Annotated in this window: 52 protein-coding genes and 2 CRISPR repeat arrays (1 of these 54 running past the window's edge); of the genes, 33 read left to right on the top strand and 19 right to left on the bottom strand. The window is 45.6% G+C overall.

The features are described 5' to 3' along the window. The 7 genes from AC5JL3_RS10845 to AC5JL3_RS10815 all read left to right on the top strand — a co-directional run. Positions 1-700, top strand: partial view of a tyrosine-type recombinase/integrase gene (locus tag AC5JL3_RS10845; RefSeq protein ID WP_496074505.1) — the 3' end only. 989 nt of this gene lie to the left of the window's left edge; the window shows 700 of its 1,689 coding nt (coding positions 990-1,689); its start codon lies beyond the left edge, outside the window; the stop codon is at positions 698-700. Further along, positions 697-1,536 carry a DUF6262 family protein gene (locus tag AC5JL3_RS10840; RefSeq protein WP_496074504.1) on the top strand — a complete coding sequence of 280 codons (840 nt, stop codon included), beginning with the start codon at positions 697-699 and terminating at the stop codon, positions 1,534-1,536. Before AC5JL3_RS10845 ends, AC5JL3_RS10840 begins: the two co-directional genes overlap by 4 nt. Beyond that, positions 1,529-2,851: a replicative DNA helicase gene (dnaB, locus tag AC5JL3_RS10835; protein WP_496074503.1), complete on the top strand. Its 1,323-nt coding sequence runs from the start codon at positions 1,529-1,531 to the stop codon at positions 2,849-2,851. Before AC5JL3_RS10840 ends, dnaB begins: the two co-directional genes overlap by 8 nt. 166 nt (positions 2,852-3,017) lie before the next feature. Continuing rightward, entirely contained in the window at positions 3,018-3,716 is a 699-nt protein-coding gene (locus tag AC5JL3_RS10830; RefSeq protein WP_496074502.1) for a hypothetical protein, read from the top strand. Continuing rightward, the gene (locus AC5JL3_RS10825) at positions 3,717-4,340 is read left to right on the top strand and encodes a hypothetical protein (RefSeq protein ID WP_496074501.1); all 624 of its coding nucleotides are present in this window, start codon (positions 3,717-3,719) and stop codon (positions 4,338-4,340) included. Then, positions 4,337-4,771: a HEPN domain-containing protein gene (locus AC5JL3_RS10820; protein WP_496074500.1), complete on the top strand. Its 435-nt coding sequence runs from the start codon at positions 4,337-4,339 to the stop codon at positions 4,769-4,771. The genes AC5JL3_RS10825 and AC5JL3_RS10820 overlap by 4 nt, the downstream gene beginning before the upstream one ends. Positions 4,772-4,810: 39 nt before the next feature. Next, on the top strand, positions 4,811-4,945 hold the full coding sequence (locus AC5JL3_RS10815) for a hypothetical protein (RefSeq protein ID WP_496074499.1): 135 nt from the start codon (positions 4,811-4,813) through the stop codon (positions 4,943-4,945). A 401-nt stretch (positions 4,946-5,346) separates the two neighbouring features. Here AC5JL3_RS10815 and AC5JL3_RS10810 read toward each other — a convergent pair whose 3' ends face one another. Next, positions 5,347-5,625 (bottom strand): hypothetical protein, encoded by a 279-nt coding sequence (locus AC5JL3_RS10810; RefSeq protein ID WP_496074498.1) that lies wholly within the window; start codon positions 5,623-5,625, stop codon positions 5,347-5,349. A gap of 189 nt (positions 5,626-5,814) precedes the next feature. On the opposite strand from AC5JL3_RS10810, the gene AC5JL3_RS10805 reads away from it, so the two are divergent. After that, a complete protein-coding gene (locus AC5JL3_RS10805; RefSeq protein WP_496074497.1) occupies positions 5,815-9,252 on the top strand; it encodes a WD40 domain-containing protein in 3,438 nt (1,145 codons plus the stop codon). A gap of 467 nt (positions 9,253-9,719) precedes the next feature. On the opposite strand, the gene AC5JL3_RS10800 is transcribed toward AC5JL3_RS10805, so the two are convergent. Continuing rightward, entirely contained in the window at positions 9,720-9,929 is a 210-nt protein-coding gene (locus tag AC5JL3_RS10800; protein WP_496074496.1) for a hypothetical protein, read from the bottom strand. Positions 9,930-10,122: 193 nt separating this feature from the next. Here AC5JL3_RS10800 and AC5JL3_RS10795 point away from each other — a divergent pair, with 193 nt between their 5' ends. The 8 genes from AC5JL3_RS10795 (at position 10,123) to cas2 (ending at position 17,294) form a co-directional block, all read left to right on the top strand. Then, entirely contained in the window at positions 10,123-10,425 is a 303-nt protein-coding gene (locus AC5JL3_RS10795) for a helix-turn-helix domain-containing protein (RefSeq protein WP_496074495.1), read from the top strand. A 335-nt stretch (positions 10,426-10,760) separates the two neighbouring features. Further along, the gene (locus AC5JL3_RS10790) at positions 10,761-12,596 is read left to right on the top strand and encodes a hypothetical protein (protein ID WP_496074494.1); all 1,836 of its coding nucleotides are present in this window, start codon (positions 10,761-10,763) and stop codon (positions 12,594-12,596) included. Then, the gene (locus AC5JL3_RS10785; protein ID WP_496074493.1) at positions 12,589-13,551 is read left to right on the top strand and encodes a DevR family CRISPR-associated autoregulator; all 963 of its coding nucleotides are present in this window, start codon (positions 12,589-12,591) and stop codon (positions 13,549-13,551) included. Before AC5JL3_RS10790 ends, AC5JL3_RS10785 begins: the two co-directional genes overlap by 8 nt. Beyond that, positions 13,532-14,296 carry a hypothetical protein gene (locus tag AC5JL3_RS10780; RefSeq protein ID WP_496074492.1) on the top strand — a complete coding sequence of 255 codons (765 nt, stop codon included), beginning with the start codon at positions 13,532-13,534 and terminating at the stop codon, positions 14,294-14,296. The genes AC5JL3_RS10785 and AC5JL3_RS10780 overlap by 20 nt, the downstream gene beginning before the upstream one ends. Continuing rightward, positions 14,274-15,284, top strand: a complete 1,011-nt coding sequence (gene cas6, locus AC5JL3_RS10775; protein ID WP_496074491.1) for a CRISPR system precrRNA processing endoribonuclease RAMP protein Cas6 — start codon at positions 14,274-14,276, stop codon at positions 15,282-15,284. Before AC5JL3_RS10780 ends, cas6 (AC5JL3_RS10775) begins: the two co-directional genes overlap by 23 nt. Positions 15,285-15,338: 54 nt before the next feature. Beyond that, positions 15,339-15,923 (top strand): CRISPR-associated protein Cas4, encoded by a 585-nt coding sequence (gene cas4, locus AC5JL3_RS10770; protein ID WP_496074490.1) that lies wholly within the window; start codon positions 15,339-15,341, stop codon positions 15,921-15,923. Positions 15,924-15,926: 3 nt separating this feature from the next. After that, complete coding sequence (gene cas1d / locus AC5JL3_RS10765; protein WP_496074489.1) at positions 15,927-16,904, top strand: type I-D CRISPR-associated endonuclease Cas1d; 978 nt, start codon at positions 15,927-15,929, stop codon at positions 16,902-16,904. 93 nt (positions 16,905-16,997) lie between these two features. Beyond that, entirely contained in the window at positions 16,998-17,294 is a 297-nt protein-coding gene (gene cas2 / locus AC5JL3_RS10760; protein WP_496074488.1) for a CRISPR-associated endonuclease Cas2, read from the top strand. Between the two features lie 777 nt (positions 17,295-18,071). Then, positions 18,072-20,268: a CRISPR direct-repeat array (repeat unit 37 nt; unit sequence CTTTCCACGCACTAAATCCCCGCAAGGGGACTGAAAC). A gap of 106 nt (positions 20,269-20,374) precedes the next feature. On the opposite strand, the gene recD2 is transcribed toward cas2, so the two are convergent. The 4 genes from recD2 to AC5JL3_RS10740 all read right to left on the bottom strand — a co-directional run bounded on the left by recD2 (position 20,375) and on the right by AC5JL3_RS10740 (position 27,847). Continuing rightward, complete coding sequence (recD2, locus tag AC5JL3_RS10755) at positions 20,375-22,579, bottom strand: SF1B family DNA helicase RecD2 (RefSeq protein ID WP_496074487.1); 2,205 nt, start codon at positions 22,577-22,579, stop codon at positions 20,375-20,377. A gap of 221 nt (positions 22,580-22,800) precedes the next feature. Further along, complete coding sequence (locus tag AC5JL3_RS10750; RefSeq protein WP_496074486.1) at positions 22,801-24,900, bottom strand: hypothetical protein; 2,100 nt, start codon at positions 24,898-24,900, stop codon at positions 22,801-22,803. A 431-nt stretch (positions 24,901-25,331) separates the two neighbouring features. Further along, positions 25,332-25,598 (bottom strand): hypothetical protein, encoded by a 267-nt coding sequence (locus AC5JL3_RS10745; RefSeq protein ID WP_496074485.1) that lies wholly within the window; start codon positions 25,596-25,598, stop codon positions 25,332-25,334. A 53-nt stretch (positions 25,599-25,651) separates the two neighbouring features. Beyond that, the gene (locus AC5JL3_RS10740) at positions 25,652-27,847 is read right to left on the bottom strand and encodes a hypothetical protein (RefSeq protein WP_496074484.1); all 2,196 of its coding nucleotides are present in this window, start codon (positions 27,845-27,847) and stop codon (positions 25,652-25,654) included. A gap of 101 nt (positions 27,848-27,948) precedes the next feature. Here AC5JL3_RS10740 and AC5JL3_RS10735 point away from each other — a divergent pair, with 101 nt between their 5' ends. Next, positions 27,949-28,179 (top strand): hypothetical protein, encoded by a 231-nt coding sequence (locus AC5JL3_RS10735; RefSeq protein ID WP_496074483.1) that lies wholly within the window; start codon positions 27,949-27,951, stop codon positions 28,177-28,179. 73 nt (positions 28,180-28,252) lie between these two features. Beyond that, the gene (locus AC5JL3_RS10730) at positions 28,253-29,611 is read left to right on the top strand and encodes a pentapeptide repeat-containing protein (RefSeq protein WP_496074482.1); all 1,359 of its coding nucleotides are present in this window, start codon (positions 28,253-28,255) and stop codon (positions 29,609-29,611) included. 93 nt (positions 29,612-29,704) lie between these two features. Here AC5JL3_RS10730 and AC5JL3_RS10725 read toward each other — a convergent pair whose 3' ends face one another. Further along, positions 29,705-29,857 carry a hypothetical protein gene (locus AC5JL3_RS10725; protein ID WP_496074481.1) on the bottom strand — a complete coding sequence of 51 codons (153 nt, stop codon included), beginning with the start codon at positions 29,855-29,857 and terminating at the stop codon, positions 29,705-29,707. Positions 29,858-29,874: 17 nt separating this feature from the next. Continuing rightward, positions 29,875-30,144 carry a ribbon-helix-helix domain-containing protein gene (locus tag AC5JL3_RS10720; protein WP_496074480.1) on the bottom strand — a complete coding sequence of 90 codons (270 nt, stop codon included), beginning with the start codon at positions 30,142-30,144 and terminating at the stop codon, positions 29,875-29,877. A 135-nt stretch (positions 30,145-30,279) separates the two neighbouring features. On the opposite strand from AC5JL3_RS10720, the gene AC5JL3_RS10715 reads away from it, so the two are divergent. The 3 genes from AC5JL3_RS10715 (at position 30,280) to AC5JL3_RS10705 (ending at position 31,859) form a co-directional block, all read left to right on the top strand. Beyond that, on the top strand, positions 30,280-30,837 hold the full coding sequence (locus tag AC5JL3_RS10715; protein WP_496074479.1) for a hypothetical protein: 558 nt from the start codon (positions 30,280-30,282) through the stop codon (positions 30,835-30,837). Next, a complete protein-coding gene (locus tag AC5JL3_RS10710; RefSeq protein WP_496074478.1) occupies positions 30,837-31,133 on the top strand; it encodes a helix-turn-helix domain-containing protein in 297 nt (98 codons plus the stop codon). The genes AC5JL3_RS10715 and AC5JL3_RS10710 overlap by 1 nt, the downstream gene beginning before the upstream one ends. A gap of 255 nt (positions 31,134-31,388) precedes the next feature. Further along, complete coding sequence (locus tag AC5JL3_RS10705) at positions 31,389-31,859, top strand: hypothetical protein (protein ID WP_496074477.1); 471 nt, start codon at positions 31,389-31,391, stop codon at positions 31,857-31,859. A gap of 115 nt (positions 31,860-31,974) precedes the next feature. Here the strand turns inward: AC5JL3_RS10705 and AC5JL3_RS10700 are convergent, their stop codons facing one another. Then, the gene (locus AC5JL3_RS10700; RefSeq protein ID WP_496074476.1) at positions 31,975-32,943 is read right to left on the bottom strand and encodes a tyrosine-type recombinase/integrase; all 969 of its coding nucleotides are present in this window, start codon (positions 32,941-32,943) and stop codon (positions 31,975-31,977) included. 189 nt (positions 32,944-33,132) lie between these two features. Between AC5JL3_RS10700 and AC5JL3_RS10695 the strand changes: the two genes are divergently transcribed. Beyond that, on the top strand, positions 33,133-33,552 hold the full coding sequence (locus AC5JL3_RS10695) for a VOC family protein (protein ID WP_496074475.1): 420 nt from the start codon (positions 33,133-33,135) through the stop codon (positions 33,550-33,552). A gap of 158 nt (positions 33,553-33,710) precedes the next feature. Here AC5JL3_RS10695 and AC5JL3_RS10690 read toward each other — a convergent pair whose 3' ends face one another. The 7 genes from AC5JL3_RS10690 to AC5JL3_RS10660 form a co-directional block, all read right to left on the bottom strand. After that, positions 33,711-33,944, bottom strand: coding sequence for a hypothetical protein (locus AC5JL3_RS10690; RefSeq protein ID WP_496074474.1), 234 nt, complete (start codon positions 33,942-33,944; stop codon positions 33,711-33,713). A gap of 14 nt (positions 33,945-33,958) precedes the next feature. Continuing rightward, complete coding sequence (locus tag AC5JL3_RS10685) at positions 33,959-34,435, bottom strand: carboxysome distribution maintenance protein McdB (protein WP_496074473.1); 477 nt, start codon at positions 34,433-34,435, stop codon at positions 33,959-33,961. Further along, positions 34,425-35,192, bottom strand: a complete 768-nt coding sequence (locus tag AC5JL3_RS10680; protein ID WP_496074472.1) for a ParA family protein — start codon at positions 35,190-35,192, stop codon at positions 34,425-34,427. Before AC5JL3_RS10680 ends, AC5JL3_RS10685 begins: the two co-directional genes overlap by 11 nt. 195 nt (positions 35,193-35,387) lie before the next feature. Then, positions 35,388-35,822, bottom strand: a complete 435-nt coding sequence (locus tag AC5JL3_RS10675) for an arsenate-mycothiol transferase ArsC (RefSeq protein WP_496074471.1) — start codon at positions 35,820-35,822, stop codon at positions 35,388-35,390. Between the two features lie 102 nt (positions 35,823-35,924). Further along, positions 35,925-37,046, bottom strand: a complete 1,122-nt coding sequence (cas6, locus tag AC5JL3_RS10670; RefSeq protein ID WP_496074470.1) for a CRISPR-associated endoribonuclease Cas6 — start codon at positions 37,044-37,046, stop codon at positions 35,925-35,927. A 100-nt stretch (positions 37,047-37,146) separates the two neighbouring features. Then, positions 37,147-37,479, bottom strand: a complete 333-nt coding sequence (crn3, locus tag AC5JL3_RS10665; protein ID WP_496074469.1) for a CRISPR-associated ring nuclease Crn3/Csx3 — start codon at positions 37,477-37,479, stop codon at positions 37,147-37,149. Between the two features lie 15 nt (positions 37,480-37,494). Next, the gene (locus AC5JL3_RS10660; RefSeq protein WP_496074468.1) at positions 37,495-38,913 is read right to left on the bottom strand and encodes a TIGR03985 family CRISPR-associated protein; all 1,419 of its coding nucleotides are present in this window, start codon (positions 38,911-38,913) and stop codon (positions 37,495-37,497) included. 364 nt (positions 38,914-39,277) lie between these two features. On the opposite strand from AC5JL3_RS10660, the gene AC5JL3_RS10655 reads away from it, so the two are divergent. From AC5JL3_RS10655 to AC5JL3_RS10620, 8 genes are read left to right on the top strand one after another with little or no spacing between them, the layout of a single operon-like run. Beyond that, positions 39,278-40,744, top strand: coding sequence for a Card1-like endonuclease domain-containing protein (locus AC5JL3_RS10655; RefSeq protein ID WP_496074467.1), 1,467 nt, complete (start codon positions 39,278-39,280; stop codon positions 40,742-40,744). Further along, complete coding sequence (locus tag AC5JL3_RS10650; RefSeq protein ID WP_496074466.1) at positions 40,741-42,408, top strand: Cas10/Cmr2 second palm domain-containing protein; 1,668 nt, start codon at positions 40,741-40,743, stop codon at positions 42,406-42,408. Before AC5JL3_RS10655 ends, AC5JL3_RS10650 begins: the two co-directional genes overlap by 4 nt. After that, positions 42,380-43,069: an RAMP superfamily CRISPR-associated protein gene (locus tag AC5JL3_RS10645; RefSeq protein ID WP_496074465.1), complete on the top strand. Its 690-nt coding sequence runs from the start codon at positions 42,380-42,382 to the stop codon at positions 43,067-43,069. Before AC5JL3_RS10650 ends, AC5JL3_RS10645 begins: the two co-directional genes overlap by 29 nt. Next, the gene (locus tag AC5JL3_RS10640; protein ID WP_496074464.1) at positions 43,066-44,706 is read left to right on the top strand and encodes an RAMP superfamily CRISPR-associated protein; all 1,641 of its coding nucleotides are present in this window, start codon (positions 43,066-43,068) and stop codon (positions 44,704-44,706) included. Before AC5JL3_RS10645 ends, AC5JL3_RS10640 begins: the two co-directional genes overlap by 4 nt. Then, positions 44,699-46,183: an RAMP superfamily CRISPR-associated protein gene (locus tag AC5JL3_RS10635; RefSeq protein ID WP_496074463.1), complete on the top strand. Its 1,485-nt coding sequence runs from the start codon at positions 44,699-44,701 to the stop codon at positions 46,181-46,183. The genes AC5JL3_RS10640 and AC5JL3_RS10635 overlap by 8 nt, the downstream gene beginning before the upstream one ends. Next, positions 46,180-46,767, top strand: a complete 588-nt coding sequence (gene csx19, locus AC5JL3_RS10630) for a type III-D CRISPR-associated protein Csx19 (RefSeq protein ID WP_496074462.1) — start codon at positions 46,180-46,182, stop codon at positions 46,765-46,767. The genes AC5JL3_RS10635 and csx19 overlap by 4 nt, the downstream gene beginning before the upstream one ends. Beyond that, on the top strand, positions 46,757-48,931 hold the full coding sequence (locus AC5JL3_RS10625; protein ID WP_496074461.1) for a TIGR03986 family type III CRISPR-associated RAMP protein: 2,175 nt from the start codon (positions 46,757-46,759) through the stop codon (positions 48,929-48,931). The genes csx19 and AC5JL3_RS10625 overlap by 11 nt, the downstream gene beginning before the upstream one ends. A 43-nt stretch (positions 48,932-48,974) precedes the next feature. Then, the gene (locus AC5JL3_RS10620; RefSeq protein ID WP_496074460.1) at positions 48,975-49,595 is read left to right on the top strand and encodes a hypothetical protein; all 621 of its coding nucleotides are present in this window, start codon (positions 48,975-48,977) and stop codon (positions 49,593-49,595) included. Positions 49,596-49,660: 65 nt separating this feature from the next. On the opposite strand, the gene AC5JL3_RS10615 is transcribed toward AC5JL3_RS10620, so the two are convergent. Continuing rightward, positions 49,661-50,281: a Uma2 family endonuclease gene (locus tag AC5JL3_RS10615; RefSeq protein WP_496074459.1), complete on the bottom strand. Its 621-nt coding sequence runs from the start codon at positions 50,279-50,281 to the stop codon at positions 49,661-49,663. A 42-nt stretch (positions 50,282-50,323) separates the two neighbouring features. Here AC5JL3_RS10615 and AC5JL3_RS10610 point away from each other — a divergent pair, with 42 nt between their 5' ends. From AC5JL3_RS10610 to AC5JL3_RS10600, 3 genes are all read left to right on the top strand, one after another. Beyond that, complete coding sequence (locus tag AC5JL3_RS10610; RefSeq protein WP_496074458.1) at positions 50,324-50,941, top strand: DEAD/DEAH box helicase family protein; 618 nt, start codon at positions 50,324-50,326, stop codon at positions 50,939-50,941. A gap of 51 nt (positions 50,942-50,992) precedes the next feature. Beyond that, entirely contained in the window at positions 50,993-53,074 is a 2,082-nt protein-coding gene (gene cas3 / locus AC5JL3_RS10605) for a CRISPR-associated helicase Cas3' (RefSeq protein WP_496074457.1), read from the top strand. A gap of 75 nt (positions 53,075-53,149) precedes the next feature. Next, positions 53,150-53,869 (top strand): glutathione S-transferase, encoded by a 720-nt coding sequence (locus AC5JL3_RS10600; RefSeq protein WP_496074456.1) that lies wholly within the window; start codon positions 53,150-53,152, stop codon positions 53,867-53,869. 60 nt (positions 53,870-53,929) lie between these two features. Here the strand turns inward: AC5JL3_RS10600 and AC5JL3_RS10595 are convergent, their stop codons facing one another. Both AC5JL3_RS10595 and AC5JL3_RS10590 read right to left on the bottom strand, forming a co-directional pair. Further along, complete coding sequence (locus AC5JL3_RS10595; protein ID WP_496074455.1) at positions 53,930-54,172, bottom strand: hypothetical protein; 243 nt, start codon at positions 54,170-54,172, stop codon at positions 53,930-53,932. Continuing rightward, positions 54,169-54,330, bottom strand: a complete 162-nt coding sequence (locus AC5JL3_RS10590; protein WP_496074454.1) for a hypothetical protein — start codon at positions 54,328-54,330, stop codon at positions 54,169-54,171. Before AC5JL3_RS10590 ends, AC5JL3_RS10595 begins: the two co-directional genes overlap by 4 nt. A 69-nt stretch (positions 54,331-54,399) precedes the next feature. Next, a CRISPR array of direct repeats spans positions 54,400-57,615; the repeat unit is 37 nt; unit sequence GTTTCAGTCCCCTTACGGGGATTAAGTTCGTGGAAAG. Between the last annotated feature and the right edge of the window lie 56 nt (positions 57,616-57,671).

Here is a 57,671-nt window from a genome sequence, read left to right as displayed (position 1 = left end):
TAATAACAATTTTAATTATCTATTCTGTGACTATATTAATGTCTCAAAAAAAAATATAGACCAACGAAATCTTGAACCTGTATCAAGAGTAGCAAGCCATGACTTACTCAGTATTTGTATTAATTGCTTAATTAAATCTGAGAATATTAGAGATGAAAATAATGAGTTATGGCATTTTAAGACCCATCAGTTAAGGGATACCAGGTTAACTTACTTGTTTGAAACTGGGCATGAGTTTGCTTTGATTAGCAAGTGGGCAGGACATAAAGGCTTGAAGGTAACGCAGAAATATGTCCATGTCAAAGACCACACGCTAAGAAAGGAAACAGCCAAGATTCAGGCATCTTTGGTCAATATCAAAGGCGAACCTGTCAATCCTAAAGACCTGCCAGAAACCCTCCAGAAGAACCCTAAGGCACATACTCTAGCCATTCCTGACGACCAGACAAATACACCCATTTATGGTTACTGTGGACTGCCTTTGAACCATGACTGCCCACACTGGAAGGCTTGTTACACATGCCCTAGTTTCGTTGCTCGTCGCGAACTATTACCTGATTACATGAGAGTTCGTAAGCAACTCCGTGAAAAGCAGGCTAGAGCAGAACAAAACGGGGAAACCGCAAGAGTTGACCAGTTCAAACAACAGGCAGATAGCTTAGATGTGGTCATCGCAAGTTTTGAGGAGGCTGTTACATGAGTACTATCGCAGATGCTAAACAAGCCAGAATTGATAACTTAACTAGAGTGCAGGCGGAGCGGAAAGAGCAGGCACTTGCCAAGGTCAATCAAGCATTGGAACGCATGAGCAAGCAGGGCAAGAAGATTAACTTTCAAACCATCGCCCAAGAGGCTAATGTTAGTGTCAGTTACCTCTATAAGTACCCAGAGCTGAAGGTTCGGATTGCGGAGATTCGCAACCAGCAGTCGGTCATCCCTAGACCGAGGCAACCAGAGCCAGCCTCGGTAAAGTCGCATCAGGTTATCGTCAGTCGGCTCAAAGGTCGCATTCAGCAGTTAGAGAAGGAGCTAACAGATTTACGCAAAATCAACGAAGGGTTAGCGGGTCGGGTCTATCGGCTGACTGAACTGGAGGCATTGTGCGAACGCCAGAGCAAGCGAATCAAAGACCTTGAGGAGCGTTTGAAGGTTGAGCCTGCCCCTATTCCTGAAGACAATCCCAAGGTCACGCCCATCGACAAGGGCAAAACCAGAGGTATCACTGACCGAATCAAGGACGAGCTAGACCGACTGGGAATCAAGCTCAATAGTACTCTAACGCGCAAAATCAAGGCGGCTGACGAAGAAACTGTCTTGAATGCCCTATCAGCCCTTGAGGAAGCAATGGGCAGTGGCAATGTTAAAAATGCCAGTGGGTTCCTGGTTCGAGCAATTACTGAGAGATGGACGAAAGAAGACTCTCCACAACAACTTCCTCAACGCCAGCCAGAAATCTATACTGCCTCACCAAAACCCGACGAAGAACTGGTGCCACTAGACCAACTCAAACACCTCCTTGGAGGGACTGATGAGTGACGTAGTACTCCAGAATATAGACGCTGAAGAAGGGGTGCTAGGTGGCATCTTGCTCGACCCAAGTGCCATCAGCATTGTGGCTAATATCCTGCCTCCAAGCGCGTTTTACATCACCGCTCACCAGCGTATTTATCAAGCGGCTTTGGTGCTTCACAGCAAGAACAAGCTGGTCGATCTAATGTCAGTAACCACCTGGCTGTACGACCACGAACTATTGGAGAAGATTGGCGGTCAGTCCAAATTAGCCCAACTGGTTGAGCGTACTGTATCAGCCGTTAATATTGACCGTTATGCCGAACTAATCCTCGAAAAGTACCAGCGACGCCAACTAGTGGTAGCGGCGAACGAAGTCATTATCCTGGCAGAAGATACCAGCACCGAACTGGAGACAGTCTTAGAACACTCAGAGCAGAAAATCTTTGACGCGACCAAGTACCAAGCCGACCGATTCGAGCCAGAGTCGATTGGTGATTGCCTGATTACTGCCTTCCACCAACTTGAGGGAGGAGAGACTTCAGGAATCTCCACTGGTCTGCTCGACCTAGATGGGCTGACAGGTGGATTGATTCGACAAGACTTGATTGTGATTGCGGCTAGAGCATCAATGGGTAAGACCTGGTTGGCATGTCATCTGGCTAATCACCTAGCCCTGGATGGATTGCCCGTCGTGTTCTTTAGTGCCGAGATGAGTAAATCGCAGCTAACGAAAAGATTCCTTGCGATGCACTCAAAAATTGACTCTTCTAGGTTGATTCAGAACAAAATCTACAAGAGCGAGTGGGAAGTGCTAAGCAAGGCAGTGAGAACTATATCGGAACAGCCCATCATCATTGATGACACTCCAGCAAGCGCTCAGACTCCCTCCAGAATGCGGTCTGTACTGCGAAGAATTCAGTCAGATCGGGGTCAGTTGGGATTAGTGGTACTCGACTACATCCAGAAGTTAGGGAACCGAGCAGCAGGTAATCGAGCGCAGGTAATTGGCTCGTTCTCTGGTGCATTCAAGGACATGGCAAAAGAGTTCGATATCCCATTTGTGTGTCTGGCTCAAATCAACCGAGGTGTGGAGGGGCAGACCAACAAGCGCCCAACGATGGCAGACATCAAAGATAGTGGGGATATTGAGCAAGATGCTGATGTGATTCTTCTTCTCTATAGAGACGAATATTATAATCCAGGCACGCCAGATAAAGGAGTGATGGAGGTGGCTGTAGACAAGAACCGTAATGGTTCCACAGGCGTCTGTAAGGTGCTGTTTAATCCTTCTATAGGATTATTTTGCAATAGTACATCTGTACCTCGAAAAGTTTCATAAAATCCAGTTATTAAATAAGTCTCTATTTAATACCTAAGCTTATATACGGATGTAAAGAGGCAAGTATACGTGCTAGCTTTATGTGAGACTTTCTAAGATTAATATTTTTACCTTATAGAGTATATTTCACTCCATTTTATGTCATGAGATCTAAACTAATAAAAACATGGAAAACTTAAGAGTTTCTGAAGAGTATCGCCCTGGAATAAAGAAGCTCATAAACCTTAATGATGAAGCAGTTGATGAACTGCTAGATGCTTTGAAGTGTGCGTCTCCATCACTTTACACTAGTGATTTAGTGTTCTCAGTAGCTTCCTACGTTAAAAGTATTGAGATTAAGGATCTAACTGAAATAATAAGATTTTTATTGTCTTTATCTTCTCAGATTGACCACTCTGAAGACTCGATTGAAGAGATTGTGAGCGGGATTAGTTTAAGTATAGCTGACGACGAGGAATTTTCAAGCTTTTCTGATGAGGAAAAGAAACGTTTCGATAAGCAATTAACTAATTTTCTAGAAGTTGATAGTGTTCTTAATGTTACATCAAAAGCGGTTCGCGTAGTACGCGACCATGAGCGTGTGTTTACGAATTCCCTTATTTTAACTGAAATTCGACCTGTATTTAAACCAAATCCAAACGAAGGTATAGCGGCAGCAGCTATAGTTCACATGATGAAGATAGAGTACCGAGACATAGAAGGCATGAAAGAATTTTTTGTAGCTTTAGATCAATTAGATATATTTCAATTACTTGAACAGCTAGAAAGAGCTAACCTAAAAGCAGAAGCTATAAAGGCAATGCTGAAAAAAACAGAAGTTCCTTTCTTGGATATGCTAGGTGACCTAGAAGAAGGAGATGAATAAATGTCAACAGCTATGAGCCGAGACAAAGAATTATTGAAGAAGCTGGAAAAGACTGAAGTTAACAGTTCTACTTGGAATAAATTGAAAAATATTTCTTTCAAGAATGTTCCATCTGAAACACCTTATGCAAAAAAACAATATATTTATTACTCGTATTTACAGAATGAGATATCCCAAAATACCATTTACGTTACCTATAGTGACAAGCAAGCGAATAAAGGAGAAAAACACAGTACTTTAGAAAAACTTCAAAGCTTAAAGAGCAAGACAGGAATTTCGAGAAGTTCTAGGAAGAATATTCTAGCTAGACTTAGTAGGATTTATGAATTAAAAGAGCCACTTGATATACTTAGATTTATCAGCCAATATCCAGACATTTTGCCTTTGCTATTTGAAGCTCATTTAGAAATAAAAAAATATTTTCTTTGTGAAAAGCTGATTCTAGAAGTTATTTCTGATACAGAATCTTCTTCATGGCAAAAGCTTGTTATTTCTATTTTCACGAAGGAAAGTGCAAATGAAGCATTTAATAAATTGAATTTGTTAGATGAAAATTGGTGGCTGGATGCTGCTATGTCTAATCCGGCTGGTAATCAACTCTCTTTAGGTGTGGAATTTGAATGAATTCTGGAATGTGTTTTAATTGGAGTAAGTACTTAGACCTAGCTCAAGAGTTAGCTAGTAGTAACAGTAGCGAATCAAATGAAGCTAAACTTCGCTCCTCAATTAGCAGAGCTTACTATGCAGCTTTCTGTAAAGCCAGAATTTATTTACGGGATATAGAGCAAGATCCAAGACTGCAACGCGACAAATATTCTACTAAACACTTTAATGTCCATGAGTACGTAATAGAAGACCTTAGAAGTAGAAAAAACAAAGAAGAGAGAGAATTATTTCAAATAGGTGAATACTTGTTTCGTCTGCGTAGAAGAAGAAATAATGCGGATTATGACGATTTTATCCATAGCTTACCATCCGTTGTACAGCAATCTCTAAAAGAAGCTGAGTTTGCTATTTTAAAATTAGACGCTTGCAACAATCCACCTAAAACTTAAATCTGCTTGCTTTGCTTCCCTAACATTGATGCTTGCCCGTTGCAACACGCTTTTCTTGTTGCGGCGGCTGGTGGACAGCGCACAGTCAAGACAGTCACAGGTTTGAGTAAGAGTCGCACCTTACAGCAAAGCCCTGGCAATAACCAGGGCTTTCTTGTGTCGAGTGAAGGATAATAGTTACAGTTTTAAATCAACGTCGCACCTTACAGCAAAGCCCTGGCAATAACCAGGGCTTTCTTGTGTCGAGTGAAGGATAATAGTTACAGTTTTAAATCAACACGCTGTAGAAAATGAAAACAACGTAAAACCATTGTTCCAGCTACGTTGAATTACGTCCCGCGAGAGATAACACGCTGTTTGGTCGTGCCAACGGCATCCAAAACTAAGTTCCGCCATGCCTACTGAAGCTAGCTGACAACTTACCGAAATAAATGCAGAAGAAAGGAAACGGGAGTGGGTGCATGGGGTTAGTGCAAGACACCCATAAGCTGCTACTCACAGCAAGGGATAAAAATCTTTTTTCTCTCCCTCTCCCGCTCTCTTTTAGGCAGATGTAAGTCTAAGGGTTATTCGTGTTATTCGTCTTCTTCTTGATGAAAGAGGTGTGTTGCTTTACTTCCCAGCAGTCCGAAAACCGCTCCTATCCCCATTTGCCAAGTTGCTGAGCAGCTTTCAAAGACTCTGATTTGCTGTGGGGATAGGTGTTCTTGGAAGGAAAGCCAGAGTGATGTTCCCCCGGAGAGCAGCGTTAAGCTCACGGTAGTGAAAAACACTTGCTGGAACGCACGTGTAATGTTCACTTCTGGCTTGCGATGAGTCTTCTGGTTTTTGACAGGGGTGGCTTTGTCTGCCATGACTGTTTAATCCTTTATGTTATTGACTACATCTATAAGCTTCGCTAGCGCGTGTCTCAGATTAAGTCTGGGTAAGGTTTTGGAGAAGAGTGATTTTGGGTATTCGGTAAAGAGTGATTTGGCGTATTCGTTAGGTATGACTTTCACAGTCTGAAAGGCTATGGTAAATACAGACTGTAGGGTCAAGGTATGGCTAGGAAATCACTCCGAGTATCTCCAGAGAAACTGGAAAAAATCAAAAGAGCTTTTGCTAGTACGGGATTTACACAAGCAAACTTGGCAAGCGAGGTGGACTTGAGTACTCGCCAGCCAATAGGGAAATTCCTCTCAGGTAAAGCAGTTGACCACAATGTTTTCAAGGAAATCTGCTTTAAGCTCAATCTAGAATGGAAAGAGGTTGCTGATTTACCTAGAGACATAGAACCTGAGCTAGAGGAGAAAAAACAGGACAGTACTCAACCCCTAAAGCAAGGTAAAAACTCTATTGGTTGGAACCTAGCTCAGCAAATGAGGACTTGGTTTGAGACTGTAGGCTACAGTTTCGAGAAACACGAGATTTGGGAAGACAGTTATTTTGAGTGGATTATCAATATCCCTGCATGGCGGCGACTGGAGCGCATTCTAGTGCGTGGCATTCAGGGTGAAGCAAAAATCAGCGACGTTGTAGCCCTGCGCCAAGCAGTGAACGAGCAAAGAACTGACCAGGGATGTCTCGTGGCAGTTCGTCGAATTAGCCGTGCTGCTCGTAACGAGGTTGAAAAGGAGGAAAACCAGAACCTCGCTTGTTACACCTTCGATGAACTACTAGATGAGAAGGCTGACTTTAGCCCCTATATCAATTGGCTAGAAGCTGAAGTCAAACGCAAGGGCATCGACACAATGTATGTTCCTCTAGCTTGCACTAAAGAAGAATTTGATCCAACCACCAAGGAAAAAATAGAGGAGAGTCGCTATGACGAAAGTGAAGGCTGGATTGAGGGTTATATTGACCGTTGGCTAGCTGATCCAGCTAAGGAGCATATTTCTGTTCTGGGAGAATTTGGCACGGGTAAAACTTGGTTCGTGTTGCACTATGCCTGGATTACGCTACAAAAATACCTTCAGGCAAAAAAACGAGGTGTTGAAAGACCTCGCCTGCCATTAGTCATCCCTTTACGTGACTATGCTAAGGCGCTCAATGTCGAAAGTGTCCTTGCTGGATTCTTCTTCAATAAACACAACATTCGTCTCAATAGCTCTGTCTTTGATCAACTCAACCGCATGGGTAAGCTACTGCTTATCTTCGACGGCTTTGACGAGATGGCAGATAAGATAGATCGGCAAAAGATGATTGATAACTTTTGGGAGTTAGCCAAAGTCGTCGTGCCTGGGTCTAAGGCAATTCTTACCTGTCGTACTGAACACTTTCCAGAAGCCCAAGAAGGTCGTGCCCTGCTTAATGCGGAATTGAAAGCATCCATTACTAACTTGACTGGTGAACCGCCCCAGTTTGAGGTGCTGAAACTGGAGTATTTCAATGATGACCAGATCCGCAAGGTGATATCCTTCCGAGCTGAACCTGCCACGGTAGAACAAGTGATGGGCAATCCCCAACTCTTAAATTTAGCCCGTCGCCCAGTGATGACCGAGTTAATTCTGGAAGCACTACCAGATATTGAAGCAGGAAAGCCAGTAGATATATCACGTATCTATCTCTATGCAGTGCGACACAAGATGGAGCGGGATATCAAAGCAGAGCGAACATTTACTTCACTAGCCGATAAGCTTTACTTCCTATGTGAACTATCGTGGGAAATGCTATCTACTGACCAAATGAGCCTCAACTATCGGCAATTTCCCGATCATCTGCGTCGTCTATTTGGTCATGCCGTGCAAGAGCAAAAGGATCTAGACCACTGGCGTTATGACATGCTAGGTCAGACTCTACTCATCCGTAATGATGATGGCGACTACACTCCAGCCCACCGTTCATTTTTAGAATTCTTTGTTGCCTATAAGTTTGCTGCTGAGTTAGGTATTTTAGCCCCAGATTTCACGGAACTAGCTCAAGGACAACTGCCATCATACTTAGATGCATCTGCTCCTCCTCAGGACTATAGATGGTCTTCCTATTTTCGGCGTGAAGTAGATAAACATAATGCTATCAAACCCAAACCAGCTTTAGGAAAGTTTGTAGGTGAAGAGGTAGATGCACTGACAGATACTTTAGGCAGAAAGCCACTAACTACAGCCATACTGGATTTGATTCAGACTATGTTTGTCTTAGACGAGAAAGAAGTTGAGGCGCAACTATTAACTCTCATCGAGGCAACAAGAGGTAAAACTACGGAAGAAGTAAGTTTTGTTGGTGGAAACGTTGCCACCCTGCTCGTTTGTCGTAACCCACTGGCTCTCAAAGGTCGTAATCTTGCTCACACAAATCTGTGCCATGCTGATTTTGCTGAAAAACATTGGCTTCCATCTCTTAGGAAATACTGCAAAGCTACTGATTTGTCTGAAACTAATCTTGAAGGCGCTTGTCTTCAAAACGTGGAGTTTGCAGAAGTTGCGCTTGTTAATGCTAATTTAGCTTATGCCTCACTTGACAATTCTGTAGGTTTTCTTTCAGAACGTCACTTTTATGAAATGATTGCTCTAAGTCCTGATGGAAAATTTTTAGTTGCTGGTGGAATTGAAGGTTCTGTTAAACTATGGTTTCTTGAGGACGGTAGCGAGGAAACAATTATAAAAGATATGGCTTGGATTGCATGTCTTGCTATTTCCTTTGACAACAAACTAATTTCCATTGGAGATAATATGGGGGATGTTGTTGTATATAACATAGCGACTTCTGAGCTAATTCTTAAGATTCACGATCATGAAGATTGTGTGGCAGATATTACTTTCGATAGAGATAGCCATCATGTAATTACAGTAAGTGGAGGTAATGAGATAGATAACAGCCTTCGTGTCTACAGATTATCTGATGGAGAATTGATTGATCACTATGAACACAATAGAGGATTTGCAAAAATTGAATACTGTTATAGAGCAAATGCTTGGATAACCTTAGACTATAACCATAGAGTAGATTTATGGAGTTTTGAGGAGAACCAGCATATAAAAAAACTTAAGCTGCCCAAATTCTTTACTAACCAAGCAAAATTTATAGATTTCAGTATAAGTACAGATAAAGATTCTCATTTACTTTTAGGAGGTTGGAACTACAAAGTAAAGAAAAACGTTTATCAAATTTATAATATCGAAAATTTGGATTTAATATGGCAGTCAAATAGCTTTCCTGTAGACCTAGGGAAATCGTTATTTGCCGAATTAAGTCCCAATAGGCATGTGATAGCCTTTGTTGGTAAGGATTATATATTAGTTTGGGATAGAGTCAAAGACCAAGAACTTTGGAGAAGTCATAAACATCTTGCAGACATCGAAAGCCTTACTTTCTCTCAAGATAGTAAATATCTGGTTACGGGAAGTAGAGACTGTACGGTGAGAATGTGGAATTTGGATGACGGAATGTTAATTAAAACTTTTGTTACGAGTAAGAATTACCGGGGTTTGCAATTAACAGGGGTAACAGGGCTGAGTGAAGAAATGTTAGAGGCATTGAAGGAAAGAAGCGCCATTATCTAAGTCCAGGTTTTTGTATGAACTTAAGACTGGTAAGCCATCCAAAATTCCTGGCTGCTACGGCTCAACTTGGAAGATGTTTTATTTACTCGACAATGTACTGATTGTCCAAAGCCTTACACTATCTCCCCAAGTCCACTTCCCAAAGCTGAAGAGTACGAGAAGCAATCACCTCTCAAAATACCCGTCTCACACCTTTGAAAAGCGGTGGCGACGTTATGCTGCGCTAGCCAGGTTCTCTTGGAGTTCCCTCAGAAATTCAAAGTCCTCCTCGTACAGAGGCTACTTCATTAAGTGAGCCTTGTTTGTTATTTTCAAAACAAAATGAAACAATCAATAGTTCCATTGTCCAATTTATCTTGGTAATCTCCGTTCATGAAATCAACAATTCGTAACCTTCATTTATGAGCTATGAGCATCACCAATTCTTCTTCAGCAGCGTTCTTTGATTTCTTTAATCTCATAGATAGTTAATCGTCACTGTCATCCTCTATCCCCTTGCCTTTTTTAGCAGGGGGGTTATTTTGTGCCTCTTGTTCCTCTATCCAGCCCTCTATCAACTCAATCAAGACATCAGACATTGACCTATCTGCCGCAGCGCAGACTGTCTTGAATTTTCGCTTCAACTCCTTGGGAATGTAACCATTGATTTCCGCCATATCTGGCGATTTTTTACCCATACCCCATCACTGTTTCGCTTTTTCTGTAATTCTCGCACACTGGCTATTCCTAGCTTCGCGGTAACTAGTTTGTCCGAAACTGCGAAACAGCGATAATCTTAGACAAGTTCAGCCAACCTACGCTAATCGGTTGAGGAGTTGCCGATGCAGCTTGGGAACAGAATTTGGAGCCTTTAGCTGAGGAGGAAGTATCATGAATCCACGCTCGATTACTCAACGAGAGCAGAATCTGATTCAGCTTTATGCTCACTGCCAGTTTGGGATGACACCCCAGCAGTTCTACGCAAAGTGGGATGTAACCCAAGAAGTAATCGCTTTAATCTGCTCACGCTCAAAGGGTACTGTTGGGCGCTGGTTTAGTAGGGGTTGCACCCGTCGCTATCCTACGGCTAATGATTTACGTCATCTTGCCCTGATGGATTTTCTGTTGGAGCATTTTGAGGAGATTCCAGAAGAACTGAGGAACTTGCTGTGTTCTTCTAGGCAAAATTCGTAGAAATCTATCTATTCAAGCTAAAGGCTATACATAGAGCAATAACCATACCGAACTGTGGGTATGGCTGTTCAGCATTTCTGAAAGCTGTCAATCAATGGTTTGAGTAAAAATCGCCCCAACAAAAAAGCCCTGGTCAACCGCCAGGGCTTTTTTAGATCGGGATGTAAGGATTAATGAGTGTAAGGTTGAATTTCAACGTTGTAGAAACTATCTACAAAGAAAAAATTATTTGCCAGCTTATGTTGTAGACGTTGTGAATAACATAAACCCCTCTTCCAAGGGGGAGTAGAATGCTGTTTACAAAATAAATCTCCATTACATAGAGCAGCGACGCGATGATTTCGAGCCTGTTTGTAGGCAAAAAATTCGGCTCTTACGCCGATACATTTCTCATGCTTGGGTTAGCACTCCTGGCAGAATATGCCCTAACCCAAACCCAACAAACTACATCCATACAGCTTAGCGATGAAGGAACGCACTACCGCATCCAATTCAAAAAGCCAATCAACCTGGAACCGATTGCCAAACTTCCCTATACTAACCCCTTTCCCCCAGTCTGCGGTCAAAAAACAGATCGCACTAAACTTCCTCCTGAAACCCCAATCTTTGATGTTGTCCAACAGGGAGAAATTCGCAAACTTTACCGGGAGTATCTCTATCAAAATTCTGGAAAAAGAGAAACCGGAGAAGAGACTCCTAAGCCACCTCATCCCAGCACCCAGAATGGCGCAATTTTAACCTCCATGCGCCATGACAAAAACCATAATGAATTGTGGTTACAAAGCTGGGAACTTCAAGACCATTATGGAGCCTTAATTGTCTCTATCCTCCAAGCCTTTAGTCAAGACAATCACTCGACTTTCAACGCCCAAAGCGAACAAGTCACTGAACTATTTTTCGCTGCCACTGGATGTAAATTACCGCTGCAAGCAAGTGCCGTCAAAGTTTATCTTCCCACCGCCGTCCAAGGCATCAATCGGGTGAAGGCAGATGGAAACAAATTTGATGCTCAAAAGGTAGATTGGCTGAGTCTATGGCTAATTGCCAATGGAGTATTTAGCTTCGGCATTTCTGAACGAGTCAAAATTAGCGATCGCACTTTCGACTGGCGAGTCACCACGCTTGAACCCAAAGATATTTCTTTAACGAAATACCGCGAAGTACTCAATCACCTCCGACAATATAATCCACCTGGAGGAGGTCATGGAATCGCCCGATTTGATGCCGAATTAGTCCTGCGCTTTTGCCAGTCCCTGCTGAACTATCATCAAGCGCCAGCCTCTGCACAAGCTGAAGACGAATTTGATATTTGGGAAAGTGTCAATCACTTTGTCAGCCGCTTTATAGGCACTCATTTCGGACAAAAAGGACAGGTTTACGGTGTTAAAGAAGTCTTTACGCTAGGACTTCCAGGTTGGATAAGTCCATCTAACTCTAGTGAATTAATTGACTATCACCTTGTCTTAAACGAACACCTAGCCGTTATTAGTTCTCTTTCTACCGAGGAGAATCATAGCGAACTCTTAGCCGCTTATCGAGACTTTATCACGGGAAACAATCTCCGCAAGTTTTTCCCCTTTCAAGTTAGCTATGCCGAGTATGTCCTCAAACGTTTAGCCGACACAAAAGCTAGACCTCCCCGTTTATTTTCTGTTTCCGGACTCAATCTTATGACAAAAAAAGAGCAATCCTTTACTCAAATTACTAAAGACCCCAGTTTTCTCCGCATCGCCAAAGCGATTAATCAGGCAACCGTTTTTGCTGGTAAAGTCCAAACCAAGAAAGGACTTATCGAATTAGATTGGCAGCGTAACTACGGACTAGCCCAACAATTAAGCAGTCAGTCGGGTTCAAAAAAAGATTTTATTAGTGCTGTCACTGATTTTCTTGCCAAGTACGAACACGAAAACCTACGCCTATCCGAACAGCTTCAGAAAGATAAAAAGCGTCTCATGCGGGTGTGGCCAACGAAGGAGGATTTAGACCGATTGATTGAATTGGTCGAAGAGTTCGATACCGTTTTGGTTGCTAATCTGCTGATTGCCTATGGCTATGCAAAGTGGACAAAAGAGGCAGGAGAAGCTGGGAAAGCTGGGAAAGTAGGGGAGGCAGGGGAAGCAGAATTGAGTCCAGTTGAAGAATCATTAGTAGGAGATTTTGAAGATGAATAAGGACAATTTTAAGGTTTATTCCGTTTCCATTAGTGGCAAATTATCCTGGCAGTTACACGCCCTGAATAATGAAGGAAACGAGGGAAATCAATCGCTGACTCGGCGTTATTACATTATCCAGAAAGGCATGAATGAACCGGAGTACGTCAATGGAATATCCGGCGATATGCTCAAGCACATTCAAGCCGAACACCTACACCGCATTTCTCTGGAAATGGATTTACCTGTGTCTGAAGGAGGAAAGCGATTTAACCCTGACCGAATCGGCTACGATTTGGACAATGAATTGCCAATTTTTACCGATAAAGCGGCTGATTTATCTGCTAAAACCGCTCAAGTCCTCCAGCGTTGTGCCATCAGCGATTTAGAAGGCTTTATGGTGACAGAAAAGAAGGGGCAGACGTTAAAGCGGGAGTCGGTGATTGAGTTTGGGGCAATTGTTGGTTTACCGACATTGGTGAAAACTCAAAGCTACTTCCATGCCAAGTACGGCGTTGATAACCCAACGCCTTACAATGTACAAGTTAGTTCGGGTTTATATGCCACCGTTGCTCATTTAGAAGCCTTTCGCATTGGCTACAATCCCCACAGTTTTGATTATGCGATCGCGCCAACCCAACGGAAACAGCGTTTAGATGCGTTGCTTAAGAGCGTACTCTACACCTACTTGCAACCCAATGGTGCAAAGCGGAATACTCATCTACCTCATCCCGATTTCTTTGAAGGAGTAATTACAGTTAGTACCCGCCGCTGTCCCGCACCGATGGTGAGTCCTTTGGAGGAGAGTTACAGCCGTCAAATTGAGAGTCTTGCAAATACTTTAAATAGTCTCAATGGTGACGGGACGGTTCAGTTGTTCCCATTCGAGACAATGGCAGAATTTGCCCAACAGATTCAGGTATTGATTGAGCGATCGCAACCTTGGGAGAGTGACGATGCCGAAGCGATCGAGTAAATCAAACGTCACCTCGAAGGAAACTGATTCTGATACTCGACCTTCTATGTGGCTCAATGTCAGTTATCAGCCAGTGAGTCTATTTTCCCTCAAGCGCTCGGATGCCACCAGTATGGCAGCACGAACAAACTTGGTACCAACTCCCTATGCTATCAAAATGGCACTGTTGAAAGTCTTGCTGGAAGGTCAAGGATACTTGCATCGTACTGACTTTGAAACCTGGATTGACCAGCAATTTACTTGGATTCGCGACTTGCAAATCTATATCCAGCCTCCAGAACGTTTAGTCGTGAATCGCAACGGCTACAAACTCCGTTACTACGACCAAACGGCTGATAAAGCGGATAAAAGTAGACCCACGGTGCCAATGCAGGATGGCTTCGTGTTTCGGGAGTGGGTGTATCTGGAGGGAACTTTACAAATTTGCTGTGGACTCACTCATCACTGTCAAGAGTTGGAACGATTGTTTGCCCAGATTAACTACTTTGGCAAACGTGGCTGCTTTTTTCAATATCTGCCTTCCTTAACTGTGCAAACAAATCAACCCCAATGGCAACCCAATCCCAACCAAAGTTTCACGGTTCAACCAATGGATGACTTGGGGGAGAAAAGCACGTTTTCCCGAATCAATCCCTTTTCCACTGAGAAAGCTCAACTGAACAAAGACCGAGTGATTAAACCGGGATTTTTACCCCTCGAACTAACAGCTTCTAGTGCGCGATATGACTTCTACCAACGAATCTGAATCGGGAATTGCTGGATTAAGTTTGGCGTTGCGCTCAATTTACAACTGTGTGGCGTCAACTTCGCTGAGTGATTGGTTGCCACATCTAGAACCTGCACCAACTTGGATTCCATTAATCCCCGCTTGGGGAGTAACCAGGGTTATGCCTGTTTTTCCTAACTCTGGGTGCTATCCGGCTTTAATTGAATCCATCTGGCAGTCTCTAACCCTCAAAGAAGCTGTGGAGTGGCGGGGCAAGTCCTACGAACTAACCGGGATAGAGGTTAACAAAGAGTCTCTGCACGTCCTACAAATTGCTCTCTCGTTTACTGCACCACAGCCCCAAGATTTAGGAGGGGCGATTCGCGCCCTCGTTTTCAACTGGCTGGCTACTGCTGACGCTGCATTAGCCTCCCGATTGCAGCGAGATAACTGCCCTCCTTTTACTGTCGCTGTTCAATCAAGCGGTTCTAATGGCTTAGTGTTGAGGATAACCCTCCTGCAACGAGAACTGTTAGCACCCTTGCTATGGGGGTTGAGGGACGCTTTAGGAACTGAGGTTCTCCTGGCTGACATTCCTTGTCGCTTGGGCAAGTGGGTAGATATCGCGCACAAAAGCAGTTTTGAATCCCTTTGTCAAGTGCCTTCTCAAGAGGTAATCGCGCTTGAGTTTCTTTCGCCCACCAGTTTCAAGCAGAGTCAAACAATCCAACCCTTTCCCTTACCCGAATTGGTATTCAGCAATCTGCTACGTCGCTGGAATACCTTTGCCCCTGTCGAGTTACAGTTTCCCTCCCTTGAGTGGCAAAGTGTTGTCTCTGCATACAACCTGAAAACTCGCACCTTAACCCTTAATGGTACGGCGGAAATTGGGACAACTGGGTGGGTGAGATATCGGTTCAACGACTCTCAACAGGCAAAGGTGGCTACTATCCTGGCTCATTTTGCTGAGTTTGCTGGAGTTGGACGCAAAACTGGCATGGGAATGGGGCAAGTCCGTATCCGTTGATTGTTCATTGCACATTGTTGATTGCTTATTGCTCAAAGCCATGAACTATGAACCATGACTGAAAACTACTTACCGCTTGCGTATCTCAATGCTTGGGAATATTGTCCGCGTCGGTTCTACCTGGAATATCAGTTGGGAGAAATGGAGGATAACGAGCATATTCTCCTAGGTCGCCATATCCACCGCAACATTGATGAAGCAGGAATCACCCAAGAGGAAGGCACTGTCATTTATCAGCAGCAGTGGGTGTGGAGCGATCGCTTGCTGGTCAGTGGCATCATTGATGCGGTTGAAGAACATGACGGTGAATTAGTCCCGGTGGAATACAAAAAGGGCAAGATGGCGCAGCACTTGAATGACCATTTTCAACTGTGTGCGGCGGCTTTGTGCTTGGAAGAACGCCTGGGTTGCTCTATTAGTTATGGGGAAATTTTCTACCACGGCAATCGACGACGGCAGAAGGTGATGTTTACTCCTCAACTGCGTGAGGCAACAGAAAATGCGATCGCATCAGCAATACTCACAGCCCAAGGAAAAATGCCTCCACCTATCGACAAGCCCAAGAAGTGTCAGGCGTGTAGCTTGATTGGAATTTGTCTGCCCTTTGAAGTGAAACATCTACTCCGTGAGGTTTGTTAAGCGATGTCTATACTTTATGTGACTCAACCTGAAGCTGTTTTAAGTAAGACTTACGAAGCGTTTACAGTGGCACTTAAGCAGGAGGATGGTTCCTGGAAGAAAAGGTCTGTCCCAGCGCAAACAGTCGAACAGGTCGTCTTGATGGGTAATCCCCAGGTGACGGGAGATGCTTTGGTCTATGCTTTGGAATTGGGGATGCCGATTCACTATCTTTCTGGGTTTGGTAAATATCTCGGTAGTGCTTTACCTGGACACTCTCGCAATGGCCCACTGCGCTTGGCTCAGTATGCGTTGTATCACGATACCCAACGGCGGCTGGAGTTGGTCAAAGCGATCGTTACTGCCAAAATCCACAACCAGCACCTCATCCTCTATCGCCATAAGGTGGGGGATAATCCGCTCAAGTCCCATAAAAAACTGGTGAGGGAGCAAACTACACTCGACCAAGTGCGGGGTGTGGAAGGACTGGCGGCTAAAGATTATTTTGCCTGTTGGGATGCCCTATTGAAAGAACCTTGGTCATTCCCGCGACGCAATCGTCGTCCTCCCACTGACCCGGTTAACTCCTTGTTGAGTTTTGCTTATGGACTGTTGCGGATGCAGGTGACGGCGGCGGTACACTTGGCGGGATTAGACCCGTATATTGGCTACCTGCATGAGGTGCATCACGGACAGCCCTCAATGGTGCTTGACCTGATGGAGGAGTTCCGTCCGTTAGTTGCGGATAGCTTGGTGCTATCGGTGTTGAATCATCGCGAACTCCAGCCGGAGGACTTTACGGAAAGTTTGGGCGCTTATCGTTTGTCGGAGTCGGGACGCAAGACATTTCTCCAAGCGTTTGAGCGTAAGATGAACGACGAGATTAAGCATCCGGTGTTTGAGTATCGCTGTACCTATCGACGAGCGGTTGAGTTACAAGCACGGCTGTTGAGTCGTCATCTGCAAGAGGGTGTCCCTTATAAGCCTTTGGTCTTGCGTTGAGTTCATTGGGCGCTTGGCGGGTTAATGGTTCATTGCTCATTGTTCGTTGCTATGAACCATTAACCATGAACTATCAACGATGAGCTATCAACGATGAAGAACACTCTCTTTTACCTGATTATCTACGATGTACCGGATACGAAAGCCGGGAATAAGCGGCGCACGCGGTTGCACAAACTGCTTTCTGGTTATGGAAAGTGGATGCAGTATAGTGTGTTTGAGTGCTTTCTGGATGCCATGCGGTTTACTTCGCTGCAAATCTCTATTGAGAAGCTGATTAAACCCGAAGAGGATTCGGTGCGAGTTTATGTCTTGGATGCGGGGGCAGTGAAGCGCACGATTACTTACGGTTCGGAACAGCCTCGCCAAGATCAAACTATCATCCTTTGACACTCCCCGGTCTTTCATACACGGGGATTCTTCATTCGTCGAGTCCACTTGCTTAAAGCTCCTTGCGGTACTTTAAGTAGAGGTGGTTCTCTCCTGAAGCGTTACTTCCCGGATGCCCTCCGGTAGTTGCATTGCTGCAAAATTTGTTTGAGTTAATTGCTAGTTGTCTAGTTCCTGTGAATCTTTTACCTACTTTCAGGCGGCTCAACTATTAAGTTGAGCGACTAGAACAACAAAGTAGAACCCATGATTCAATTGTCAAGGTACAGCGTTACCGTTTAGGTACTAGGGTTTTTTAACAGGTTGATTACCCCACCTGTTCTCGGAAATGGTAGTACGTTGTAACTACCATGTCAACGAGAAAAAGACCAAAAGTTTATCAATAAAGGCTTACTGAAGACGAATGACAACAACTAGATTCTCACGCTCAATCCAGACAAATTTCTGCCGCAAAAGTCTTACGCGAGTTGATCAAAACGCTTCCTCTTGCAGGATAAATCCTGCAACTCGCTTTCATCCCCGGTCTGAAGACACGGGGTTTTCAGCGTATTACCTTATAATTGGGTAAGCGAAAATTTTCGTAAGGCAAAGCGGGGGTGAATTTCCGAGGGGTCTCACGAAAAAGGCTAGAACCTTGACAACTGAAGAGTTTGAGCATTTTCAGTTGCTCAGTAAATGCGAAGTGTTTGCAATAAGCGTGGCTGAAATGAGGGTAAAAAAGAGACTTACGAAAAGCCTCTGTAGAATCCTCCCGCTGTATAAGTTTCAGACGGCGGGCTTTCCACGCACTAAATCCCCGCAAGGGGACTGAAACCTTTAGACCAAGCTGAAATTAACGAGATATTGAGACTTTCCACGCACTAAATCCCCGCAAGGGGACTGAAACGTTAAATGAAATATGTCTTTTAATCCAACCGAGATTGCTTTCCACGCACTAAATCCCCGCAAGGGGACTGAAACATCGGGTGGGGACTTCCCCTTGCATTGCTACAATACTTTCCACGCACTAAATCCCCGCAAGGGGACTGAAACGGTGGGCGATCGCGTTGATCATGTCTTAGACACAATCTTTCCACGCACTAAATCCCCGCAAGGGGACTGAAACTTGTTAGCAATCACTTCTCCTTCATCCCGTAGCTGCGCTAGCTTTCCACGCACTAAATCCCCGCAAGGGGACTGAAACGCCAACCAGTTGTACCAAGTGCCATCTGATTTGATGCTTTCCACGCACTAAATCCCCGCAAGGGGACTGAAACATACAAGGCTTGCAGCAATTATTGAATCAAGATTGAACCTTTCCACGCACTAAATCCCCGCAAGGGGACTGAAACAATAAAGACTTTGCCTGAGAATAAAATCTTTACTCTCTTTCCACGCACTAAATCCCCGCAAGGGGACTGAAACCGATCGCTTTCTCTGCATTCTGCCATGGGGATTCTGCTTTCCACGCACTAAATCCCCGCAAGGGGACTGAAACAAATCGATTAGGGGAGTAACTGATGGAACCATTTGACTTTCCACGCACTAAATCCCCGCAAGGGGACTGAAACTTTGATTAAAGTTAGCCGCTTGCTCACTTACGGGATGAACCTTTCCACGCACTAAATCCCCGCAAGGGGACTGAAACGTGAGCATTGTTGCTATGGGGTGAAGTGGCGTGAAGCCTTTCCACGCACTAAATCCCCGCAAGGGGACTGAAACTATTGGTAAGGAATTTAGTCGCGATAAAGTGGCTAATTTCTTTCCACGCACTAAATCCCCGCAAGGGGACTGAAACATTGAAGGTCAAGGATTTAATGAGCGGGCTGTCCAGCTCAATCCTTTCCACGCACTAAATCCCCGCAAGGGGACTGAAACAATTCCCGGCAGTGGTTGGGGATGCGTGGTTTGTCGTTTGCTTTCCACGCACTAAATCCCCGCAAGGGGACTGAAACTAGCCCCTTAATCGCCAATCACCTATTTGCTGGACTTTCCACGCACTAAATCCCCGCAAGGGGACTGAAACTCTTATTGCCGATGGGGGTGCATCTACCCATCACCTTTCCACGCACTAAATCCCCGCAAGGGGACTGAAACGATTCAACCATTATTTGATTAGTCCTTACTCAAATTATCAGGACTTTCCACGCACTAAATCCCCGCAAGGGGACTGAAACTAGATATTGAATGGCTGAAGCAAATCTACGCCGAAGAGACTTTCCACGCACTAAATCCCCGCAAGGGGACTGAAACATGTGAGATATTGACTCCCATGAACCTCTTTGTCCTGACCTTTCCACGCACTAAATCCCCGCAAGGGGACTGAAACACCGGATACTAACAGCCTCAAGTAATATGCTCTCAGCCTTTCCACGCACTAAATCCCCGCAAGGGGACTGAAACTGGGAACACTGCCAACTGTCTCGCCTCACTTCGGAGCTTTCCACGCACTAAATCCCCGCAAGGGGACTGAAACACAAAAATTGGCTATTGCCCTCGCCAAGGAATCCCTACTTTCCACGCACTAAATCCCCGCAAGGGGACTGAAACTCCACAGAGCTGCTTTCTTGGGAGTGATTCGTCTCAGTAAGGGCTTTCCACGCACTAAATCCCCGCAAGGGGACTGAAACGTTTTATTTAAATACAGTCCCAAAATACCTTGAAGCTTTCCACGCACTAAATCCCCGCAAGGGGACTGAAACATCGTATTGTGAAGTTGTGCGAGGTCTATCTCGGACTTTCCACGCACTAAATCCCCGCAAGGGGACTGAAACAATTGAGGCTCGATAATCGTTGAAGTGATTTCTGTAAACTTTCCACGAACCAAATCCTCGCAAGGGGACTGAAACGCATTAAAGTGCATTTAATGCACACGGCTATTCGACTTTCCACGAACCTAATCCCCACAAGGAGACTGAAACCTTGTCGTCTCCTTGTGCATCGAATGCACACGTCCAGCTTTCCACGAACCTAATCCCTGCAAGGGGGCTGAAACCCCTCTGGCTCGGAAGTTGGGGGCAGGTGTTCGCCTTTCCCTTTCTACGAACCTAATCCCCCACAAAGGAACCGAAAGACCAAAAGGCAAGCCATGTCTTCCCCCTTCACATCGCACCACTTAACCGCCCAGCCAACCCCGTATACCGCCTTTGGTCTTTCACCTGATTCAGTGCCATCGCCACCGCCTTCTTCGGTCCCACAATCACCGCCAACTTCTTCGCCCTCGTCAACCCCGTATAAAGCAAATTGCGAGACAGCATCAAATAATGCTGCGGAAAAAGCGGCAACATCACCACCGGATACTCACTCCCCTGTGACTTGTGAATCGTCACTGCCCAAGCCAAATCAACTTCGTTCAAGTCCGCATAATCATAAGTCACCATACGTTGGTCAAACTGAACCCTAACTTCTGAGTCCTCTGAATCAATTGCCACAATCACCCCCAAATCCCCATTGAACACCTCCCGCTCATAATCATTCACCCTTTGAATTAAGCGATCGCCAACTCGTAACGTTATCCCACCTCGCACCACCTCCGCTGAATCCGAACGAGCCGGATTGAGCAGGTTCTGAAGTACTTGATTCAAGTTACGAGTCCCCACAACTCCCCGTGTTAACGGACACAACACCTGCACGTCTTGAATCGGATTAAACCCCAACTGGGGAATCAAATCAGTCAGCAACTCTTGTATTCCCTGCACCCCATATTCCGGTTCCGGCGCTCCCAACCACAGACAATCTGAGCGTGGAGTTAGGGAAACCGATTCCAACAGAGGAAATTTCCCTTGGTTAATCTGATGAGCATTCAAGACAATCTGACTCGATTGCGCTTGACGAAACACTTGTGTCAGTCGAACTACAGGCACACAGTTTGACGCCATCAAGTCCCGTAGCACATTCCCAGGTCCAACAGACGGCAGTTGGTCAATGTCTCCGACTAATAGCAGTTGAGCTTCTGGAGGCACAGCTTTTATCAAGGAGTAAGCTAAGAACAAATCCAGCATTGAAGCTTCATCAACCACAACGGCATCTACCTTCAAGGGATTAGCAGCATCGTGTTTAAATCCCATCGTCTTGGGTTCAAACTCCAAGAGGCGATGCAAGGTAGACGCGGGTTGTCCTGTCATCTCACTCAAGCGTTGGGCAGCTCTTCCCGTGGGTGCCGCTAGAGCAATTGACTTTCCCATCGCTTTCCAAAGCGCAACAATTGTACGAGTGGTGAAGGTCTTACCGCAGCCTGGACCTCCTGTTAGGACTAGCACTCGTTCTGATGCCGCCATCTCCACGGCCCGCTGTTGTTGTTCACTCAGTTCGATTCCTGTTTTTGCTCGGAAACGTTCTAACCAATTGCGGACTCGTGGTAAGTCAACTGTAATTGGGCGAACCAGCAGTTGCCTGAGTTGTTGAGCGAGGTTCTGTTCGGTTTGGAAGAAGGCGGGTTGATAGCAATGTTGTTGGTCGGGTTTGCCTTGAAGTACCAGTTCTCCCAAGGTTCCCATCTTTTGGATTAAAGACGCGATCGCATTCGCTTGGGGTTGATGCTCGTCAATGGCTAATCGTTTGACTGACTCGTCAACCAGTTCCGCTTCAGGTAAGAAGCAGTGTCCTTCTTCTGCGGCTTCTCCTAGAACATGAACAATTCCAGCTCGATAGCGGAACTCACAACCGGGTTCAATGCCTAAACTCCGTGCTAGGGTATCGGCGGTGACAAAGCCAATGCCGTAGATGTCTGCGGCTAACTGGTAGGGATTGGCACTGACAATCGCGATCGCTTTTTCTCCATATTGCTTGAAAATCTTGACGGCGTAGGTGGTGGAGACTCCATGTCCTTGCAGGAAGACCATCACTTCTTTGATGGCTTTCTGCTTTTCCCAGGCACTTTGAATCATTTTCACCCGCTTTTGGGCGATTCCTGGTACTTCCAAGAGGCGTTCAATCTGGTTTTCGATGATGTCGAGGGTGTCAAGACCAAAGTGGGCGACGATGCGCTTGGCAGTGACGGGACCGACTCCTTTGATTAAACCGCTGCCTAGGTACTTCTCGATGCCAGTGAGGGTGGCGGGTTTGGTTTCTTGGTATTGAGAAACTTGGAACTGGAGTCCGAACTTGGGATGGTCGCGCCAGATGCCCAAGAGTTTTAAGGTTTGTCCGGCTTCGATTTGGGCAAAGTTACCGATGATGGTTACTAAGTCTGGGGTACGGGGGACTTTGAGGCGGGCAACGGTGTAGCCGGATTCGGCGGCATGGAAGGTTATCCGCTCAACGATTCCTTCTAGAGATTCCAATTGAGGAGTGCTGGTTGAAGACATGATTTCATCACTTCGTTTCAAAACCTGTGTCGAGAGGTGGCACCCAGTAGCTTTGAACTCTTGCTCTCTTGGTTTGCTTATACCGAGTGGCATTCAAAGATAGTAGCCCTGTACGTTGGGGAGATGGGGGGGAAGAGAAAGTACTACGTTTGACCGCAACTTGGTGTTAAGTTCTCCCCCACCCGAAAGACACTCATCATTGGTCAAAACTGATAGACCAACTACTTGGAAAGCGCTGCCATGAACTGCTCTCGCTCAACAGGGCTTAACTGCTGTACCTGTTGCAGTAAATTTTGCCAGCGTGGACTAGCTTCCACCTGAGGCTCAGGCACTGGAGAAGGCTCAAACAACAACTCCGAGATTGCCTCTTCAATCGGTCGTCGCTTCTCTTCAGGAGTACAACGCTCATACATCTGGCGTAGCGTCTCAACCTTATGCCCCATCGCATACGCTAATGACTGAAATTGGGCATCATTGAGTTGGACTTGATACGCCCAAGTCGCCCAGATGTAGCGCATTGTATGAGGCGTAATTCGCTTACCAATCAAGCGATGCGAGGTAGTGTCAAATGAGCCAGCAAACCCTGACCGATCGGCAAGAGTACCAAGTTTGGGTGCGACCAGCACATAGCCCCATGACCACACGGCTGCATTATTACCCGTTGGCAGACAGCAGGCATCACCTGGATTGAATTCAGCGCGTCCACTTGTCACCCATCGCCCCCGGCAACCGATAAGTTCTGGCTGCCACCAATCATAAATTCTTGAGTTTCTGTAACCGACTGGCAGGAACCAGCCGTACAAATAGCGTTCCAAGTAATCATAAAAGCAGCTACCATCAGCGAACTGGCGATTGGGTATCACAATTGATTGTGCCCCGTGAGTTTTGCGAGTTTTGTACTGCTGAACGTCCAGCACCCAGACCCCTTCGGGATAGTGCTTTTTCTTATGGACATAGGTTTTGTAAAGATAATTATCCTTAATCGTTCCGTCCCGACGTTTTTCACGCACCTCACAAGGTGGCAGGGGATGGTATAAACCATTTTGTGGCACTCCTTCCGGACGGGTAATTGGGCAGGAAAGAGCAATTCTTGCTGTGCGATACTCTTGTTGTCGTCTGGCTGGAAGATCGGCAAGGAATGACCACTTTAAGTAATGCTGATGACTTTCGGCAATTACGAAGCCCCTACGGAATAGCCCGCGACTGGTTCTCGGTCGGCATTCAATACGCAAGGGTTCCACAATCTTTGCCCTGACAACCGCCAGCGCCGTCTCACCCTCCTGTGTATCCGGCCACTTTTTCTCAAAATCCGAGACCGACTGCCGATTTTTCGTCCACTCGGCGATTTCCTTTCTCACTTTCTCCAGGTGATTGTTCAGCAGTTTGATTAGAGGAATCTGCTCATAATCACCTTCAGTCTCCACCTCATCTGTGTAGAGAAACTTGGCTAAGGCGCATAGCGCACCGAGCTTATTGCGTCTAGTTCGTGGACTTTTCGAGTAGAGGACTTCTCTTAAGAAAGAGAAATAACGAAACAGCCAAGTTTCAAGGGTTTGCTTGTGCTGTTTCCAAACTTTTTCCTGTTGTCTGGTCGTGAGACCTTCTAAGTCATCTAGCGTCACTAGCTTGAGCAATTGTGACAAGCTCAGTTGCTCAAGCTCAATTGGTGGCGTTTGGTAACGATAGAACCAGCCCAGCATTAGACGTATATCCTTGATGTACTCACAGGCTGATGAGTCTTCAATTGGGTCAATGATTCGACTTGGCCACTCCGGTTCGGTCAGGAATTGGAAAAATTTATCCAGTTCCTTTTGCAAAGCCACAGGTGTCTCTTGGGGTTTAAGCTGATATTTCAGTTGTCGCATCCGGCACTCCCTCAGTGGGGTGTTGGAGGTATCGCCATAGGGATTTTTCAAGATTGGACAGCACTGAGCCTTCACATGAGCCTTCCAGGAACCTTGAGAAGGCCACCACTCTTGAGACTTACTCCAGCTCAAAAACTGGTTAAAACGGTTGCCATAAGTATTTTGGGTAGCAATGGACGCTTTTTGATTTTCAAAAGCCTGCTGTAGCGTAGTCGGCGCACTAAGCAGTACCTCGACTCCTAATGTTTGCAAAAATTGTTGCGCTGAGGTGGAGTCAGCCAAGGTCATCTTTCTCCCCTGGGTTGTTCTTTTGAAACCTAATTGTGAGGCAAAAAATCGAAGAGTAACACTGCGAAGTTCATTGATAATTCGTTCAGCTTTTTCCTGAGGATGGGTAGCTCTCACGTCTTCTTCGTATAGCTCAATGGCTTGCCAGCAAGTCAAAGATTCTTTCATAATAAATGTCTCCTTGAGTTGATTAAGGACTGTTCATTTCACTTCAGGTCTTATTTAAGAACTAAGCGGTAATTGCTTATACTTTCTCAAGCCATCGAAAATTATTCTCATTCAGTAAGCTCTAGATATTATTTATTATAAAATCAGCTTCTTGCTACAAAAGCTAACGAATTCTGCCCTCGCAAGCGCAATTTATTAAATAAAAGTCAGACCTTTATTTTGCAAGGCATTCCAGAATGAACTTCAAGCAATTTCTCAATAAATAAATCAAGAAAGCTCAATAAATAAGAGCTATTAAATAATTGCTAAATCCTTAGTTTCATTGGTTTATTAAATGCTTTAATTTAAAGGGGAATGCCTTAAAATCTGGAGATTGGTAATTTTAGCTCCTATTTAGTAGCTCACTTCCTCTACTTCAAGAAGCAGAAACTCTAATCAGACTCAGTTTTCAGCTCAACAATTGTGAGCAGACCGCGACCAATTCGCTCAATAAGTTCACTTCGAGAAATGTTTAGCTGTTTGCTGAACCGCGCCAATCCGAGCTGAGCCGTTGGCGTAATACTGAAAGAAACAGGTTTTTTGACTTGATCATGGCTTTCTGGCTGTCCCCGCATTGATTTCACACCTTTGCAGCTCGGCTTTTTCTCGTAGTCTTGGCGTGGTCTTCCCTTTCTTTTGGTTTTTTTTGGTTTAGGCATTAGGGCAACAAAGATTTAGCTTTGAGTATTTGATACCAAGCGGACAAGGGTGTCTATTCTGAGTTCCTATCATTTGGGACAAGTTCTACGTCTTCTATTGCGAAGTCACCATAAGTGTCGTTGGCGAACTTTAACCGACATTGATTTTCATTGAGGGAAACAACCACGCCAACTGCCCCCCCTAACTTCCGGCGATCATAGACTAATACTTCAGCGCGATCGCCTATTTGTGAGGGTGGAATGACTTCGGGAACTGGAGCAGATAAGACTTCATCGCTGAAACTTAAAACTGGCTCATTCTCGACGAATCGTGCATTGTATTCGTCATCGGTCATGGTCATCCAGTCAGAATGTGGTAAGTCGTCTCTTGATGCTGCCTCTTCCTCCTGTGCCTCTTCCTCCTGTGCCTCTGCCCAGCGCTCTGCTTCCTCCATCAAGACCGATTCCCCCGACTCCCAAAAAAGTTGCATACTGAGCCGAACTTCTAAAGCTTTGCGTTGTTCAGGCGACAAATTTCGCCCTTGTGCAGCCAAGTCTATTGCTTGCCATTTGGCTTTTTCTCGCGCTTTAGCCGTGAGCTTGAGTCGAAGACCAACCAAGGAGAAATCCTTATTCGGTTTTGCCACGAATTCTGTCGGGGCTTTCACCTCTTGTGTGGTTGGTGAGGCGGGTGAGGATGCCGAATTGTCAAGAATATCCCCCCCAGTCCCCCCCTGTTCCGGATTAAAATCTGCTGCCCCTTGATGCCCTTGGGGGGCATCTGGGGCAGACAGTGCATCATAAACCTTCATATAGGGGGGGGGTGTAGGATTTTTTTGTGAATCCCCTAGTGATGAGGCTTCTGGCGTTTCTATAAGAAAATCTGATACGGTGTCATCGGCTTTTTTTGACTCGGTTGAATCGCCTGAAACCTTTTGTTTCTCGTCTAGTACACACCCCGCTTTGCGATATTTTGGATGCCACAACGGTAAATAGTTTGGCTTATGTAACGTTGTTTTGCTGACGGTAGTACCGAATAGAGCTTTTGTGGTTTGCGCTATGGTGAGCGCTCTGGCCGTGGCAGTGGTGGGTAGGGTGTTTGTCGCTTCGAGGTGCGCGATCGCTTCTTTTACCCGCTCCATCGCCTTGGCACTACGCTCCTCATTGATGGCGTTACGGAAAGGAACTACATTGTTCGCACCACCTGAGTTGGTAACTTCGTCGTAAGTTTCGGAGTAGGTCGCTTTTCGTTGGGGAATGCTGCAATAGGGTGTATAGAATTGGTTCTTTTCGGTGGTATGAACCCACTCGGCTGCTCTGTGTCTGATTTCTTGTTGATGGCGACAATACTTTGCGTAGCCTGGGGCATTGATCGCCGTTTCCACAACATAGTCAATTAGAGCGGGACTACTTAAGCCCTTCCACACAATGCCGTAACAGGTAATATCTTTGAGCAAATCGTTTGTCTGAGCAAGACCTGTCCACCCTTGAGCGATGCGACTTTCTAAATGCGGCTTCCACTCGTGCTTTTTGCTACTGGCACTCCGATTGTAGAAGGTGGCTTTTTGACGTGAAACGGCGATCGCTTCTTTCAACTTCTCCATGTCCTGCTTTGTTGTGTGCATAGAAGCCACATTCAGGAAATGGGAAATGTCGTTGGTTATGGGTTGGAGGTCTGCATCCAGCAGGTAGGAATCAGATTGAAGTGGGAGTCGATGACCGTTGTAGTTAGTGAATTTCTCTTCGCTGTAGGCTTTTACATTGGGGAAGATTTCTAGCTGTCCACTGCCCAGTTGTAAGCCTTCATCCAGCAGGGCAAACTTCATCGCACAAGCTAATCCAAAAGTGGGTACTGGCTCTGGTAAGAAGAAGTAAATGTGCAACCCGCCACTCTCACTAGAGCGGACGAACATATTGCGACATAATCCAATCTTCTCGGCGGCTCCAAGGACGGCTTGAAAGTTCTCTAAATTATTTTCGGGGTGGTAAGAGCTGCCGTGATCGATATCTATAAGTGCGTAGCGAGTCTCAGAACCAAACCGCAACCCAAGAATCATGTTTGGGTCTAGGTACATTTCCCAGAGATTTCGGGGCTGAAGGGGGTAGCGATTCTTTGTCGTCCACTGGGTCTTTTCCCCCGGCTCTGGCACCGGGGCAACGAGAAAATCCCACGGATGATTGAAGAAGTTACAAAATCTCGCTCCTACTGGGTCGGCTGGTAGTGGGGGTGACTTTCTTCTAAGAGCAGCTTTTTTAGCCGATGCAACCATAAAATACTCCAACGCTTGTGTAGGACAGCGTGGAGCGAGTTAGAGGCAACCTAGCCCAAGATTCCTTCAAACTATAGTGCATAGATTGAAACCTTGGTACAATGGAACCTGCGGGGTATCCCACTCGGTTTTTACAGTCAGCACGGTGTCAAGATTTGCTTGGCGGCGAAAAACTTTTACCGTACTGTCTGGTTGGTGGCTCTACCCGCAACCACTATTTGATTCAGTCTGGTTTTCGGAAAATCGAGACGGATTTGCCTCACCCGAACTTAGTAAAAGCTTACACTGTGTCCCTTAAACAAGTTAAGTGCCGCTTTTCCCTAAGAAAATAATAGCAGGATAGATGCGCCAAGTTAAACAAAATTTTGAGATAAGGCGGACTAACCTGGCATAAGGAGCGGTGACATGGATCTTCAGTCGAAAGAAAAGAATAAATTTCCCAGGTTAATCAAGGAAATCCGCAGCCGCCGAAAACTCACGCAAATAGCCCTTGGAAAACTTTTGTCTCCACCAGTCACTCAGCAGTCAGTGACTCAATGGGAGCATAATAAATACGTCCCTGATAGGAAATATTGGCCTCAGCTAGCCGAGCTAGCCGAGATGGACTTGGGGGAATTTTATGAATATATCGAAAATGGTCTGACTTCAAAGCCCAGCTCACCACTGGAGGAAATACTCGACAAGATTAAAAGTTTAGATCCAAAAGAACTAGAGGTCGTTACTCAAGCGACTGCCGAACGATGGGTTTCGTTAGGAGATGTCAGCTACACGGCAAACAAGCAACATCTTGCTTTACTCAAAAGAGGGGCAGATGTCTGGAATCGATGGCGACAGGAAAATCCTGCCATCAAACCTGTACTTAGCGGAATAGATTTAAACTTGGAAGGTTGCATTGATCTTTCCGACTACAATCTGGAGAAGGCTGACCTCCAGGGAGTTAGCGGCAACGAAATTAAATTTAGTAGGGCGAAGCTGAATTGGGCAGACCTCAGCGGAGCGGTACTAAGGTTGGCAAATTTTGAGAATGCCACGATGATTGGGACAAAACTTCTCAATGCCGAACTCACCGAAGCCCACTTTCATAGCACCCACCTCCAAGGTGCTGACTTGAGTCAGGCTAATTTAGAAAGAGCCACGCTGATTGCTACCCACCTCATGCAAACCAATCTCAGTGGAGCTAACTTAACTCAAGCTGACCTTAGGTACTCAGTGATGAGTGAAACCAACCTAGAAAAAGCCATCCTTAAAAACTGCTTGGTTTATGGGACTGCTGTTTGGAGAGTGAGACTCGATCAAGCCAAGGAGTCAGAACTCGATACATCACCCAGAACACCCACTCAACTTGAGGAAGGAATCTTCTCAGACTCCCTTGAACTCGCACACATTCTTGATTCTATTAGTACCAAACCTCAACTCTACGAGAAGCTGAAACAGCGCATTAAGGATGAAGAACAGGCTATAGAATACGCTCAATCCCTTGTAGAGAATTACGGTGAAGACCAATTTAATGGCTCTCGCATCTATATCGCACCGGAGGGGAATTATCATATTCTCAGCTCTCTCGGCGACTTAGTAGTGACAGCGCCAGACTCCTCTTACTCTCTTATTTCGAGGGACAGGAAGGGCAAGATTAGCAGCAACCTTAGACCAGGCGATGTCAATAATCTCAAAGCTCTGCTTGAATTTAAGACTAAACCGAAAGCCTCTTCCCAACCGGAGCAGAAGAAACGAAACTCAAGACCGTATACAGGTAGCAAGGGGTAAGTGACGGAAACTGTCAGGAAGTGCCAACAACCTGGCTAAGCCCCCGTCAGAAGACCAGTCTTTATCTTGGCTTCGAGCGGTCTAGGGTGTGCGTCAACTGTCGTCATCGTCTTCATCTAGGTTTGTTTTCTCTAGTTCTTTCAGCAAGACTTCTGCGACTTCTTTCTGTGTGGCTATCTCTTGAGTGCTAGCGTCAGTGAGAGTTGTACCCTTGAATGCACCACGTTTCTTTTCCTGGTCGTTCAAAGAGGCGATCTGTCGCCTTAGTGCTTTTTTATCACTTCTGCTGCTTCACCCTCCTTTTGAATGAGTTGAAATCGACCACGAGTTAGTTGCTCAATGAGGTCTGACTTACTCAGGTTGAACTTCTTGGCTATTTTGTCAAGCTCATCTATTGCCCAAGGGGTGAGGGAAAACGTCGTTCTTGCCTTTCGTTGACCCCACTTGAGAGGGCGTCCGGATTCACCGCCTTTTTCACCTGGCATAACTTTTATTTGACTAGCTCCGTCTTTCTTGACGAGGATTATAGCCATAATTCTGCCATTTCTCTAATTTGATCAATTGCATTTGTTATGTACATAATATAAATGGAATTATAAGCCGCGCTTGTGTAAGCGAAAATAATACAAGCGCGGCTCACCCCAAATGTTCATAGAGGTTCCTTAATCATGCCAAAAAATCAACCCTTGCCAAAGTACCTGGCTCGTAACTCTCATGCCTATCAGGAAGCCCTAGATGATTTCGGCATCACTGACCTACTAGAAAAGCTGAGTCATTTTAAAGATGCCAATTTTGAGGCTCAGTGGCTGCACCTGGAGCCAGAAGAACTCGACTCTTTAGCGGCAATACTCATCCAGCAGTTAACTAATAGCCTTAACGGCAAGCTTATCGGCAGTTATTTGAATACCATCCGCCACGGCAACTCTGATGTGTTCTTTAGTCCAATTAGCCTCGAATTTCCTTCGTCAGTAAGCTTGCCCTCTGGCTTCCCAGATAGCGCACAGATACCTCGCTTCTTGTACGGGGACAAAGTTCGCTTAGTTCCAGTCAGCAGCGAACCCGAATGGGGAGTGGTGATTGGGCGCTTCTACAGCTATGCCTGCCACCGCTGTCACTGGATGTGGCGTTACATCTTGTGGCTCGACAACGCAAGCTTTAGTGCTTCTTGGGTAGCTGTCTCTACCGCTTGGGAGGAAGACTTACAGCCCTACGTCGAGGAGGTTTAATGAGAAATCCCCACCCCCTTGGTGAACGAGAATTAAGGCTAATTGAGCTTTTTGCTAACCACCAACCAGAAATGACACCCCGGCAATTCTACTCAAAATGGGCAGTCACTTATGCTCAGATGGCACAGCTATGCCGATGCGACATCGTTACAGTCAATCGGTGGTTTCGGCGAGGGCGCAACTATCAACCGCCCAGGCATTACCACAAATGCTATCTGGCGCTCGCTGATATCTTTTTGGAGTCCTACGAAGACATCCCAGACACACTGCTTTTACGCCTCTGTCCTGGTCGCTAAGAAAGCGCGGCAGCAGAAATTAATTTATCTGTCAAGAAAATAATGTCGTTTTTTCGCTAGTCCGTCCTTGATTAGGGTGAGTACAGTTCATTCGCGGTTGGCAACCCAATCCGCGACGAATAGCGAACCAAGCCCCTTGCATTTTTGTTGAGTTGACTTTCATTTGAGTACAAGTTGTGGGCGATCACTTTCAGGGAATAAAGCGATCGCTTTTCCTCAACAAAAAGCGAAAAACTAGTTTATCTACTAAAACTTATGAAGCACCGCGACTGGCTTCGCCTCAATCGTGAAGGCGAGAGGATTTGTGCTGCGATAAGGCAGCAAGGTTATCACTGTTGCAAACAAACCCGACGACTTTCCTGGAAAGTCATCAAAGAAGGTCACTCCTATATGCTGACTTGGTTACCAGCACCAGTCAGTGACTGGAGCGTCGTTCCCAACGATAGCAACCCAGCACGGGAGCGACTCCTGTCGATTGTACAAGGTGCCAAAAGTGACAAAGGAGTAGAAAACCTGAGTGACAACCCCACTGGAGACTCTACCTACCCTTGGACGATTGTTCGCCTCTTGCCCAACGCTCAGCGCTACATCATTGCACGCTTTCACAACCGCCAAGATGCCTCAGACCACCTCAGGTTTTTACATCGTTTTATGCCAGCGGCTGAGTTCGAGATTTTCTTTGATGTACCCGACTCCCAAAATCGCCCTGACCCAGAAGGTAAATAAGAATGGTTTTTCAGGAGTATCTTGCTTAATCACCAGATTGTTTTCTTCAAGGAGTATTTGGGCAGACAGAAAATAGAGAGTCCTTGACTTTCGCCGATGGCTCACCCTTACCCGCTCACACCAGATCAGCCAGCAAATCTGAAATCTCACCCTGAACATTCTGCCGATTGTCGTCATAGATCATCAACGTGTTCAGATTGGCGTGACGGCTCAACTTTTGCACTCGACGCACATCCCCGCCCGTCGCATCAAGCGCCGCTGTGATGCCGCTGTGCCTGATTCTGTGGGGTGACAACTTTTTGCTAAGTCCAGCGGCTAAGGCAACCGCATCAACAAGTCTGTAGATTGATGTTCCACTCAACCGATGCCCGTAGCTTACTCGGTCAAGCGCAATGAATAGTGGCTGGTTGATATCCAGCTCTTTTCGAGTCTGCAACCAGTCAAGAATTGCGTCTACTGTCGGTCGGCTCAAGCTCACAGCTTCCTTCTGACTCCCCTTCCCCTTGCCCAGAATTAGGAGTGCCCGCCCGTCTAGGTCTAAGTCTTTGATGTCAGCAAGACTTATTTCAGATCTTCGGAGCGCATTGTCCCAAAGCAACCGCAGCAGGGCATAATCGCGCTTTCCCTTTAATGTGTTGCGGTCGGGGACACAGAGCATCTTTTTATAAGATTCTTTGCTGATGCCCGTCGTGTCGCGGTAGGGTTTGACCTTTTCACCCTTAATATCTTCCAGAGTGTAGTCACACTTACCTATCTTCCGGGCAAAGTTAACCAGCGATTTGATCGCCGCCAGCCGTCGATTAATGGTTGCTTCCTTTAATCCCCGCTCAATCAGGTGGGCTTTGTACCTCAACACCAGAGCGACTGCCCCAAACCTATCCAACTGGAGAAACTCCTTCACCAACTCCGGCATTGGAAAAGCCCCGGCGATAAACCGGAAGAAGTCTTTTAAGTCCTTCTCATAGGCGTGGCGGGTGTTCAGGCTGCGCTTATCTGCCAAAAGCTCCGCCAGTACGTCCCGCTCCCCAGCTAAGGCGAGGAGGGTGGGCGCGTTCTCACTGTGGGCGAGCTGGCTCGTTGCCATTGGTTTGTGTACGATAATTCACGTTTCCATACTCTAAAGGATACCAGAATCCTAATCAACAATTATGTCTGTCGGTTTGCACATAAGTTGAAAACCGACAGACATAAGGTGAAAATTTTGCACATAAGATGAAATTTTTGGCACATAACTTGAAACGTGATGTTGAGATGCCTTTTCCTGAACTAGACCATGAATATTAGACCTTTTCATCTGGCTTTTGCTGTTACTGACTTGGCAGCTACTCGCCACTTCTACGAAAACATTCTCGGTTGCACAGTCGGCAGAACCTCCGATACCTGGATTGACTTTAATCTATTTGGACACCAACTCACCGCTCACCTATGCCCCAAAGAGCCTGAAGACACCCCAACCAATGCTGTTGATGGAAAGAGTGTTCCGGTTCGACACTGGGGGGTGATTTTGGAGATGGAACAATGGGAAGTTCTGGCAGCAACGCTAAACAACCATGAGATTGACTTTATTATCAAACCCTACATCCGCTTCCAAGGTGAAGTCGGTGAACAAGCCACCATGTTTTTTAAAGACCCCAGTGGTAATGCTTTAGAGTTCAAAGCTTTCCGGCAAGATGAAGCAATTTTTGCTCACTAATAAGCTCTCTAGGGAAAATTTGGAGTGCTGGACTAGTAATGCGACTGGGCACAGCCAACAAGTATGAATCACTACGAACAATCTTCAAGCGTCGGAAATTGTTTGTAGTGATTCATCTACTTTAATCGTCGGGATTTAGGTAGGTTCGCTTGGCTAGACTAATCTCGCCAACGTGAGGCGACAATACCTTGCTTGTCTAGAACCCAGCCCGCTTCGACCTTGACGTGCCAACCTTGGTAAGCCGAATCTTGCAGCCAGCTTTTGCACTCTTCTATGTCAACAACCCGCTCGTCTGGTAACAAGCATTTAACGTCCGAACGCTGCTCAAGGAGTTCGTACAAGTCACTCCATGCCTCGACCCAGCGCATCTCTATCTCACTATTACTCGCCACGGCATTTACACTGTTTAGCTGAAGCGCTGCATCATTGATTTCGCCCGTTTTAGGTTAGCCATCTGCATCCTTCTTTCTCCCCGCCTTTTCGCTTCAGCGAGAATTGCCTGCCATGCCTCTGGGTCGTTTGAGTAGTGTTCAAATAACGCTTCAATCAACACTTCCCGGCTGAGTCCATTATCCTGACACACCTCACTGAGACGCTGACTTAAAGAGGCTTCTAGTCTCAAGGTACTTTGCTTAGTTAGAAGCTGTTCTGGTGGCTTTCCTGATATCTCGGCATCTTGGTTCCTTGATATCTCGGCATCTTGGTCTCTTGATATCTCGGCATCTTGGTTTCCTGATATCTCGGCATCCTGGTTTCTAGATGTCTTAGTGTCTTGGTATCTAGATGTCGAGATATCTTGACTAGGAGAAGACAAGGAGGCATCTCGACTCGGTACGTTGGGACGCTGTCGCTTCTTTAAACGTTCGAGGGCATCATTGCTCATGAGTCAAAGCCTGGATAATTTTCTCAAAGGGGTATTGCAAGTCTTGTTGTCCAATTTCGGATAGCAGTTGTCCATTGCGAATTGCTCGTTTAAACTGCTCTGACTCGCGGATGCTGGGCAACACGGGAATCTCTCCGGCAAACTCTTTGATGGCTTCAATGCTCTCCTTACTCTCAAGGGTTTGAGTTCGCCCAATCCATCGATCTCTAAAGGGGATGACTCCCAGTAAGGAGCCTGTAAATGCCATGACCTTGGCTTGCTCTTGCAGAAAGTCTAAAGTATCGATCAAAGAGTTGACTCCTTTGGTGCTAGCTTCTACTGGAATCAGAATGAAGTCAGCAGCTCCTACGGCTCCTAAGCAGATTTGGGAGCGAGAAGGTTGGACATCAATTAGGACATAATCAAACAGCTTTTGTACGGCTTGAAGTCGCAGTTTGAGGATGAATGCCCCAGCACCGCTGCTACTGAGGTAGTCCGAGACTTTAAATAAGCCTCGATCAGCAGGAATAAGGAGTAAGTTGTCATAGTTGGTGGGGTAGATGCCGTCTTCTGTATCAACCACTCCGGTGAGGACTTCAAGCAAGCTAGGCTGATTGGCGGCAACCTCGTGATTCAAGTAAAAAGTCAAGTTGGCTTGAGGGTCACCATCGATCGCTAATACTCGCTTCCCCGTTGCTGCCAGTAGCAGTGAAAGAAAGAAAATCACGGAGGTTTTTCCTTGCCCTCCAGAGAGGGAGACACAGGCACAAGTTCGCACGCTTGTCGTAAACCCAACTCGATACAGTACAGAGTACAGGTTGAGCTAGGTAAATGTCTAGATATCTAGCTATCTTTATTTATAGATATCTAGGTATCTTGAATTGTAGATATCTAGACTAAGGAGCGAGAGTAACGCTTGCGCCAAGGCTCACAATCAGTTGTTGGGGATTGGCGCAAAGCGCACGCCAACCGATTATTTCGGCAGTTGCTCGATTAGTTGCTGGATGTTGTACTCGATTTGTTGGAGTGCTGAATCGGGGAGAGTGTACTCGACATCATGAACTAGCCAGTATTCGATCGCATCTTTCCAGGTAGGGAAGCGCTCGACGATTAAAGGCAGGTGTTCTGACTCATCTACAGCAATAATCTTCGACGCTGCAACCAAATCGGCTTCAGTTAGGGAAAGAGGATAGCGCACATCGAGTGCCATGCTTACTCCGCGCTCGGTTAAACCCATGAGGGCGTGCTGGGAGATAGCTCCGACATTATTTACACCCCGTTCCAGCGCTAGTCCGCGAGAGGTAGCTATCCAATTTAACCCATGCTTGGGAGCCAATACATTGAATAAATGTTCGGCAAATCGGCTGCGGTAGTAATTGCCTGTGCAGAGAAACAGTAGCGTTTTCATCTGTCCTCACCGATTTGAAAAAGCTAATAACGCTAGCCATTGCTGCCCTTGAGTTTATCAGATAACTTAATCGAATCGACCGTGCAGCAACAGATTTAACCCTCAAGAGACTTGAGTTAACGCCCGTCGCGCTAACTTGGCATAGGTCTTTACCGTCTCATAGCGCATCTCCATGTCAGTGGCGATCGCCATCAATGATTCCCCCAACTCCCGGCGTGCTAAAATCGTTGCCCAGGTTTCGGCAATCTCAGTGGCGCGAGTGCCACCCGCACGCTTGCGTTGTGAGAGAAACTGCTCTTGTAGTTCAGCAATGCGTTGTGCTAATAGGCTCTGCTGCGATGGTACAGTCGGCGTTTCCTGGGTTAGCCATCCCGCCCTTGTTTGCCCCAAACCAAATGTCGTTTTGTGTCCCGTCGCACAGTAAGGGGCAAACTGTCCTAAGGCATAGAACAACTGCTCGAATTTGGGTTGAGAGGAGGCAGCCGACGTTAATCCCAACTCGATTGCGCCCGTGAACCCGGTTACCGAACCCTTCTTCCCGGCTGCGACTTTCACAGACTCCAAGCGGTGGCGGTGAATCAACACGCACTCCTCCACCCATTCTAAAAAGGCATCTTGGTCGAATTGCTGATTAGAAAAGTCATTCCAGCGGCGCAGGTAGCTGTGAAAGAGATTGTTGGGTACGGGCAGCGGAAAATGATTCCCTTTACGGCGAAAGCTGGTGGCACTGAGAAAGCTGAGTTTTAGGGTTGTCGATGGGGAATGAGCGTTTGAAAACAACTCATCATAAGTCGTTGGCGCTAAAGCAATCTCACAAGCATGAATGAGGAATGAGGCATCACGTAACTCAATAACCTCTGGCAGTGCCTGTACCCATTGGGCAAGCCACTGCACTACTGGCTTTGAGAGCGCACTCACGTACCAGAGGTAAGATGCGTCAACCTTGAGTTGGAGGTTTTTCCCCGCCGTGAGCAATTCGCCTTCTAGGCTAGAGATGGAAAACGGTTTCTCAGACTGACCATCATGGAGATAGGCAGATAGTTCGGGGTCAGTTTGACGTACCTGGTCTAAGAACCAAGCGTGCAATCCAACGGTGTACTGAGGATAGAGATAGTCCGCAGCGCGAGGGGTCAATTCAAAGACCAACCCTACCAGTTCTGTATCAGCCGACCAACTGAGGTCAGATGGGGCAGCATCTTTTTTTGTTCGTTTGGGTCGAGCCATTGTCCTGTTGATTGGACTTGGTGAGAATTTTAGCTAATTTCCATCCCCTGTGGGGGATTAATTAGCGACAATAGCTGTTCGACACGCTTACAAACAGACCTCAGTTGCTGGGCAGTTCGAGTTTGAGGACTTGACCAACAGATACGATACGAGTGTGGGTTTCCACGACGACAGCACCTTTATATCGAGGGTCGTAGCATCCAACCCAGGCGGCTGGGTGACATTCATGGACTAAATAGGCATACAACCAAATTGGGCTTTTGTCTTCAATGACGATTCCCTGACTGAAATCAATGTCAGATGGAAGCTTTAATCCCTTTAGGTCTTCTGGCTCAATAATGCCGTCATCGTTGGTAATCTGGACGCGGAGGTGTTGGTAGGGAAGGCTATCTTGAGTCTGATGGGAACGATGATTTAACTGAATAGCATTCATCTGGTTTGGCAAAAACTATCTGTAGTGGTTCCAAGTTTGTTGGATATGCTGAGCTATCTTTTCCCGTAAGTCCCAAGGCAACAGGATTTCTACTTCTGGACCTAAAGCCCGCAATCGCCTAAGTACGTGGTAGTCTGTAACGCGGTATTTAACTTCGTAGTAAGCATCGGTGGGGGAGCGAGACTGGAGAATTTCTAATAGAGATTGCCGATGTTCTGGGTTTTGGGTGTGCTGTTTGATGAGGCTGGCTGCTTGCTGGTAGTCAACGGGTTCAAAGGTGTGATGCAGGAAAGTTCCTCGGATATAGTGATCGTGAAATTTCTGGTTAAACCGCAGTAGCATCAGGGCTGATGGTTTGTAGAAGTCAAAACCCCAAGCTTGTTTTAGCTTCGTCTGAACTGTTTTTTTGGTTGGCAGTTGCCCGTCTTCGTATTTCTCCCGCAATAACTGAGGTACACGCGGGTCTTCCCAGTCCAATGATACTAGGCGTTTTGAGCAAATGCGATCGAGGCGATAATTGTGCCAGTTGATTTCATCATGGGGGCTGCTGCCATAGGCACACAGGTATTTTGCCCGTTCCATGTAATAGATGCAGACGGGATAGACAACGCACTCTTTGACCAAACCGAGATGAGCGCTGTGATAGGTCAAGAGCAGAGGCTGTATTTGTCCGGAGTCCCAAATTTCCTGCAATTCCCCTTGGAGCTGATCGACATCATCTTGCTTTTGAGTAGACTCTGGCACCAGGTAGTCAACATACAAAAAGACGCGACGAGTATCTTCGTGGGGGTGTTCAGAAATTTGTTCAGCTAATAGAGGTATATTGGGGTCGAGAAACCCAAGCATTTCCAGTGTTTCAGCTACATAAACTTGTTCTTTGGTTGTTAGGCTGCCTTCGGACTCAAGGTTTTCTAGTTTATGGGAAATGGGCAGTACTTCCACTCGACGGTAGTGCTTGCTCCTGCCAGTTTGGCTAGGTACTTGTTGGAGCCAGCCCCAACTAACAAGTAAATCGAGGTCACTTTGAAGGGATTTGCGGACTTGGGCAAATAACCGTTCTTGCAGGAAGTCCTTTAGGTCAGAGTCGGAGATAGGGATTTGTTTTTGCAAGGATTGTTGCCATTCATCCACAGGTATATCTAGCTCATGAAGCCATTGTCTAGTGGTTTTAGTGCAGGCGCAGTTGGGGTCTTGATGGCTGAAAACGTCTTCCCGCTTTTCATCCTGGTGAGTTTCGCTGAAGAAAGCCTGACGCCAATCGGCATAGGTGAAGCTGTCTGGCAGAGCTGTGTATCCTTTATCGCCGTAGAGCCAGCGTAGCAAAGCCCATAGTCTGACAGCGCGGGTGAGATGGTGATTTTGTTCTAAAAGTCCTTTGGCTAACTGTTGTAGGAGCTTGGGGTGCGGGGGATTGCGAAAGAGTACATCCGCCATCGGTTCGTGAATCTAAGGTGTGCCTTATAGCGTATCAAGCATCGGAAGGGGGTATTTCCGATGGTGTGCCATATTAGGGTGGGATTTGCAGGAGATGGATAAATTCACTGCTTGTAGCCAGAGGTGAGCGATCGCCTGAGCGATTGACAAAAGTCTTCAATCCCTGGACTGGTCAGACTTTAGGGAAAAATTAAAATGTTGACTTCACGCATTGGGACACTCCGCCAGAGAATTTGGGAACTCTAAAGAGGGGTTGATTGAATTTTGTCAGTTAAGGAGGAGCGATCGCACTCCTAAAGTTACGAGTGTCTCCCCAACTGTTCCATTGACTTAAACCTGTATCCAGTAGATTCAAAAGCACAAAATGACTACAGCCGAGCCTTATTACAAAGTTGACCATCTGTTTCTGCTTGTTGGTGAAAACCCTCTACCTAACTACATTGCAGCAAAAATGTTGCTGAAAAAGGGAGGCACCATTTATTTAGTTCATAGTACAGATACAGCTAGCAAAGCAGATTGTATTGGGAGAATGCTAGAGCCGATCAATGTCATACCTATTTCGCTAGGTAGAAATGAGGCTAATTCATGCTGCATTCGAGACAAAATCCAAAGTCCGATAAAAGAAGTCCTTAAGAAACATCCAGGTCATACTTTCGGCTTAAATTACACAGGTGGCACAAAGGCAATGTCAGTTCATGGCTATCGGGCCTTATTTGAAGTTTCAGGTGTCCAAAATCCTAGATTTAGTTATCTTGATGCTCGAAGTTTACAAATGCTCATAGATAGGGACAATGATTCTCCTAATCCAGAACCAGTCACCTTTAAACTTTTATTGCAAGAAATATTTGACCTACATGAATTACATCTAACGCAAGACCCTGTTACTTACCAAGAATTACTAGAAACCGCGCCAGAACTAGCAGAGCTTCATCCAGAGTTAGCAAAACTTCATACTGATATAAACTTAGCAATAGCTTGGCGTTGGTGGTGTGATAACATACTTAAACCTGCCGTAAAGGTACTGAAGAAAAAGCAGAACAAACCACTTGAGTGGGAATGGAAGTCAGACAAGAAGATAGAGCAAGCTACAGTTGCATTAACCCCTGACGTTGCCATCCGTAAGTTGGATGAATCTTTGCAGGAATACATCAAACAACCAGAAGATGGCAAACCTATTATAGAAGCTTTTAAGAAGCATAATTATAAGCTAGTTGAAGAGCTTGTTGAATTCTATAAGGCTTTGTGGATTCCGGAATATGTACCCCATATAGAGCGAATAATTAAGGTTTTACGAGACAAAGAGTATTTGGGTGAATCAGAAATAGAGGTATCACTCAAGCAGTTTGCTGAAAAGGGTAAATTTGATAAATCTAAATATGCTTGCCAGTGGCTTGACGGTCTTTGGCTTGAGCATTATGTATTGAGTCAAGTACAAGAAGTATCAAAAAAAAATCCTGGTTTGATACATGATAGCGGGATGACTTTTAAAGTAGAGGACGCGAAAAAAGAGAAATTTGAGTTTGATGTTGCCTTTACGAAAGATTATCAACTGTTTGCTTTATCTTGTACTACTGATGCCACTAAACCACTCTGTAAGTCAAAACTATTTGAAGCTTACATTAGAACACGTCAACTCGGTGGGGAGCAGGCTCGTGTAGCTTTAGTATGTTGTTACAATGATCCAAAGCAATTAGAAGCAGAATTAAAAGTTGAAACTGAAATTGAAAAAGAAGACCCCAAAATTGCAGTTTTTGGCTGCAAAGAGCTTGATAATCTTCAAGTTCATATTAAGGGATGGATTGAAGACAATAATCGTTACTACGCGCCATGAGTCAATACATAGTAACTGTCATCGATACAACGGGAATACAGCCTTATATATTTGGCAGCAATCGCCTTCGGGAAAACATAGGTGCATCATACCTAGTAGCTCAAGCAACCAATAATTGGGTTAAGCATGTTTTGCAGCAAAAGTTTGGAGAAAATGTGTATATTCCAAATTGTAATCAACTAGAGAAACGCATTGAAAACAATAATCTCGATGCTGAATTAATTTACACAGGAGGTGGTAATGCAGTTCGTCTTTTCAAAGATATAGATTGTGCCATCAGATTCACCAAAATACTAAGCAAAAAGGTATTGCGAGAAGCACCCGGTCTAAAAATTGTCGTCGCTCATAGTGAACCCTTTAAATGGGGAAATCAGCTCAGCAAAACGATTGACAGCGTAATCAAAAAACTGGAGCAAAAGAAACGCGAGTACAATCTTTCTGTACCGTTACTTGGCTTGGGAGTAACAGCTAGTTGTCTTTCGACTGGACTAGTGGCAGTGGATACGAGTGATCGCTACAGTGTTCCTAATACTTATCTAGTTTCCAGAGAAATCGTTGAAAAGCTCCGATCTGTTGACCCGAAACAGGGTGAACCAGCCAACAAACACCTCATAAAAACTATCTTTGCAGATTTAGATCTAGGAGATTACCAAGTTCCCTATGACGTTGATGATTTAGGTCGCAATGAAGGTAGCAGTAGCTATATGGCTATTGTTCATGCTGATGGCAATGGGATGGGCGATCGCTTCAAAGACTACGGCAATGAATCTAAATCGGATCGAGAGTATGTTATGCGTATGCGTGACCTCTCTGAGAAACTAAACCAAGCAGGAGTAAATGCTCTCAAAGTAGTTGCTAATAAAGTTATCCAGTTAGCAGACGGGAAATTGCAGGAACAGTTTGCAATTACAGAAAGAGACGGTGAAAAGTATATACCGTTTCGTCCAATCGTTTATGGTGGCGATGATGTCACTTTTGTCTGTGATGGACGTTTGGGATTAACTATCGCTGAACTCTACCTCAATGCATTTGAAGCTGAAAAGGAAAATATTCCAGATGGCAAAGGCTTGACGGCTTGTGCAGGAATTGCCATTGTCAAGACACACTATCCATTTGCCAGAGCTTATCAGTTAAGTGAGGCACTGTGCAGAAATGCTAAAAACTTTGTGCTTGATGAGAAGAAACGATTGAAAAGGTCAGATTTTTCTGCTATTGATTGGCACATTGCTGCTAGCGGTTTGTTAGGTTCAATTAGTGACATCCGTAAGCGAGAATATAAAGTCACTGAAGGTAATCTAACCATGCGACCTGTATATTTACACTCTGAGAGAGATTGGCGAAATTGGGCTGATTTTTCCAAAGTTGTTAGCGAATTTAATACTCATCCCAACTGGGAGGGTCGTCGTAATAAGGTTGTTGCTTTACGGGAACAGTTACGCCAAGGTTCAGAGAAGAGCCAGCAGTTTTTGCAAGTCTATGGTTTGCATAAGGATTATTTGCCGCGTTTTTCAGCAGCACGGACTGATGACCTTCATCAAAGTGGTTGGACTGACAATCCCAGAAAAAATGAGAGAATCTGCGCCTACTTTGATGCTATTGAAGCAATGGAGTTTCATGTCCCCCTAGAGGAGAAAAATGATGGAAATTTACCATCTGAAAATTAAACTCTTGAGTGATGCCACCTTTGGGCGTGGTGATGGAGTAGCAGGTTTAATTGACCAGGAAGTAGAACATGATTTTAATGGATTTCCCTATTTACGGGGACGCACTCTGAAAGGATTGTTGAGTGAGGAGTGCGATAATATAGTAGTCATACTACCTGAAGAGTGTCGCTTCCGTTGGCAAGAGACAGCTAATTATCTGTTTGGCATCCCTGGTAGCACCCTCGGAACTATCTCTAAAATCCACGTTGGAGATGCTTGCTTACCTGAAGCTTTACGAAAGGCAGTAGGACTACAACTTGACCAAGAAAAGACACGTCCTGAGCATCAGAGAAAGCTAACAGAATCAGACGTTCTCTTTTCCCTCACAACGATTCGTCGCCAAACGGCTATTGACCCCCAAAACGGCGCACCTTCTCCCCATAGCTTGCGTTCGAGTCGGGTTGTCTTGCGAGACTTGTGCTTCACTACCAAATTGCTGTTTGAAGAAACTCCAACAGCAGATATGCTGGCACTTCTAGCCGTTGGTACATTGGCACTGAGGCGGGTCGGGAGTGGACGAAACAGGGGGCGGGGTTATGTATGCAGCGCGCTGCATGACTCAACTGGTAAAGAAATTACTCAAGACAATCTCCGTTATTTTGAGCAGGAGACGAGGGGATGAAAGCTATCACGTTTTTATTGCATACTCAGCAGCCTCTCTTAGCAACTTCACTTCAGGGCGATCCGAACAGTGACGTATCTTATTCGTACATCCCCGGTAGCATGATTCGAGGGATGTTGATTGGTCGATATTTTCAGCACCACGGATTGCGAAGCACTGATGATATTTTGGATGGCTCAAAATTCCCAGATGTGAAGCGGTTGTTCTTTAATAGCAGTACCCGCTACTTAAATGCCTATCTGTATACTAATAATAGTAATAAAGAAAAAAAACGTACTCTACCTATACCGCTCTCTTGGTTTAGGAGGAAAGTTGATGATATTTCTAAATTAGAAGAGATAACTGTCTTTGATTTCAGCTATGAGCAACCCGAAGAAGATATTTCACCAAAGTCATTAGATGCAAACTTCTGTATTGTAGATGATAAAAAGGTAAAGCTTTGCAAAGAAAAACGACGAATCAATATTCATAACAAACGTGATCGCAAAAGAGGTAGAGGGATTGAAGGAAGCGGTGCTGTCTTTCGCTACGAGACTCTAGATGCAGGGCAAACATTTCAGGCTGTAATTCTATTCGATGAGGCTGACGATGTAGAGAAAATTAAGCCCTTACTAGAACCAAACGAACTATGGTTAGGGGGTTCTCAGAGTGCAGGTTACGGGCATATCAAGGTTGATCGGATAGAAGAATCTGAGGTTTGGCACGAACTGGGGATAGAGTTAGCTGACCCTGAAGAACGGTGCGATCGCGAGATTCTACGCATTACTCTCCTTAGTGACTTGATTCTACAAGATGAATGGGGTCAGTATGTAGTCATACCGCTAACGGATTCAGGCTCGAATGAAATATCTCAAGCAATTAATCCTTTAACTGAGTTACTTGAAAAATTATTAGACGTGAAGCTAGAGCCACAATCCAGCTATACCACGGGTCTAATTGTGGGGGGATTTAACCGAAAATGGGGATTGCCTTTACCTCAAGTGCCAGCTTTAGCAGCAGGTAGTGTTTTTGTATTCAATCATAACGGTCAGCTAAATCCTGACCGAATTCTTCACCTGGAAAATCAAGGGATTGGTGAAAGGCGGGTTGATGGTTTCGGACGAGTAGCGGTGAATTGGCTGGAAGATTATCCCAGATTTACTGCCAGCTTACTAGACTCAGAGACTGACTGGACTGAGCCACAGCTAGAACCCAACTCTGAAGATAGTCAAATAGCAAAACAGATGGCAAAGCGGTTGTTGGAGCAGAAGCTGGAGAGGCTACTTCTAGAGAAAGTTAATTCTACCCAGCTTAACCCCAACAAGATGACCAACAGCCAACTTTCTCGGCTGATGATTGTAGCAAGACAGGCTATTGCTGAGGAGAATCAAAATCCAGTACTTGAACTGCTCAACAATCTTCCCAAGAACGCTAACACTCAATTTGAAAATACAAAAGTCAATGGGAAAGCACTTAAAAAGCAGATTGGTGAATGGTTAGATAACCCAAGCAATTGGCTGGATTTACGGAATTTAGACGTTAGAGTTGCTAGCGAATCAGTACCACCCGAACAGGTCGATAGGTTGAAACTCGAATACACGCTACGCCTGATCATGGCAGTTGCAAAGCAAGCAACCAAGGAGAGCAAGAATGAATAGAGAACGTGAGGGGCGACTTATTATCAAGCGCATTATTGTGCGTGGTGTATTGGTTCTAAATACGCCCACTTGTTTGGGAAATGGTGATGCTGAAGGCCCAACTGACTTGATGCTGTTGCGTGACAGTATCAGTCCTAAAGCTTTATTGACAGGCTCATCCATTGCTGGAGCTTTGCGGAATTATTTACATGAGTATGAGCGTGACTACGGCAAAATTGAACGTCGTCAAGACATAGCGGCAAAATTGTTTGGCGACTTATTTGCCTATGAAGATGAGAAACATCTCGCAGAAAAACAGAAGTTAGACATAAAGAAGCAAGATACTCAAAGCCCTTTGATTATTAATGATGCTCTCAGCAGTGATATTCCTATAGTTGAGCTGCGAGATGGAGTCAAAATCGATAGTGCAACTGGTACAGCGGCTGACAAGGCAAAGTATGACCTGGAATTATTGACAGCAGGAACTCAGTTTCCACTTAGCTTTGAATTACTGATTGATAAGGAAAGCGATGAGAATCAGCTAAGAGAAGCACTAGCTCTAGCCTTAGAGGGGTTAAAGTCTAGTGAAATCAGCATCGGCATGAAAAAGCGGCGAGGTTTTGGTCGCTGTCATGTGGGCGAATGGCAAGTATGGGAATTTGATTTCAACAAACATAGCGATCGCCTTGCCTGGTTGACTTTCGATCGCTCTTGGTCAGAGTCATACGCCAAGCAACCCAACATCAGCGAATCCATTGCAGAAGCACTTGGAGTAACCATAAAGCAACAGGATAAACGCGATCGCTTCTCCATCCAAGCTACCTTTAAACTAGCAAGTCCCTTACTCATTCGCTCTGGTCAAGACTCCACTGGTTGCGCTCCCGATGTTGTGCATTTGCGATCGCATCGAGACGGTCAATTAGAACCTGTACTGTCTGGTACTAGCTTGGCAGGAGTTTTACGGCATCGAGCCGAGCGCATTGTCAACACTTTGGGGAAACATCAAGCAATTGTCAAGGATTTATTCGGCTTTGTGGAGGAAGACAGCAAACAAGCAAAAGCAAGTCGCCTAGTGGTACATGAAAGCGTCATCGAAAATACGGCTGACTTGGTGCAAAATCGAATCGCTATCGACCGCTTTACTGGTGGCGCGTACCACGGTGCATTGTTTAGCGAACAGCCGATATTTGGTAGTGATGAAACACGCCTAACTTTAGAACTAGAGTTGCGTCAGCCAAAGAAGGCTGAGATTGGTTTGCTACTCCTATTGCTCAAAGACTTGTGGACGAGTGATTTACCTGTAGGTGGTGAGAGCAGTATCGGACGAGGACGGTTGCAGGGAATCAAAGCAACGATAATTCGACAGATTCCAGGAGAAGCAGTACAAACCTGGACAATTTTTCAAGACGGGGAACGTCTCCAGGTGAGTGAAGCTGATGCTGATGCTGATGCTTTAGAAGCATTCGTGAGTGATTTCTCTGGAGAGGTGGCAGCATGAGCGAAGTGTTATGTCAGAAGCTTTCCGTTGATGGGATTGTAGACCAAGGGACACTTACTTCTTGGTTGGAGGAGCAAGCAAGAAATTGGAAACTCAACTATCTGCTAGCTCATGCTGAAGACGGCGTAATTTGGGGTCGCTTCGATAACTATCGTCTAACTACGGCTGAAAAGGTATTTCACCAGCCTGAGTTTAATTTTCCGACGCTACGAATACTCACTCTTCAGCAATGCCGTGTCTTTGGTCAAAACGGAGAGGTGTTGCTTTGGCGGACTGGTGAAACATGGCGATCGCGTCTAATTCAAGATAATCCAGAGGTAGACAAAATTCCAGAAAGACAAATTCTCTGGGGGACTCACGGAGAGAAGCGAGGTAACTTCACCTTACTTTGGGACGGTTCGCAGGGACTCAAGCACGCCGTGCCATTTACCGATATTGCATTGGACGAGCGTAATCGGCTGATTAACCGAGTGCGCTTGATGGTACATCACTTCATTGACTATGACGATTCAGGGGTAGCTCGTATTCACCTCAGCCGTATTGTAGACCTCACTACCGAAAAGGAATTAATCAATGCTCCCTAAACATCTTAAAGAAGTACCGGAAGACCGTAAAGCGATCGCACCCTACAATTTTGTGGAATTACCTGACAAAGTAGTTCCGGCAGAACCTTTACACAATTGCAATTGCTACAACCTGAACCGTCACACTGGCAAAATCAAATGTACATTGACCACTGAATCACCACTCTATACTCGTTGTGGGCTAACGCCAGATAATTTTACCGAGTTTGGTGACAAACCAAATGAAGAACTCGAACCAGAAGAACGCCTAAAACGAGCTGAATTTTTCAGCAATCCCGCCAATCATAAACTTACTATCCCTGGTAGTAGCTTACGCGGAATGCTGCGTACCTTAGTTGAAATTGTCAGCTTTGGCAAAATCGAGAGGGTATCTAACCAGCAACATTTTTTCTTCCGTGCCGTTGCAGCCAACCGGAAATCTGACTCCTTGGGCGAGGAATATAAAAGTCTTCTTAAAAAAGTAAAAGCGGGTTACTTGATTAAACAAAACGATGGTTGGTATATCCGTCCTGCTCAGGCTATTGATGGTTCTCCATTTATCTGGGTCAAAGAGCGAGATTTATCAAGGATTCGCCCTCTCGTCAAAATGAATCAATCGGGTTATCGTCCCCAGCATATAAATGTTAGCTTCGGAGAAACCGACCCAAAACCCCCTCGTCGATTTACCAGAACAGTTAGCACTAATCTCAGTTTGTATCCGCATCAAGGGGTGTTAGTTACTAGCGGCAATATGCTAGAAGCTTCAGATAATCCTGAGAACCTACACCGCAGAAACCACTGCATTGTTGCAACTATCGATGAAAGCGCGGCTTTACTGAAAATTAATGATGAAGCAATTCAACATTATTGCAGCGCACTTACTGATTTTCAGAAGCAGGAACCCTTTGACACAAAGATGGGAGCTTTGCAGGAAGAGGGACGCCCTATTTTCTATTGCGAACCTCAAGACGGTCAAATAGAGGTAACGCTGTTTGGTCACAGCCCAAACTTTCGTATTCCTTATTCTCCTAATCATGATGGGTGTGCTGCTTCAGCCGTTGATTTCATTCCAAAGGATTTGGGACAATCTGATACTGTTGATATTGCAGATGCTATCTTCGGCTTTGTCAGAAACGAAAAACGTGAAAAAGACCAAGCTCTTGCTGGACGAGTCTTTATCAGTGATGCTGTTTGTGAAAAAGCAGCTAGTGAGGATATCTGGTTCACTGGTAATCCGGAAAGAACAATTACACCACAGATTCTTTCTACACCTAAACCTACAACCTTTCAGCACTACTTAGTTCAGACTGACCCAGAAGCTAGAAAGAGCGAACTGAAACACTATGCCAATAAACCAGGAGAGGCAACAGTCATTAGAGGACATAAGCTCTACTGGCACAAGGGACGTTCACCTTCTATTGTTTGTGATAACTCGGAAGCTTCAGCAAGCCAAACAACTCAGATTAAGCCTATTAAAGCTGGAGTCTCTTTTACATTCACTATTGATTTTGAGAATCTGACTGATGTGGAGCTTGGTGCAGTCTTTTGGGTGCTGAATCATGCCAAGAAATACCAGGATGAAGAGTACCGTCTCTCGCTCGGTATGGGTAAACCACTGGGGATGGGAGCAGTCAAGATTACTCATCAGCTACATCTAAGCGATCGCAAACAGCGATACACAAAGCTATTTAAGGATAATAACTGGAACATTGGAGAAATATCCAATACCAGTGACACACATGAAAGATGTGTGAAAGCTTTTGAAAAGTATGTTCTTGACCATATCAGTGAAGCAGACCAGCCGAACACAGGTAAAGCCACAAACTTAGAAGAATTACCGCGTATCAAAATGCTCCTGGCAATGCTGAGTTGGCCCGGTTCATCAAATATTGAGCGTACAACGCGATACATGGAAATTGAGCGTAACCGAGAGCCACGTATTGGAACTGATGAAAACGAGTACAAAGAGCGTCGCGTCTTACCTAGTCCCTTGCAAGTGATGGAATGGGAAGATAATCGGAAGGTCAACAAATCTACTCCATCACCGCAGCCAGGTACAAATGTGGGTAAGCCTATTTTGAAAAAATCCATCCAGTCTAATCACCCAATACAAAAAGGAAAGCGAGAGGATAAGGGCGGTGGCAATTCAGTTTTTGTCAGACCTCCCAAACCACCAAAGCGTTAGTGTTCCTGAATTGCTAATTGTAGAAGTAGATGAGGGTTAACATATGGCTTTCAGTAGTTATAAGAGTATTGGTGCAGTTGTCAAAGAATTTCAGGTTAAATACACCGAAGCAGATTTCATCGGTGAAATAGAATTTAACATCCCCGACTACTTCCGAGAAGACTTACAAACTGTCATGCGGGAAGGAGTCGTTGATAACTCAGAATTCGCTATTTGTGAAAATTTAATTTATCCTGTCCTGAAAGAAGTCTGGAAGTGCTATCGCAGCAAGTTCCTATTGTGGAGTCACGAGTCACTCACCTATGATGAGAATCTTTCAGGCTTTCCCGAATATATCTTGGCGAAACGCTCTCCGTTGGGAAAGGTTGTCTTTGACAAGCCTTATTTACTTTTAGTGGAAGCCAAGCAAGATAAATTTGAAGAGGGTTGGGGTCAGTGCCTAGCCGAAATGATTGCCGCACAACGACTGAATGAAGACCCGCAAATGATGGTTTTTGGCATTGTTTCTAACGGAGCAATCTGGCAATTTGGCAAACTAGAAGCCGATACCTTTACCAAAAATATTACCCTCTACAGCATTCAGGAGCTAGATAAACTCTTTGCCGCTGTTAACTATATTTTCCGGCAGTGCGAATTGCAACTTGATGAGAAGGTAGCAGCTTAATTTTCAACCTTGAGGACATAGATATTACGCAAAATCCCCCTTGTCTCCCTGTTCTCCTTGTCCCCCTATTCCCTCGCCCACTCTCTCACAGCACGGCGGATTGCTCGTCTCCATTGAGGACGGTATTGTTCGATTAGTGCAGGAAGTTCTTGAACGGGAAGTGTAGGAAACACCAAACTGGTTTCTACTTCCATATATCCCTCATTCTGTAGCTGGTAAATTTTCAGTTCACCAGAGTCATAACACCAAATTTCTGGAACACCTAAACGAGCATAGATGGAAAAGCGACTTAGAGACTTGCTCGTCACATCAATTTCTAGCGCTAAGTCTGGAGGAGGGTCTTGATTGAGATCGTATTCTAACTTTCCCCGAATTCTTGGCTCATTTTGAAAATAAAAACAGTTATCCGGTTCTACCCCGGCTTTCTTGATTTCGCGCTTCCAAGTTGTTGACCCTAAACTTTCGTAGTCTTGGTCTAAAACTTCGGCAATATCTTTAATGGCATCCCCAAGCGCTTCTTTGTAATATTCATGTTCGGGTAAAGGGGTCATAATTTCTAACGTTCCATCATCATAGGCAAATCTAGCAGCACGGCTTTCGCCTAAATCAACTAGTAAATTTTCAAATTGTTGCCAACTAATGTTGTGCAAAACAACTCGGTCAGCGCGACGTTGAGTAAGCAACATAATTTTTCTAGAACACAAAAGAAAGCTAATTTTATTGTATCCATGACCATTGACCAATACTTTCAAACCCTAACGGGATTCCCCCCACGCCAATTCCAGCAAGAAGCGATCGCACATCTCCTCAACCGCCAAGATGTCCTCCTCCGCGCCCCCACAGGGTCAGGCAAAACCGAAACCGCGATCGCACCTTTCCTCTTCGCCAAAACCCTACAGTGCAACTTCCCCAACAAGCTGATTTACGTCGTCCCCTTGAGAACCCTCGCCAACAGCTTGCGGCAACGGGCAGAAACCTTAGCAAGAACCTGGGAAACCTTTACCCCTTCCTCTCGCCCTCTGGTGGTGACGCTGCAAACCGGAGAGAACCCAGAAGACCCCCGATTTGAAGGTGATATCGTATTCTGCACCATCGACCAGATGTTAAGCAGCTTTCTGAATATCCCCTATTCAGTCGGTCGCGGTTCTGCCAATGTCAACGCCGGGGCAATTTTTGCCTCCTATCTCGTCTTTGACGAACTGCACTTACTCGACCCAGACCGTTCCTTTGCTACTGTCCTCAAAGTGCTGGAACAAGTCAAAGGCATTTCACCGTTTCTGCTGATGACCGCCACATTAACAGATGAACTTGCTGCCCAGATTAAACAATTAACTGATGGTTCATAGTTCATGGTTCATGGGCAATGAGCGATGCACAATCAACAATGAATTTGCATTATGGAAATTATTCGGGTTGAAGACACCGATTTACAAGACATTGAAGGAAACCGTTGTCGGACGTTTCGAGCAATATCTGAACCTTTGACGGCTGAAGTTCTCGTCAATGATATTGAACACTATCAACGTAAGCGTGTCATTATCATCTGCAATACGGTTTCTCAATCTCAGGGATTGTTTAGAGATTTAGACGAACTGAACTCTGATGGCGAGTTAATTGTTACCCTGCTGCACTCCCGATTTTTACCTGAACATAGAGCCGAAAAAGAAGCTTATTTGAAGGAGATATTTGCTCAAGATTGGCAACAGCAAGAGGATAACACTTGTCATGTTCTGATTTCTACGCAGGTGATTGAAGCGGGATTAAATATTACCTGCGAAGTGATGCATACGCATCTATGTCCAATGAATTCCCTGCTGCAACGAGCGGGACGCTGTGCTAGATTTGGGGGCGAACAGGGTGAAGTTTACATCTATCGCTCGTTTCAGGTTAACCCAGTCAATGCTGAATTGACTGAATCTGATTGGGAGGATACACCGGAAGAACCAACCCAAAAGAAGCAAAATTTCCTGCCCTATACCAACGAAATTTGTGAATTAACTTGGGCAGTTTTACAAGAGCATACGGCATCCGAGCAAGTTAATGAAAATGTTGGCTTTCGGATAGAAGAACAGTGGATTAACACGATTCACACAGAAGAAACGCTGCTGCAACACGAGCGTCGGGCAAATAATCAGATGAACTTTGAGCAGCAGTTTAATGCGGCTTTTTTCCAAGGGGAGCAGTCAGTAGCTAATGAGTTAATTCGGTTAGTCGATGCACGAAGCGTGTTTATCTGGGAAGAACCTATCTTCTTGGATGATGAGCCAATTGACCCCAAGAAGTTATTAGCCTTCTCCCTCCCGATTTCTACCCTATGTAAAGTTTGGCAAGATGTCAAAAATCTCGGTTACAAAATTGATTGGATGTTTAAGCGAATTGAAAACCCAAAAGATAAATACATAGAAACATACAGTCAGCCAAATGGCATTCCAATTACCTCTCGCGAATCTCTAATTGCTAGCGTCAGGATTTTGGTCAATCCGCGCTACGTCTATTACGATGACCAAATTGGTTTATTAATTGGTCCCGATGTTGTGGGCAATCACTTCGTTTCACCCAATAAGCCTCAGCGGACTCATCAAAGTGAGTACAGCTATCGCATGGATAACTATGTGGGACACCTAGTTTTGATGTGGAAGTGCTGGCGCGAGGCATTTCCCACGACGCTGAAGCGAAATGGTGAATGGGTCGAGACTGAGATGAGTAGCGTGCGGGATGAACTCTTGCAAGCGGGTGGGCGGTTTATCCGAACTAAAATTTTTCCCGATGCAGCGGAGAATGAGGCTGAGGCTCTATTTGAGTATTTGGTGTTTTTTGCGGTTTTGACCCATGATTTGGGTAAGCTTCAGGTGAAGTGGCAAAATGTGATGCGTGGGTGGCAGGCGATCGCACACTCCTCATTTAAGGGCACAAATCCCCATTCGCATCTCTTGGCACATACAGACTACAACCCAGAAGACAAGGAACAACGAAACAGACTCAAGGCATACGAGAAGAAACATAAGCGCCCCAACCATGCTGTAGAAAGTGCCTTCCTGTCGCGGGAGATTCTGAAAAACTCTCTGTTACCCTTGCTGCGCGACGGCTTTAACGCTGACTCTGAGCAAATTAGCTGCATTCTCCATGCTGTAATTATGGCGGCAGGTCGTCACCACTCGGCTTGGGCGGGTGGATGGAAAATGGGGGATGTGGCGAAGCTGGGGAAGATTCAATTGCATCCAGGGGCGAACAATGCGATCGCTTCTAGTTGGCGCAGCATTGCTCGGTTTTTGCCTGAGACTTTACCGCTACAACCTGCCAATTTGAGTCGGGAAGTCTACGCTGTCACTAAGGAATTTGACTTGAATCGATTTGATACGGCTCAAATTGAGTACCTGCAATTGTACTCGCTGGTAGTTAGAGCGTTGCGTTTGTGCGATCAGCGATCGGTTCAATTGCCTCCAGTTAAAGAACCATCGAAGCAAAGTCTTAATCGTTGACCTGACGAGTTGAGTTTTTCAAGTTACTGGCTTAGAGTTGGGAAGCTAAACTTTCGCAATACAAGACCAAGTCTGATGAACAAGCACCCAATCTTGCTGTATTTCGGTGATGGGAAGGGCAGAGCCGAGCTTGTTCGTCTCATCTTCATCTATGGCGGCGTCCCATTTGAAGATAGAAGAATTTCCTTCCAGGAATATGTACAGATGCGGGATAATAGAGAATTGCCATTTGGTCAGCTCCCTATTCTCGAAGTTGGTGGAACCCTGATCAGCCAATCCTGCGCGATCGCTCGGTATGCGGCAAAAGAAGCCGGATTGTACCCTTGCGACAGCGTACAGGCAGCTTTATCAGATATGGTGGTTGATGCATGGAGAGATCTGCTAGACCTTCTGTACGGGTGTTATGTTGACCGGGTTGTGGAAAAGGGTCGGCTGATCATGAAAATGAGGGATGCAGCGGTGAGGGCGGAGCGATTGGATGAGTACTTTGCCGTGATTGTACCCATGCACTTGAGAAGATTTGAGCTTCTAATTACACAAAATCAAGACTCTCCATTCCTTGTGGGACAAGAGCTGACATGGGCAGAGCTTGCGGTGTTTGACATTCTTTCCACATTAGATGAAGCGGCTTCCCTCTGGACAACCCCATCTACATTCTTCTACATCCCGGAGCCAGCAGGACCTTATCGGCTCCCCAAAGAACTGCTCAAGCCATATCCAAAGCTTGAGGCGTTGAAAAAGACAGTGAGCGAGACACCAAAGATTGCAGCTTGGCTCCAGGCTCATCCCTATTAAAGCCCTATTGGGCTAGAACCGAAATACTACTTTCTTGATTTGTCTTATTCAGCGCTGCTGTTACTTAAAAAGAACAGCCGAATCGCTCAATTGTTCTAGTGCCAATGTCTTATCATCCGAATGAATCTCAATTTCATCAGGTCGAACGATAAGTCTTAGGGTGCCTTTTTCTGTGACAATCGAGTATTCTCCTACTGAAAGGGTTTGAGTATTTTGAGAACTGCTAGTTTCCCACTTCTTATTGGCGGCTTTTATGCGCTCTTTATAAGGGTGAAGTCGTTGGCTTAATTTAGTTCTCGTCATGGGGCAGGTTCCTCCAGTCGCTGTTCTAGTTGACTTAGCCGTCTTTCCAATTCGCTAATACGTTCTATATTGATCGCTATTTGTTCGTAGGCTGCCTCTAGCTCATCGGTAAGCTGTTCTATTTGCTGTTTTAACTCTTCTGTATTTTCATCCGTCATTCATTATTGGTCATTGTTCACTGGTTGGTGGTTAGTGTAACAGTTGTTCAGGTGAGCTTTAAAGCTATGTGTTCAGTCCCCTTGCGGGGATTAGGTTCGTGGAAAGTCTACTCTCACCACAATTAGAATCAGGGCAAATGACCGCTAGTTTCAGTCCCCTTACGGGGATTAAGTTCGTGGAAAGCCGCCCTTGAACTGTACCTCGTCTCCCGGTGTGAACTGTTTCAGTCCCCTTACGGGGATTAAGTTCGTGGAAAGCTCAGAAAACAGCTTCCTGGCGAAAATGGGCTAACGTTTCAGTCCCCTTACGGGGATTAAGTTCGTGGAAAGTTCCACGAACAGTTACCTACAGTTGGATAACTAATGTTTCAGTCCCCTTACGGGGATTAAGTTCGTGGAAAGCTTCCTAGATGCACGGGTCAATGAAGTGGATATTCGCGTTTCAGTCCCCTTACGGGGATTAAGTTCGTGGAAAGGTTGTCCGCTGTCGTCACGCTGCCATTCTGAGATATCGTTTCAGTCCCCTTACGGGGATTAAGTTCGTGGAAAGTCTTAGAAATGATAAAGATTATATAGTTGCTCTTAAGTTTCAGTCCCCTTACGGGGATTAAGTTCGTGGAAAGCTGGAGACCTTTCTCGAACGCCTGTTGCTGCGTATCCCTAGTTTCAGTCCCCTTACGGGGATTAAGTTCGTGGAAAGTCCCAAGCGTAGGCGTGATATTGCCTGATCTGAAAGTTTCAGTCCCCTTACGGGGATTAAGTTCGTGGAAAGCAATTGGAAACGCGATCGCTCCTCCTAGTCCAAGCAAGTTTCAGTCCCCTTACGGGGATTAAGTTCGTGGAAAGATTATAGGTGGCATTCAGAAGACTAAGGATTTTAGTTTCAGTCCCCTTACGGGGATTAAGTTCGTGGAAAGTCGGGAGGCGCTGGGGAACTTTGCTCCCTCCCGTATCAGGTTTCAGTCCCCTTACGGGGATTAAGTTCGTGGAAAGTGAAGCCTCAGACTTCTCTGAAGTTATTGCAGCGTTTCAGTCCCCTTACGGGGATTAAGTTCGTGGAAAGGACCGCGACCAACGAGAACGTACAAATTCATGTCTCGTTTCAGTCCCCTTACGGGGATTAAGTTCGTGGAAAGCAGGGCGACAAGGTCAAACGAGCAAAACCACTAGCGTTTCAGTCCCCTTACGGGGATTAAGTTCGTGGAAAGCCATGAACCCATCCTGGGCAGGACATTCCCAAACGAGTTTCAGTCCCCTTACGGGGATTAAGTTCGTGGAAAGTTACAGAAATGCGGCAGTAGAAGATGAGCAAACTGAAGAGTTTCAGTCCCCTTACGGGGATTAAGTTCGTGGAAAGACCCTTGTTGCAGGGCACAGCAATCCTTTTGAAACTTGTTTCAGTCCCCTTACGGGGATTAAGTTCGTGGAAAGGCCGCGTCTCCTGTTACTGCATCAGGCATTTTTTGTTTCAGTCCCCTTACGGGGATTAAGTTCGTGGAAAGGATAATCTCAGCAATCAAAATCAAAGGAACTCTAAGTTTCAGTCCCCTTACGGGGATTAAGTTCGTGGAAAGAAGGGGAACCATCCAACTCTGGTGAGTATGCGATCGGTTTCAGTCCCCTTACGGGGATTAAGTTCGTGGAAAGTTGCGCCGCTTTAGCTCTAAAGCCTCCTCTTCAAAGTTTCAGTCCCCTTACGGGGATTAAGTTCGTGGAAAGCCGAAGAATCTGGAATAACTGGAGATGAATTAGTTAAAGGTTTCAGTCCCCTTACGGGGATTAAGTTCGTGGAAAGTTCAGACCTGATCAACCCAGTAGTTGATGACATAATAGCGTTTCAGTCCCCTTACGGGGATTAAGTTCGTGGAAAGCAATCTGTGCAACCTCTAGAGGGGGGTAGTACTCGAAAAGTTTCAGTCCCCTTACGGGGATTAAGTTCGTGGAAAGCAATTCTTTTGCCCACTGTTTAACATCAAGTTCTCCTGTTTCAGTCCCCTTACGGGGATTAAGTTCGTGGAAAGCTTTAACCTGATTAATTTTGGTTTTAGTTACCCTACGTTTCAGTCCCCTTACGGGGATTAAGTTCGTGGAAAGAGTTCGAGCGCAGAACGGGTTAGGCGTTATGAAAGGTTTCAGTCCCCTTACGGGGATTAAGTTCGTGGAAAGGTTGCTCCAATTCGTCGAGACTTTTCCCAAACGAGGTTTCAGTCCCCTTACGGGGATTAAGTTCGTGGAAAGCTAACAGACGGTAGCACTAACTTGACAGTTGCAGATAACGTGTTTCAGTCCCCTTACGGGGATTAAGTTCGTGGAAAGCAGGAAAAATTGACGGGCAATCAGTAGTCCTACAGGGGTTTCAGTCCCCTTACGGGGATTAAGTTCGTGGAAAGCATCATGAGAGGCATGGATGGCCTGTGGCATTGACGTTTCAGTCCCCTTACGGGGATTAAGTTCGTGGAAAGGATACAGAGCTAAGCCTGATTGTAGATACGTTTATCGCGTTTCAGTCCCCTTACGGGGATTAAGTTCGTGGAAAGCAAACTGAACCGTTCAAATCGGCGCATTCAGAAAGATGCTGGTTTCAGTCCCCTTACGGGGATTAAGTTCGTGGAAAGCACCACTGCCCCCGAAATATCTCCCCCAAACTGCCACCCCATGTTTCAGTCCCCTTACGGGGATTAAGTTCGTGGAAAGCGTCCACTTACAAATAATGACCTCCTGCACCTATAAGCCTGTTTCAGTCCCCTTACGGGGATTAAGTTCGTGGAAAGTCGCGATCGCGTTTTGTTGCTCTTCTAACTACAAGTTTCAGTCCCCTTACGGGGATTAAGTTCGTGGAAAGGCCTCGATAGGCAATTCGGAACACTCCATTGATGGTTTCAGTCCCCTTACGGGGATTAAGTTCGTGGAAAGAACTGGCTTAACGAAGGTCAACCACAGTCCACATACGTTTCAGTCCCCTTACGGGGATTAAGTTCGTGGAAAGGCGCCTATAGAATTTGTTAGTGAAGCAAAAGAGTTGTTTCAGTCCCCTTACGGGGATTAAGTTCGTGGAAAGAGCTGTTACTGCTGTTTGTATTGCCTGATTATGCATGAGTGTTTCAGTCCCCTTACGGGGATTAAGTTCGTGGAAAGCAGCTTCTTATACTGTGCCGTTATTAACTCATAATATAAAGTTTCAGTCCCCTTACGGGGATTAAGTTCGTGGAAAGTTCTCCAGGTACAGAGCCAGGATTGGTGTTAGGTATGTTTCAGTCCCCTTACGGGGATTAAGTTCGTGGAAAGTCCGCCGTCTGAAACTTATACAGCGGGAGGATTCTACAGAGGCTTTTCGTAAGTCT

This window comes from Symplocastrum torsivum, from assembly GCF_059505465.1.
Note: the sequence above shows the minus strand (reverse complement) of the source record. Positions and strands in the feature narration are given on the sequence as shown.

What these genes read in the sequence shown, in the direction of transcription:
- AC5JL3_RS10840 (WP_496074504.1), top strand. Translation starts at nt 697, where the DNA reads ATGAGTACTATCGCAGATGCTAAACAAGCCAGAATTGATAACTTAACT.
- dnaB (WP_496074503.1), top strand. Translation starts at nt 1,529, where the DNA reads ATGAGTGACGTAGTACTCCAGAATATAGACGCTGAAGAAGGGGTGCTA.
- AC5JL3_RS10830 (WP_496074502.1), top strand. Translation starts at nt 3,018, where the DNA reads ATGGAAAACTTAAGAGTTTCTGAAGAGTATCGCCCTGGAATAAAGAAG.
- AC5JL3_RS10825 (WP_496074501.1), top strand. Translation starts at nt 3,717, where the DNA reads ATGTCAACAGCTATGAGCCGAGACAAAGAATTATTGAAGAAGCTGGAA.
- AC5JL3_RS10820 (WP_496074500.1), top strand. Translation starts at nt 4,337, where the DNA reads ATGAATTCTGGAATGTGTTTTAATTGGAGTAAGTACTTAGACCTAGCT.
- AC5JL3_RS10810 (WP_496074498.1), bottom strand. Translation starts at nt 5,625, where the DNA reads ATGGCAGACAAAGCCACCCCTGTCAAAAACCAGAAGACTCATCGCAAG.
- AC5JL3_RS10805 (WP_496074497.1), top strand. Translation starts at nt 5,815, where the DNA reads ATGGCTAGGAAATCACTCCGAGTATCTCCAGAGAAACTGGAAAAAATC.
- AC5JL3_RS10800 (WP_496074496.1), bottom strand. Translation starts at nt 9,929, where the DNA reads ATGGGTAAAAAATCGCCAGATATGGCGGAAATCAATGGTTACATTCCC.
- AC5JL3_RS10795 (WP_496074495.1), top strand. Translation starts at nt 10,123, where the DNA reads ATGAATCCACGCTCGATTACTCAACGAGAGCAGAATCTGATTCAGCTT.
- AC5JL3_RS10790 (WP_496074494.1), top strand. Translation starts at nt 10,761, where the DNA reads ATGATTTCGAGCCTGTTTGTAGGCAAAAAATTCGGCTCTTACGCCGAT.
- AC5JL3_RS10785 (WP_496074493.1), top strand. Translation starts at nt 12,589, where the DNA reads ATGAATAAGGACAATTTTAAGGTTTATTCCGTTTCCATTAGTGGCAAA.
- AC5JL3_RS10780 (WP_496074492.1), top strand. Translation starts at nt 13,532, where the DNA reads ATGCCGAAGCGATCGAGTAAATCAAACGTCACCTCGAAGGAAACTGAT.
- cas6 (WP_496074491.1), top strand. Translation starts at nt 14,274, where the DNA reads ATGACTTCTACCAACGAATCTGAATCGGGAATTGCTGGATTAAGTTTG.
- cas4 (WP_496074490.1), top strand. Translation starts at nt 15,339, where the DNA reads ATGACTGAAAACTACTTACCGCTTGCGTATCTCAATGCTTGGGAATAT.
- cas1d (WP_496074489.1), top strand. Translation starts at nt 15,927, where the DNA reads ATGTCTATACTTTATGTGACTCAACCTGAAGCTGTTTTAAGTAAGACT.
- cas2 (WP_496074488.1), top strand. Translation starts at nt 16,998, where the DNA reads ATGAAGAACACTCTCTTTTACCTGATTATCTACGATGTACCGGATACG.
- recD2 (WP_496074487.1), bottom strand. Translation starts at nt 22,579, where the DNA reads ATGTCTTCAACCAGCACTCCTCAATTGGAATCTCTAGAAGGAATCGTT.
- AC5JL3_RS10750 (WP_496074486.1), bottom strand. Translation starts at nt 24,900, where the DNA reads ATGAAAGAATCTTTGACTTGCTGGCAAGCCATTGAGCTATACGAAGAA.
- AC5JL3_RS10745 (WP_496074485.1), bottom strand. Translation starts at nt 25,598, where the DNA reads ATGCCTAAACCAAAAAAAACCAAAAGAAAGGGAAGACCACGCCAAGAC.
- AC5JL3_RS10740 (WP_496074484.1), bottom strand. Translation starts at nt 27,847, where the DNA reads ATGGTTGCATCGGCTAAAAAAGCTGCTCTTAGAAGAAAGTCACCCCCA.
- AC5JL3_RS10735 (WP_496074483.1), top strand. Translation starts at nt 27,949, where the DNA reads ATGGAACCTGCGGGGTATCCCACTCGGTTTTTACAGTCAGCACGGTGT.
- AC5JL3_RS10730 (WP_496074482.1), top strand. Translation starts at nt 28,253, where the DNA reads ATGGATCTTCAGTCGAAAGAAAAGAATAAATTTCCCAGGTTAATCAAG.
- AC5JL3_RS10720 (WP_496074480.1), bottom strand. Translation starts at nt 30,144, where the DNA reads ATGGCTATAATCCTCGTCAAGAAAGACGGAGCTAGTCAAATAAAAGTT.
- AC5JL3_RS10715 (WP_496074479.1), top strand. Translation starts at nt 30,280, where the DNA reads ATGCCAAAAAATCAACCCTTGCCAAAGTACCTGGCTCGTAACTCTCAT.
- AC5JL3_RS10710 (WP_496074478.1), top strand. Translation starts at nt 30,837, where the DNA reads ATGAGAAATCCCCACCCCCTTGGTGAACGAGAATTAAGGCTAATTGAG.
- AC5JL3_RS10705 (WP_496074477.1), top strand. Translation starts at nt 31,389, where the DNA reads ATGAAGCACCGCGACTGGCTTCGCCTCAATCGTGAAGGCGAGAGGATT.
- AC5JL3_RS10700 (WP_496074476.1), bottom strand. Translation starts at nt 32,943, where the DNA reads ATGGCAACGAGCCAGCTCGCCCACAGTGAGAACGCGCCCACCCTCCTC.
- AC5JL3_RS10695 (WP_496074475.1), top strand. Translation starts at nt 33,133, where the DNA reads ATGAATATTAGACCTTTTCATCTGGCTTTTGCTGTTACTGACTTGGCA.
- AC5JL3_RS10685 (WP_496074473.1), bottom strand. Translation starts at nt 34,435, where the DNA reads ATGAGCAATGATGCCCTCGAACGTTTAAAGAAGCGACAGCGTCCCAAC.
- AC5JL3_RS10675 (WP_496074471.1), bottom strand. Translation starts at nt 35,822, where the DNA reads ATGAAAACGCTACTGTTTCTCTGCACAGGCAATTACTACCGCAGCCGA.
- cas6 (WP_496074470.1), bottom strand. Translation starts at nt 37,046, where the DNA reads ATGGCTCGACCCAAACGAACAAAAAAAGATGCTGCCCCATCTGACCTC.
- crn3 (WP_496074469.1), bottom strand. Translation starts at nt 37,479, where the DNA reads ATGAATGCTATTCAGTTAAATCATCGTTCCCATCAGACTCAAGATAGC.
- AC5JL3_RS10660 (WP_496074468.1), bottom strand. Translation starts at nt 38,913, where the DNA reads ATGGCGGATGTACTCTTTCGCAATCCCCCGCACCCCAAGCTCCTACAA.
- AC5JL3_RS10655 (WP_496074467.1), top strand. Translation starts at nt 39,278, where the DNA reads ATGACTACAGCCGAGCCTTATTACAAAGTTGACCATCTGTTTCTGCTT.
- AC5JL3_RS10650 (WP_496074466.1), top strand. Translation starts at nt 40,741, where the DNA reads ATGAGTCAATACATAGTAACTGTCATCGATACAACGGGAATACAGCCT.
- AC5JL3_RS10645 (WP_496074465.1), top strand. Translation starts at nt 42,380, where the DNA reads ATGATGGAAATTTACCATCTGAAAATTAAACTCTTGAGTGATGCCACC.
- AC5JL3_RS10640 (WP_496074464.1), top strand. Translation starts at nt 43,066, where the DNA reads ATGAAAGCTATCACGTTTTTATTGCATACTCAGCAGCCTCTCTTAGCA.
- AC5JL3_RS10635 (WP_496074463.1), top strand. Translation starts at nt 44,699, where the DNA reads ATGAATAGAGAACGTGAGGGGCGACTTATTATCAAGCGCATTATTGTG.
- csx19 (WP_496074462.1), top strand. Translation starts at nt 46,180, where the DNA reads ATGAGCGAAGTGTTATGTCAGAAGCTTTCCGTTGATGGGATTGTAGAC.
- AC5JL3_RS10625 (WP_496074461.1), top strand. Translation starts at nt 46,757, where the DNA reads ATGCTCCCTAAACATCTTAAAGAAGTACCGGAAGACCGTAAAGCGATC.
- AC5JL3_RS10620 (WP_496074460.1), top strand. Translation starts at nt 48,975, where the DNA reads ATGGCTTTCAGTAGTTATAAGAGTATTGGTGCAGTTGTCAAAGAATTT.
- AC5JL3_RS10615 (WP_496074459.1), bottom strand. Translation starts at nt 50,281, where the DNA reads ATGTTGCTTACTCAACGTCGCGCTGACCGAGTTGTTTTGCACAACATT.
- AC5JL3_RS10610 (WP_496074458.1), top strand. Translation starts at nt 50,324, where the DNA reads ATGACCATTGACCAATACTTTCAAACCCTAACGGGATTCCCCCCACGC.
- cas3 (WP_496074457.1), top strand. Translation starts at nt 50,993, where the DNA reads ATGGAAATTATTCGGGTTGAAGACACCGATTTACAAGACATTGAAGGA.
- AC5JL3_RS10600 (WP_496074456.1), top strand. Translation starts at nt 53,150, where the DNA reads ATGAACAAGCACCCAATCTTGCTGTATTTCGGTGATGGGAAGGGCAGA.
- AC5JL3_RS10595 (WP_496074455.1), bottom strand. Translation starts at nt 54,172, where the DNA reads ATGACGAGAACTAAATTAAGCCAACGACTTCACCCTTATAAAGAGCGC.
- AC5JL3_RS10590 (WP_496074454.1), bottom strand. Translation starts at nt 54,330, where the DNA reads ATGACGGATGAAAATACAGAAGAGTTAAAACAGCAAATAGAACAGCTT.